Genomic DNA, 55,311 nt, shown 5'->3' on the forward strand with positions numbered 1-55,311 from the left:
CCGAGGGCGCGATCCCCTTCGCGGCGGCGGATCCCCTGCGGGTGATCCCGTCCGCGATGGCGGGCGGCGCGGTGACGGGCGCTCTGTCCATGGCGTTCGGCTGCACCTTGCGAGCCCCGCACGGTGGCGCCTTCGTCGTCCCGCTGATCGGGCAGCCGCTGCTGTACCTCGTCGCGATCGCGGCGGGCACCGCGGTCGGCGCGGCGCTGGTCGTCCTCCTCAAGGGCCTGCGCGGCCAGGAGCCGGAGACGGAGCCCCAGCCGGAGGCGACGACGCCGGCGGCGGTGGCCACCGCCTGACGTCGCCGCCTCGCACCGCAGGCGTTTCAGCAGGTCACCGCGTCAGCAGTTGCCGCCGTTGACCCCGTCGATCCGGCCGCCGAAGTCGCCCCCGTACGCCCTGCGCCAGTCGCCGGTGTGCACCTGGCGGGTCTCCTTCGGGTCCCAGTTGATGAAGCAGGCGTCGGTGCTCGCCACGAAGGAGCCGACGTTGTCGTGGAGGGCCGGGGGCATGTCGCGGTAGCCGCTGGAGGCCGTCCACTCCCAGCTGGAGCCGTGGTAGTCCGAGCCGCTGAAGAAGCAGACCGAGCCGCTGGGGCAGGCCGGTGGGCCGGCGGCCGGGGCGGCGAAGGCGCTGGTGGCGGGCAGGATGAGCGCGATGAGGGACATGGTGACGGCGGAGACGATTCGCATGGTGCGTCCTTTTCTGCGACGGTCACGGAAGGCGGCGGCGGTGTCCTGAAGCAGCCGCTTCACCGCCACCGACAGCGACATCATCCGCACCCTTGGTGAGCACCGTCGAGCGCTTCGATCACCGTCGAAGACCGCTCCCGGCGACGCCTACGCGCCCCCGGACGAGTCGTGCGCCGCGTTGTAGCGCAGGAGCTGGGCGGCGAAGCCGGCGAGGTCGTCCTCGTTCCAGTCGGCGAGGCGCTCCTGGAAGGCCGCGTGGCGTCGCGCGGCGACCTGGGCGAGGGTCTCCCGGCCCGCCGCCGTGAGATGGAGCACCTGAACGCGCTGGTCGTCGGGGTCGACGCGGCGTTCGACGAGGGCGAGGCGCTCCAGCGTGGCGATCTGCCGGCTGACCGTGGACTTGTCCAGGAGGTAGTGGGCCGCGAGGTCGGTGGCGCGGCAGCCTCGCTGGTCCTCGAGGTGGGAGAGCAGGGTGTAGGAGACCAGGGAGAGCTCGGGGTGCATCCGCGCCGCCGAGGCGCGGGCGCGGCGGGCGAAGGCGGTCAGCTCCCGCTGGATGATCTCCACGGACTCGTCACGGTGGGGCACGGGGACTCCTTTCAGGCCATGTGGTTGTAGAGTACAACTTGAAGGAAGAGTTGTATTTGCCAACTATCTTGAGGGTGTCGATGAGATCCACCAACGGCGGCGCGCTGCGTCATGTGCTGACCCACCTGCTCACCCCCCTGCTGATGTGCGTCGGCATGGGCCTCGCCTACCTGGGCGCGTTCGCCCACCCGGAGCCGCACCGGCTGCCCGTCGCGGTCGTGGGTTCCGGCACCGGCACCCAGGTGCTCGCGCAGACCATCGGCGACAAGGCGGGCGACCGCCTCGCCGTACGGACCGTCGCCGACCGCGAGGAGGCGGTCCGGCAGCTCAAGGACCAGAAGATCTTCGGCGCGTATGTGCCGGGCAAGCGCTCCCCCGAGCTGCTGACCGCCTCGGCCGGCTCGGACACCACAGCCGTCGCCGTGCAGAAGGTCTTCCAGCCCGTGGCCGCGCGCCAGGGCGCCCCGCTGAAGGTCACCGACGTGGTGCCGCCCGCCGAGGGCGACCCCACCGGGCAGGGCATCTTCTTCCTGCTGGTCGCGCTGAGCATCGGCTCGTACGCCTCCGTCGCCGTGATCGGCGGAGCGGGCGCGGTGCTGCCGATGCGGCTGCGGATCGTGCTCGCCGGTGCCATGTCGCTCGTCGTCAGCGTGATCGGCGCGGCCTTCGCCGGGCCCGTCTTCCACCTGGTCGACCAGGGCCTGCCAGGGCTGTGGGCCATGGCGTGGGTCTACTGCGCGGGCGTCCTGCTCGTCGGCACCGGCCTCCACACCTTCCTCAAGCGCTGGACGACGCTGGGCGTGATGGTCCTCTTCGTCATGCTCAACTTCACCAGCGCGGGCGGCGTCTACCGCCCCGAGCTCCAGAACGGCTTCTTCGCCGCGCTGCACTCCTTCTGGAACGGCGCCGGGTTCGTCGAGGGCGTACGCAGCCTCGTCTACTTCGACCACGCGGGCCTGGGCGGGCACGTGTGGACGCTGGCGCTGTGGCTGCTCGCCGGCGTCGTGGCCGTCGGCGCGGCCTGGGCCACCGAGGCCCGGCGCGCCCGGCCCGCGGCGCCCGTGGCTCCCGCGGCGGCCGCCGACGCCGCGGAGGAGGAGATGGAGGAGGCCGTGGGGGTCTGAGCCACCCCGCCCCTGGCGCCCGCGCGCCCGCCGGACCCGGCGGGCGCGCGGGCGCTCGTCACGGTCCCCGGCCGCGCCGGTGGGCATCCTGCCCCCATGACCACATCAGAACCCGCCGCAGGGCCCGCCGGGGCCGCGTCGTTCAGCCCCGTCAGCAGGACGGCCCTGGCCGTCGCCCGGGTCCGGGCACGGGAGAGCGAACGCCCGGACGCCCTCTTCACGGACCCTTACGCCGCCACGTTCCTCACCGCCGCCGGATACCCCGCCGAGCCGGCCGTACGACCCGGTCCGTACGCCACCGCCATCGCCCATCACACGGTGATCCGCACCCGCTTCTACGACGACTTCCTGCTCGCCGCGAGCGCGGCCGGGTGCCGTCAGACGGTCCTGCTGGCCGCCGGGCTGGACACCCGGGCCCACCGGCTGCCCTGGCCGGACGGGGTGCGCCTCTTCGAGCTGGACCTTCCGCCCGTGCTGGCCTTCAAGGAGGACGTCCTGGCCGGGCGGGCGGCCCGGGCGCGCTGCGCCCGCACGGCGGTGCCGGCCGACCTGCTGTCGCCCGAGTGGCCCGGCCTGCTGGTCGAGGCGGGTTTCGACCCGGCCGTGCGGACGGCCTGGCTGGCCGAGGGACTCCTGGTGTATCTCACGGAGGAGCAGGCCACCGGCCTGCTCCTCGCCCTGGCCGGGCTGTCCCGGCCGGGCGACCGGCTCGCCCTGGAGCGCGGCCGGGACCTTCCGTCGGCCGACGCCGAACCGGGGCTGGCGCACATCGCCCCGCTCTGGCTGGGCGGCCTGGGGCCGGGCCTCGGCGACTGGCTCGGCGCCCACGGCTGGGACGTGGCCACCCACCCCATCGAGGAACTGTCGGCGACATACGGCCGCCCCGGGACCGGTCCGGCCCGGGGCGGCTTCCACAGCGCGACGCGCCGCTGAGCGAGGCGCCGCCGAAACGACGAGACGCCGAGCGGCGCGACACCGTGCGACACGACGCCGAGCGGCGCGCGGCCGTCGTCAGGCGGCGGTGGCCCCCACGGGCTCGGCGGCCTTCCGCCCGTCCTCGGTCCCGGGCGTGGGCCGGGCCCCGCCGTCGAGCACCGGGTCGGGGTCCGGCAGCCCGGCGCGGTGAGCCTGGACGCCCGCGCGGACCGCCCAGAAGTAGAAGCCCACGGCCGACACGCCCACCAGGGCGATGTCGAGACCGCCCGGGATCACCCCGTGACCGCCGAACTCCTCACTGCCCAGCGCCGACAGCGCCGAGAGCCACAGCAGGAACGCGGCCATCCACCAGGCCGGCGCGAACTGGCGGCGCAGATCGCTCTCGCCCCGGCGGCGCAGCACGATCGCGGCGATGGGCACCGAGAGGAGGGTGAGAACGGTGACCTTGCCGGTGTTGGGCCACTTCGACCAGTACAGGGCGCAGGCCGCGAAGGCGAAGGTGATGGGGCAGAGGATCCTGGCCGCCGGGAGCCGGAAGGGGCGGGGCAGCTCGGGCTTGGTCTGCCGGAAGACGCCGACGGCGATGGGGCCCATGAGGTAGGAGACGACCATCGCGGCGGAGACGACGCTGGCCAGCGCCTCCCAGCTGTGGCCGATGGTCAGCAGCAGGAGGACGGAGAAGCCCAGGTTGAGCCACATCGCGGGGCGGGCGACGCCGTAGCGGGGGTGGACCTCGGCGATCTTCTTGGGGAAGAAGCCGGTCTCGGCGAGGTTCTGCGCCAGGTAGGCGGAGGAGGCGACGTTGCCGATGTTGGCGCCGTTGGGCGAGATGAAGGCGCCGAACTGGAGCATGGTGACGACCCAGTGGAGCATCAGCAGCTTGGCGAGGTCGGCGAAGGGGGAGGCGAAGTTGACGCCGCTCCAGCCGCCGGCCTCGGCGAGCTTCTCCGGGGGGACGGCGCCGAGGAAGGCGACCTGGAGGGCCAGGTAGATCACCAGGCCGAGGGAGAGCGCGCCGACGAGCGCGAGCGGGATGGCGCGGCCGGGGTTCTTGGCGTTGCCGCCGAGGTTGACGACGGCCTGGAAGCCGTTGAAGGCGAAGACGACGCCGGAGGCGGTGACGGCGGTGAGGACGGCCGACCAGCCGTTGGGGGCGAAGCCGCCGTGGGCGGTGAAGTTGTCCGTGTGGAAGCCGGAGGCGATGAGCGCGCCGACCGCGAGGACGGGGATGGCGAACTTGACCAGGGTCAGGAGGTTGTTGGCGCGCGCCAGCAGCTCGACCGACCAGTAGCAGGCCAGCCACAGGGCGAAGGTCAGGAACAGGGCTGTCGCGATGCCCGTGCCGGTGAGGTGGCCGTCGGCGACCAGTCCCTTGGCCCAGCCGAAGCTCCAGGAGGACATGTACTGGGTGCCCGCGATGGCCTCGATGGGTATCAGCGAGGCGGTGGCGATCCACACGGCCCAGCCGGTGATGAAGCCCAGCACCGGGCCGTGGGAGATGGAGCCGAAGCGGGCCATGGCGCCCGGCAGCGGATAGGCGGCGCCCACCTCGGCGTACGTCATGGCGATCATGCCGATGAAGATCGCGCCGATCACCCAGGCGACCAGGGCGGCGGGCCCGGCCACCTGGGCCGCCTGACCGGCTCCGAAGAGCCAGCCGGAGCCGAAGATCGACCCCAGGCCTATCATGATCAGGGCGAAAAGGCTGAGGCCTTTCCTGTTGGCCGCGCTCATGTCCACGAGCTGTTTTTCCGTTCTGCCGGGAGACAAGGACTGGAAGTCCCTATGCGCCTCTTCGGCGTTCGGCTGCCGGGGCCGTCCCACCGGCTCGCGCCGATGGACGGCGACGCCTGTCGAACTGAACGGGGATCAGTCGCCGACACCGCGTACCGGCCTGTTGGGCTTCGCCGAAATCGGCCCCGGGAACGGACACCGGGTACGACGCGACGAGCCCTGGGGCTGCCCCCGAAGCGGTTCGGGAACGGTCCGGGCTCGCTGACGACGAGATGGCCGAGGACGCAATAGCGACGCCGGTCATACTACGCCAACCAGGAGTAACACCTCCAATCGCGCCGCCCGCCCGGCTCGCGCGGACGCCGGGAACCCCCGTCGTCGGCCGGGCGTTCCTCCGGCACATACCTCGATCCGGGGCGGGTGGCAGCCCGTCTCCTTCACCCAGGGCGGACCAGGTGCGCGACCTGACTTCCGGAGGGAACCTTCCGCTGCCGGACGGCCCGGTGTCGGTCCGGGTGCCCGGCCCGTTCGACATCTCGGCGCTGATCACCGGGGACGACGGAAAGGTCTCCGGCGACGGCGACTTCGTCTTCTACAACCAGCCCGCCGTCCCCGGCGCCCGTCTCGCGCCCGGCGGCCTCACGGTGGATCCGCGGCGGCTGCGGGCCGGCGCGACCCGGGTCACCGTGGTCGTCACGCCCGCCGAGCCCGGTGCCGGGCTCGGCGGGCTGCCCGCGCCCGTCCTGTGCGTCGACGCCGACGGCCTGGGCGCGCTCGCCCGGTTCGCGCCCGCGCGGCCGGTCCACGAGACGGTGCTGCTGCTCGCCGAGCTCTACCGGCGCGGGCCGCGGTGGAAGCTGCGCGCGCTCGGCCAGGGGTACGCGGACGGGCTGGCGGGCCTGGTCCGCGACTTCGGCATCGAGGTGACGGAGGACGGCGCGGAGCCGGACGGCGGCCCCGGCGGCCCGGTACCCGACGCCGACCCGGCCACGACCGCGCTGGTCAACGCCGTTCGCCGGCGCGTCGGCGCTCCCCCGCTGACCTCGGACGCCCGTCTCGTGGCGGCGGCCCGGGCGCACGCGGAGGCCATGGCCGCCCAGCGGCGCCTGGACGCCACGGGCCCTGACGGGTGCTCGGTCTTCCAGCGGGTCACCGCCGGGGGCTACGCGTACGCACGGGTGGCGGAGCACCTGGTGTCCGGGCCGCGTACCGTCGACGCGTTCCTGGACTACTGCCTCGCCGAGGGCCGGGCGCGGGACGGCCATCCGGCGCACGACCCGGCCTTCACCCACGTGGGCATCGCCCACGCCGTCGCGGCCTCGGGCGACATGTACTGGACGGCGCTGTGGGCCGAGCCGCTGACCGACGGGAGCCTGGCGCGCACGGTGGCGGAGGTCCTGGCGCTCACCAACGCGGAACGGGCCGCCGCCGGTCTGCCGCCGCTGGCCGCCGACGCCCGGCTGGCCGCGGCGGCCCAGGCGTACAGCACGGACATGGCCGCGCGCGGCTTCTACTCCCACACCTCCCCCGAGGGCACCGAGCCCTGGGACCGGGCGGCGGCCGCCGGGGCGCGCCACCGGGGCATCGGCGAGAACATCGCGTGCGGGCAGCGCTCCCCGGCCGAGGTCGTCCGCGGCTGGATGGACAGCCCCGGCCACCGCGCGAACATCCTCAAGCCCGGGTTCACCCACCTCGGCGTGGGCTACGCGGGCGGCGGCCCGGCCGGCACGTACTGGACGCAGCTCTTCGGCATGACCTGAGCCGGGCGGGGCGGAACGCAGCCGGATACCGACTGTCGGCGTGCGCGCGGCGCGCCGATGCTGAACGCGACGGGATCGACGGGGTCGACGCAGGAGAGGAGACGGGCCCATGTGCCGTCTGTTCGGCATGAGCAGCACTCCGCTCCGTGCCCGGGCCACGTTCTGGCTGCTGGACGCGCCCGACAGCCTCAGCGTCCAGAGCCGTCGCGACCCCGACGGGACGGGCCTGGGCTTCTTCGACGCCGCGGGGGTGCCGCAGGTGCACAAGGCGCCCGTGGCCGCCTACGCGGACCGGGCCTTCGCCGAGGAGGCCCGGACGGTGGAGTCGGCGACGTTCCTCGCCCACATCCGCTTCGCCTCGACCGGGCGGCTGGAGACGCGCAACACCCATCCGTTCGAGCAGGACGGGCGGCTGTTCGCCCACAACGGCGTCATCGAGGGCCTCGACGCGCTCGACGCCCACCTGGGCCCGGCGGCCCGGGCCACGGTGCGCGGCGACACCGACTCGGAGCGGTTCTTCGCCCTGATCACCCGTGAGATCGCCGCGCACGGCGGCGACGTCACTGCGGGCATCGTAAGAGCCGCCCGGTGGATCGCCGACGAGCTGCCCGTCTACTCCCTCAACCTCGTCCTCACCACGCGGGACGAGCTATGGGCGCTGCGCTATCCCGACACCCACGAACTGTTCGTGCTGGAGCGCGCGGCGGGCGGCCACCACGGCAGCCGGCACCTGGACCACAGCGGCACCGGCGGGCGACTGCGCGTCCACTCGCACGACCTGAGCGAGGCCCCGGCGGTCGTCGTCGCCTCCGAGGCCATGGACGACAACCCCGGCTGGCGGCCGCTGGAGAGCGGTGAACTCCTCCATGTCGGGCCGGACCTCGCCGCCACCGGCCGGGTCGTCCTGCCCGGGCCGCCCCGCCACCGGCTGGCCCTCGGCGATCTGCGCCCCGAGGCGGCGCGCTCGCAGAAGGCGCGCTGAGCCGGGGAGCTCACCCCGCGTTCAGCAGTGGGCCGAGCAGGGCCGAGGGGTCGGTCCCGGCGGGCAGGTCGCCGACCTGGCCGTCGCCGACCTCGATCACCCGCCAGGCGCCGTCGGCGCGCCGGGCGAGGTCGGTGGTGACGAACCGGCACCCGAGCCGGGCCACCAGCGGCGCGACGTCGTCCAGGCCGGGCTCGGGCGTCAGGCCGGGGGTGTCGGGGTGGGCGGTGGTGAGCAGCGGGCGCCCGTCGAGCCACCACACCCGTGCCTCGCCCTCCTCCCGGCGCAGCTCCTCGAAGGCGCGCAGGACGACGCCTCCGGCCAGGGAGTCCTCCTGGAGCTCCACGAACCGGGACACCACGGCGTGGAGCGCCGCCGTGTCGGCGAGGTCGGGCACGTGGCATGCCTCCTCCCAGTCGTGCTTGCGGGACTTCACGAAGTCCTTGACGATGCCGGGGCCCTTCGGGAGGCGTGCCGCCGCCTCCGCGAGCGCCGCCGGCCCCGGTGCCCGGAAGGGCGCGCAGGGCAGCCAGGTGCTCGCCGGTGTCACCGCCGTGAACACCCCGTACCAGCCGGGCAGCTCGTGGGCGGCGCGGTAGTGCCCGGCGCCGGTGCGCAGGAGGGCGCCGCGGGCGGCGAGCGCGGCCTCGAGCCCGGCGTAGGCGGTGGCGGGGATCATCCAGCCCCGGTACCACAGCGGTCCGACGCCCCGGGGTACGCGCCGTACGGCCTCCTCGGCCCGGCCCGCGAGCAGCGCGTCGTGGTCGAGCAGCGCCACCGTCGCGCCGGCGTCGTGGGCGGCGGCCTGCGCGGCGAAGTGCGGGTCGCTGCGGGCGGGGCGGAGCGGGTCGGCGCAGAGCAGCAGGGAGTCGGTCATCGCCCCACCGTAGGGGGTCTCCGTTCGGGTGATATCGGCGGTCGGTGCGAGCGTGCGGGAGGCCGGGGCCGGGTGTGCTGGCAGGCTCGTCGCACACCGACGACCGAAGGGCGGAGCAGCGATGAAGTGGTGGGCGACGAGGACGCGTTGGGCCTTGCGCGCGGGGGTGAGCACGGTGGGGGCCCTGGCCCTGTTCCTCGCCGGCGGGCCGACGGCCTTCGCGGCGACGTCGTGCGGGGGCCAGTCGTGCCTCACGGTGGACGCGAACGGCCGGTACGTGTTGCGGGCGTCGGCCACGCCCGCGCCGAACGCCGACTTCGTCGGGCTGTTCCACATGTACGGCGGCGGCCTGGACGGCAAGAGCGCGTTGCGGCACTGGCGGCCCGGGCAGCTGTACGGGATGGCGCTGGGCCGGAAGGTCCCGGACCGTACGTGGATCTGCGTCGACGGCTGGCGGAAGCTCGACGAGGGCGGCTTCGCGGCGCACGGGCACGCGTGTGTTCAGGTTCATGAGTAGCCACCTGCCGTAGGGGGCCTGGCGACACCCCTGTGAGGGGTGCGGGCCGGATGGGACGGCGGCCGCCGGTTTCCTACCGTCGTGGGTGACGGAACACCCGGCAGATGTGCAGGAGATGTGATGCGCCGTACGTTCAGGATGCTCGCCGCCGCTGTGACGGCTGCGGCGCTGGCGGTGGGGGTGGGGGTGCCCGCGGCCGCCGCCGGGTCGTCCGACATGGCCTTACGGAAGGCTCTGGACGGCGTGGTGGCCGGCGGTGACGCCGTGGGGGCGCGGGTCCTGGTGACCGAGCACAGCCGGACGGTGCGGCTGCGCGCGGGTTCGGCCACGCTGGGCGGGCGGCGGCCGGTGCCGTTCGAGGGGCGGTACCGGATCGGCAGCGTCACCAAGACGTTCGTGGCGACGGTGCTGCTCCAGCTGGTCGCCGAGGGGAAGGTGGGGCTGGACGAGCCGGTGCGGCGTTATCTTCCCGATCTGCTGCCCGCCGACAAGGACGCCATCACCGTGCGCATGCTGCTGCACCACTCCAGCGGGCTGGCCGATTACGTGTCCACCATCCCCAAAGGCGCCGACTTCGTGCGGCACCGTTTCGACCACTACGACGCCCGGGAGCTGGTGCGCCGGATCGCCGACAGGCCGCTGGTGTTCGCACCCGGAACGGACTGGAGGTACACCAACGTCAACTACGTCGTCGCGGGCCTGCTCATCGAGGCCGTGACGGGCCGGCCCTGGGGGGCGGAGGTGACCGGGCGCGTCATCCGTCCGCTGGGGCTGCGGGCGACCGGCGTGCCGGGGGACGTCACGCGCGTCCCGGGCCCGCACGCGCACGGCTACGAACGGGTCTCCCCCGCCGCCGGGCCCGTCGACATCACCGAGCTCAACCCGACCGTGGCCGACGCGTCCGGGTCGATGATCTCCAGCGACGCCGACCTCGACCGTTTCCTCACCGCGCTCACCGGCGGGCGGCTGCTGCCCGCGCGACAGCTCGCCGAACTCCTCCCCCGCGACGGGGACCCCGTCCCCTACGGCCTGGGGATCTTCCGGGTGCCCAACTCCTGCGGGGTGACGGCCTGGAGCCACACCGGGGAGATCCACGGCTACTACACGCTGGCCCTCACCACCCCGGACCGCTCCCGGCGGGCGGTCGTGTCGGTGACGACCGCGGCGTACCCCCTGCCCGACGACTCGCCCGTGTACGCGGCCGTGCGGAAGCTCACCGACGCCGCCCTGTGCGGCTGAGGCGGGGACGGGTTCATCCCTGCTCGGGTCCGGTCAGTTCCTTGGCGACGATGTAGCCGGAGGCGCCGTTGACGCCGTGGCCGGGCCAGGTGGCGGCGCCGACCATGAAGAGGTTGGGGACGACGGTCCGGTGCGAGGGCCGGCCCGGCAGGGGGCGCAGGAGGTAGCTCTGGGCGAGTTCGTGGCTGCCGCCGTAGGGGTCGCCGGGGCCGCAGTTGGGGTTGAAGCGGGCCAGGTCGGGCGGTGCGATGACGTGGCGGCCGAGTACGGCGCCGGGCAGGTTGGGGGCGTGGCGGGCGGCGAGTTCGAGGACGCGGTCCGCGAAGGCGTTCTTGACGTCGTCGGTCCAGCCGTCCGTCGTGTCGATCTCGCCCGCCGCGTCGCCGCGTAGGCGCAGCGGGACGTCGAGGAGTTGCAGCCGGGCCACGGCCGCGCCCGGTGGGCAGCGGGTGGGGTCCGCCGCGGCGGGGGTGTCGATGGAGATGGTGGGTTCCGCCGGGAGAAGGCCGCGGGTGGCCTCGTTGACCGAGCGGGAGAGGGCGTCGAGGCCGCCGGTGAGGTGGGACTGGCCGGTCCTGGCGAGGCGTTCGTCGGTGAACCGGGGCGGTGCGGAGAGGGCGAGGTGGATCTGTACACAGCCGCGCCCGTAGCGGTAGTCGGCCGCCTGCCGCCGGATGAGGGGCGGGACGACGCCGTCCTCGTGGGCGAGCAGTTCGAGGTAGAGCTGGTCGGGGTTGACGGAGGCGACGACGGCCCGGTCGGCGCGCACGACCTCGCCGTCGGTCGTGCGGACGCCCACGGCGCGGCCGTCGCGGACCAGGATCCGCTCCACCCACCGCCCGGTCTCGACGCGGCCGCCGTGCCGTTCGGTGAGCGCGGCGAGGGCGCGGGTGAGCCGTTCGCTGCCGCCCTCGGGGGTGGGCATGCCGGCGGAGGTGACGGCGAGGAGCACCATGACGGTCCAGAAGGAGCTGTTGACCTCGTCGGGGCTGCGGCCCAGGTGGAGGGCCCACGGTGCGAGCAGTCCATGGGCGACCGGTGAGGCGAAGGTGTGCTCCAGCAGGTCCCGGGCGGTGCGCAGGAACTGCTGGGCGAAGGTCGAGTAGTGCCCGTCGTCGTGCGTCAGGTCGTGGATGACGCGGGCGGACGCGGGGCTCGCGAGCTCGGCCGCGAACAGGCCGAACACCGGCCCGGCGTGGGGCTGGAAGTCCTGGAGGAGGGCGGTCAGGGCGGCGCCGTCGCCGGGGGCGAGGCGCTCGGCCTCGGCCACGTTCTCCTCAGGGTCCGTCGAGAGCACGGCCGTCCGCGCGCCGGGCATCGACACGCCCACGCAGTAACGGGAGTTGCGGTAGGTGAGGCCGAGGGCGGTGAGCTCCGGGCCGAGTTCGGCGTAGGCGGGGCCGGTGGTGAACAGGGGGTGCGCGGAGGAGTAGGTGTCGTGGAGAAAGCCGGGGACGGTGAGCTCTTCGGTGCGTACGAGCCCGCCGGGCCGGTCGTTTCCCTCGAGGACGACGACGCCCCGGCCCGCCCGGGCCAGGTATGCCGCCGTGACCAGGGCGTTGTGGCCGCTGCCGACCACCACCACGTCGTAACGCCGCATGGTGGATGGTGGCACGCGGGTTTCGCCCGGGTGAAGTACGCAAAGGGCTGAGACGGGACGGGAGCCGCGTCTACGCGGCGCGGCCCGTTCCCGTTCAGGCCAGCCCTTCCAGCAGGGTCCGGGAGGCGTCGAGCATCAGCCGGCACACCCGTTCCGGGTCGGCGCCGGCCAGCGGCTCCTGGCGTACGACGAGCCGGGTGAGGCCGATGCCGAGGAGCCAGGCGAGGACGAGGGCCGCGCGCAGCTCGGCGTCCTCCTCGCCGGTGAGCCGGGCCAGCGTCCGGGCGTACTCCTCGCTCAGGCGCCGGCTGGTGTCCGCCACCTCGTCCTCGCCCCCGGCGGAGCGCAGGAAGACCTCCAGGGAACGGTCGCCCTGGGGGGCGTCGCCGGCGGGGTCGAGCAGTCCGCGCAGGGCCGATTCCAGCAGCCGTTCCGGCGGGGTCTCGCGCAGCCGTCTGCGCCCGTCGTTGGCCATCACCTCGCCGAAGAGGGCGGTCTTGGAGCCGAAGTACCGGAAGAGCAGGGCCTGGTTGACGCCGGCGCGGTCGGCGATCGCGCGGACGGTCGTCCGGTCGTACCCCCGCTCGGCGAACAGCCCGGCCGCGGCGTCGATCAGCGCCTGCCGGGTCGTGTCGGCGTGCCGCCGCCGTACGGGTTTGCCGTCGGTCATTCCGCTCCTCCCCACGAGACCGCCCGGTGTCCCCCCGGCGGGTGCGACAACCCTGTCCGAAGGCACCGTTGACGCGCTACCCACCTCGCCCTACGTTTTTGTAAGCAGACGCTTACATCGCGAAGAGGGGTCTCATGTCCACCTCCCACGACGAACCTGTCGTCTATCCCTTCAACAACGCCGAGGAGCTCGCCCTGTCCACGGCCTACGAGCGCGCTCGGCACGAAGAGGGGCTGCTGCGGGTGCGGTTGCCCTACGGCGAGCCGGCCTGGCTCGCGACCCGTTACGCGGACGCCCGGCTCGTCCTGGGCGACCGCCGGTTCAGCCGGGCCGCCGCCCAGGAGCACGACGCGCCCCGCCAGTCGGAGGGCCGGACCGACGCCGGCCTCCTCTCCATGGACCCGCCCGACCACACCCGGCTGCGCACCCTGGTGACCAAGGCGTTCACCGTGCAGCGGGTCGAACGGCTGCGGCCGGGCATCCGCGCCCTGGCCGAGGGCCTGGTGGACGGCATGGTCGCGGCGGGCCCGCCCGCCGACCTGGTGGAGGACTTCGCGCTGCCGCTCCCGGTCGCCGTGATCTGCCGGATGCTCGGCGTGCCCGAGGAGGACCGGCCGCTCTTCCGCAAGTGGAGCGACGACGCCCTGTCCACCAGCTCGCTCACCGCCGAGGAGTGGGAGAAGAGCCGGGAGGAGCTGCGGGCCTATATGGCCGGGCTGGTCGCCGAGCACCGCGCCCGGCCCGCCGACGACCTGATGACGGCGCTCATCGAGGCGCGGGACGGCACCGGCCGGCTCTCCGAACTGGAGCTGGTCGACCTGTGCGTGGGCATTCTCGTCGCCGGCCACGAGACGACCGCCACCCAGATCCCCAACTTCCTGCTGACGCTCCTGGAGCATCCCGGTGAGCTGGCGCGGCTGGGCGAGGACCCGGAGCGGATCCCGGCCGCGGTCGAGGAGCTGATGCGCTTCGTCCCGCTGGGCATGGCCGCGGGCTTCGCCCGCTACGCCACCGAGGACGTCGAGGTGGGCGGCACGCTGGTGCGGGCGGGCGAGCCGGTCCTGGTGGCCGTCGGCTCCGCCAACCGCGACGCGCGGCGGTTCGACTCCCCCGACCGCCTCGACCTGGGCCGGGAGGGAAACCAGCACCTGGGCTTCGGCCACGGCGTCCACCACTGTCTGGGCGCGCCCCTGGCCCGTCTGGAGCTCCAGGAGGCGCTGCGGGCCCTGGCCCTGCGGCTGCCCGGCGTCCGCCTCGCCGGGGATGTCGTGTGGAAGACGGAGATGCTGGTCCGGGGGCCGCGTTCGATGCCGGTGGGGTGGTGACGGCGATGGCCTGGCGGGTGACGGTGGACCGCGGCCGGTGCATGGGCTCGGGGATCTGTACGGCCCTGGCGCCGGAGCTGTTCACGATGGACGGCGAGCGCTCGCACGGGCCGGACGGCGAGTGCGAGCCGGACGAGGCGCTCGTCGACGCGGCGGACTCCTGCCCGGCGGGGGCCATCACCGTCGTCGAGGACGGACGGGTGATCGGCCCCGGCGACTGAGCCGGGGCCGGTGGCTCAGCACTCCACGAGCAGCTCCCGCAGCCCCCGGATGACGAAGCCCGGCTTCCACTCCGGCTCCGCCACCGGTCGCAGGCCCGGCGCCCGCCGCAGCAGCTCGCCGAAGGACGCCGCGAGTTCGAGGCGGGCGAGCGGCGCGCCCAGGCAGTAGTGGATGCCCGCGCCGAAGCTGAGGTGGGGGTTGTCGGCGCGGGCGAGGTCCAGCCGCTCCGGCGCGGGGAACCGGTCCGGGTCGTGGTTGGCGGAGCCGAGGAGCAGGGCCACCTCGCTGCCGCGCGGGATGAGGGTGCCACCGATCTCGATGTCGTCGAGCACCCAGCGTTCGAAGAGCTGGAGCGGTGTGTCGTAGCGCATCAGCTCCTCGATCGCCCCCGGCAGCAGCCCCTGGTCGGCGCGCAGGGCGGCGAGCTGTTCCGGGTGGCGGAAGAGGGCCCACCAGCCGTTGCCGGTGGTGTTGACGGTGGCCTCGTGACCGGCGTTGAGGAGCAGGACGCAGGTGGAGACCATCTCCTGCTCCGTCAGCCGGTCCCCCTCGTCGTGGGCGACGATCAGCGCGCTGATCAGGTCGTCGCCGGGATCGGCGCGGCGGGCGGCGATCAGTGACCTCAGATAGGCGGAGAACTCGGTCGAGGCCCGTACCGCGCGCCGCGCCGCCTCCTCGCCGGGGTTCAGCTCGTACATCCCGCAGATGTCCGCCGACCAGGGGCGCAGCAGGCCCCGGTCGGCGGCGGGGATCCCGAGCATCTCGGCGATGACGGCCACCGGCAGGGGCTCGGCCAGGGCCGTCATCAGATCGCCGCCGCCGTCGGCGAGGAGGCCGTCGACCAGTTCGCGGGCCAGCCGCCGGACGACGGGGGCGAGCCGTTCGACGGTGCGCGGGGTGAAGGCCTGTGACACCAGGCGCCGGATCCTGGTGTGGTCGGGTGGTTCCAGGTCCAGCAGGCCCTGGTCGTTGAGGGTGTGGAAGGGCTCGTGCTCGGGGGGCGGCGGCGTCCGCCCGAACTCCTCGTGGCCGAACCGGTGGAGGTAGGTGCGCCCCAGCCGCCGGTCGCGCAGCAGCGCCGAGACGTCGACGTGCCGGGGCACCAGCCACTGCCGGCTGGGCTCGAACCAGTGGACGGGCCCGGCCGCGCGCAGGGCCGCGAATCCGGGGTAGGGGTCGGCCACGAACCGGGGGGACCACGGGGCGAAATCGGCGCTCGCATCCATGTGCGGATGCTACTCGGGGCGGTCGGTCGCCAGCCGGGCGTGCAGATGGGCGTCGTGGCGCCGCCCGGAGGGTTCCTTGAAGTAGTCCCGCATCACCCCCTCCAGGCGGAAGCCGGCGGCGGCGGCCACCCGGCACGAGGCGACGTTGGCCAGCACGTGGTCGAGCGCGATCCGGTGCACGCCGAGCCCGCCGTCCTCGGGGGCGGCGAGGGCCCAGCGGGCCGCCGCGTCCAGGGCGGTCCGGGCCGCGCCCCGGCCCCGGGAGCGCGGCGTGACCCAGTAGCCGACGACCGCCTGGTCCGGCAGCCGGTTGATCTCACGGACGCTCAGCGCCCCGTGGAACTCCCCCGTCGTCCCGTCGGTGATGGCGAAGTAGGCGTCCCCGGTGGCCCACCCGGCCGCGCGCGGCCCCAGCCACACGGCCGCGCGCTCGTGGACGGGCGCCTGGACGGTGGCGAGGCCGGCCGCCCAGCGGAGGATGTCCGCGTCGCGCAGCGCTTCGGCGACGGCGGGCTCGTCGCTCTCCCGGAGGGGCCGCAGGAGCAGGCCCCCGGCGGTGAGGGTCGTCGGGGCGAGGGTCCGCGTGGCAAAGGTCATCCCTGTGTTGTAGTCGATCTCCTTTCGCCGGTGGGAGGCGGGGTGTTCACAAGCCGTAGCGCCGGTGCCGCGACGCGTACGAGTCCAGGGCCAGGTCGAAGTCGTCACGGGTGAAGGAGGGCCAGGGGACGTCGCAGAAGTAGAACTCGGAGGCGGCGGTCTGCCAGAGCAGGAAGCCGGAGAGCCGCTGCTCCCCCGAGGTCCGGATGATCAGGTCGGGATCGGGCTGGTTGCGGGTGTAGAGGTGTTCGGCGATCAGGTGCTGCCAGTTGCCCGCCGGGTCGTCGGCGTCGGCGGGCGGCATGGTGCCGGCGCACAGGATCTGCCGTACGGCGTGGGCGATCTCCCGGCGGCCGTCGTAGGCGACCGCGACGTTCACGGTCATGCCGGGCGCCCGGTGGCTGGCGTCGCGGGCCCGTTCCATGGCGACCCGCAGATCGGCCGGCAGGGCCATGAGGTCGCCGATGGGGTTGACGGGCCAGCGCCGGAGGGCGGCCAGCTCCTCGATGGTCTCGCCGATCAGCGGAAGCAGGCCTGACAGTTCCTGGTCGGACCGCTTCAGGTTGTCGGTCGACAGCCCCCATAAAGTCAGCGCGGTGAGCCCGGCCTGCTCGGCCCACTCGCACACCTCGCGGAGCCGGCGCGCGCCTTCCCGGTAGCCCTCGACGGCGTCGAGCCCCCGGGCCCGGGCCCAGCGCCGGTTGCCGTCCATGATGATGCCCACGTGCTGGGGTATCGGCCGGGCCGTGGCCGGCCGGGCCACGGCGGGGCTCGTACTGACCACTCCTGACATGCGGTGCCTCCTTGCCGCTCACCCGGGTCCCGCCGGCGGGGGCCGGCCCGGTCCGGGAACGTACGCAGGGCCTGTCTCGGGGGTGGATCGGGGACCGTCACACCTCACACCTCTGAGCCCCGGAGGGCAATCACCCTCTCGGGGGGCTCACGCGCCTCAGCGGCGCACAGCTACCACCGGCGACGGGTGGCGTCGGGCTCCTCGCTCCGCGCGCCCGCGCTCCGCGCCTCGTACGCCGTGATCGGCCGACCATCGCGATGGTGATGAATGTGAGCCACGGTCACACACTTTCCGTGAGGCGGCTGGCTCAACCTCGGCAACTTTGTTCGCCCGGGCTACGGCTCTACGACACCTTCGGCCACGAGGCGGGCGGCATATTCCGTAGGCGGATCGCCGGAGGCAGGTGCCGGGCCGATTCCCGTTGTCTCCTCAACGGCCTTGCAGAGCCTTGACGTTGTCGCCGAAGGTCCAGTTCCGTGCCCCGTCCCAGTTGGCCGACCAGGTCATCAGGCCCTTGAGGGCGCCGCCGTAGGTGTTCCACGCGCGGGCCACGAGGTCCGGGGGCATATGGCCGCCGCCCGCGCCCGGCTGGGCGGGGAGCCCGGGGACCTGTTTGTCGTACGGCACCGTGACGGTGGCGCCCTGGACGACGAGCCCGCTGTTCAGGCAGTCGGTCTGGGCGGTGAATCCCTCGACCGTCCCGGCCGCGTAGGAGTCGCCGGAGCAGCCGTACATACTGCCGTTGTAGTACTGCATATTGAGCCACCAAAGACGGCCGTTGTCGGCGTACTTCTTGACGATCGGCAGGTACGCGCCCCAGATCGAGCCGTAGGTGACGCTCCCTCCGGTGACGTAGGCCGTCTCCGGCGCCATGGTGAGGCCGAATCCCTGGGGCATCCGGGCGAGCACGCCGTCGATGATCCGGATCAGATTGGCCTGGGAGGGCGAGAGCCGGGTGATGTCGCCGCTGCCGACGAGGCCGGTCTCGATGTCGATGTCGATGCCGTCGAAGTCGTAGCCCTTGAGGATGGGGACGATCGTCTCGACGAACCGGTCGGCGACGGCACTTGAGCTCAGGTCGATGCCCGCCGCCGCGCCGCCGATGGACAGCAGGACCGTCTGTCCGGCGGCCTTGGCCCGGCACATCTCGGCCGGGGTGGGGACCTTGACGGTCGCGTCCATCCCGTCCTCCCACAGGGCGGTGCCGTCCGGGTGGATGACGGGGAACGCGGCGTTGAGCACGTTGTAGCCGTGGGCGGGGAGGCGGGGGTCGTCGACGGGGGTCCAGCCGAAGGGCGGGTGGACGCCGTTGGCGGCGCCGTCCCAGTTCTCCCAGTACCCCTGGAGCACCTTCCCCGCGGGTCTCGGCTTGAGGGGGCACGTGTCCTCGCGCGTGGCGCCGGTCGCGGCGGCCGCGACCGGCGCGTGCAGTGCGAGGGCCAGGACCGTGCAGGCGCCCAGCAGTCGGGCTCTCCGGAACAGCGCGCGCGACATGTCCACCTCCGACGGCTGTGGGGGCCTGGAGACTGGTGCGGTGGGGTCGACCGCACGGTAGGAGAGCCCGGAACCGACGTCAATAGGTCTGGACCAAGCTCCCTACTTCCTGAGCGAGCAGGTGGCCGTCGCCGTTCTGCCCGGGTCGCTCTCCGAGCGCGCGGTCAGGGTGATCCTGCCGTCGCGGTCGGCGCCCGCCGCCGCGCTCGCGGCGACGTCGATGGGGATCCGCTCGCCCGGGGCCGCGGTGGCGAGCCGGTTGGGGAGCCAGGCGGTCCAGCCGCGTCCGGAGGCCGTGGCCGACAGCCGGTAGACGTCGGAGGCGCGGGACGGATCGTCCTGGGGCGCGGCCCGGCCGGTGTTGGCCAGCGCGAACGTGCACATCGCCCGGCCGCCGGCCGGCCTGCCCTTCACCGCGCCCCGGCCGAGGGCCACACCGCGCGCCCGCGCCCCGGAGCCGTCCAGGGACCTGACGCCGACGGTGTAGGAGAGGACACCGGAGGCGTCGCGCCGGACGTCGACGATGTAGAAGTGCAGCCGGTTGGCCCGGTCGACGTACTCGTAGGAGCTGCCCGAGTCGGCGCCCGCGTGGAAGAGGGCGTCGCTGAGCTGGCGGTAGTCCCCCATGGTGATCTTCTGCTGGGTGCCGTCGGGGCGGGTGAAGTCCACCATGCCGATGTCCTCGGGGTGGGCGTCGACCACCCAGGCGAAGGGCGCGCGGTCGGCGTTCTTGGTCTTGGTGAGGAGCACTCCGCTGTCCGGGGTGAAGGAGTCCATGCCCATGCGGTCGACGACCTCGACGGTGTAGTTCTCGTAACCGCCGCCGTCGCACAGCGGGTCGGTGGCGCGGTCGCAGGCCGGGGACAGATCGCGGCCCATGGTGATGTTGACGCCCGCGAGCCCCTTCTCGCCGGGCGGCGCGGAGCGCGCTGTGACGCGGGCGACGACGGGGCCGGAGTCCTTGAGGGCGTCGCGGTCGAGGCGCAGCACGTTCTTCTCGTCGACGATGCCGAGCTTGAGCTTGTCGCGCAGGACGTGCTGGGCGCCCATCGAGCCGCCGCCGGTCGCGGGTATCCGCCAGCGGGTGTGCGGTCCGCCGGGGCCATTGAAGGTGCCCCGGGAGAGCATGCCCCAGATGCCGGTGTAGGCGCGGCTCAGCGGGGTGCCGTAGGGGTTGTTGTAGTTGTCGCCGATGCCCAGGATGTGGCTGAGTTCATGGGCGAAGGTGGCCATGCCGGAGCTCTCGGTCTGGGTGGAGGAGCCGTTCTCGGCGTTGGGCCACAAGCGGGCGGCCGCCCGCCAGGACGTCCAGGGCACGTAGCGGGTCCGGGCGGCGTTGCCCCCGCCGGGGGCGGGGGACGGCGGCCCCCAGGCGGCCGGTACGTCCTGGGGCCCGGCGAACCTCATCTGGCCGAACTCCTGCCAGGTGGCGGACTCGTCCTCGCCGGCGCCGAGGTAGAAGACGAAGTCGAACCCGTCCGCCCGGTCGGCGCCGACGTCGGCCACCCAGGCGCTCCTGGCGTCGGCGCGGATGTCCTTGTCGCAGGTGTCGCCGGAGGGGCAGGCGCCGGGGTTCATGCCGGAGTCGATGCCGTACTGGTGGGACTTGCCGGGCATCCGGTAGACGCCGAAGGACGTGAGGTCGACGCCGAGGCGGCCGCCGGAGTCCTCCATCCAGTACTCGTTGATGGTGTGGCCGTGGTTGAGCGTCCCGGGTTTGTTGAGGAAGTCCTGGTAGAAGCGGGGCACTTGCTCGCGCGGGATGCCGGCGGCGGTGGGCTGGGGGTTGCCGAAGACGTCGGACCCGGCGGGCCGGGTGACGGCGAACTCCTCGTCGGGGTAGTCGAGGAGGACGAGGGCGCCCTTGAAGGTGCGCCGGGTGGGTTTGACGCCGGGGTCGGCCCAGTGGGTGCCGGGGACGGCGCGGTATTCGGCCCAGGTCATGTCGTCGGGGTTGCGCCAGTGCTGGGGGTCGATCGGCTGGACGAGGGGCGTTCTCGCCCGGGTGGTCGCGTCGGGGGTCGCCCGGGCGGCTCCGGGGGCCACGACGGCCAGGGCACCGAGGAGCGCGGCGACGATGCCCAGGCGCCGTAAGCGGCGGTGGTGACTACGGCGAGGGAACACGGGACTTACCTCTTGTCTGTCGTCCTCGGACGAGGAGATGGCAAGCCGTTCGATGGGATGTGCCCATCGCCGTCAAAAGGTAGAGCGGAGAGAAGAGTGACGCCAGAGCGCCCGCGTGGCGTCAGAGGGGCTGGCCCAGGGGACGCACCAGGACCTGGTTGACGTCCGTTCCCTCGGGCTGGGAGAGCACCCAGGCGACGCATTCCGCGATGGACTCGGCCGAGAGGGCCGGTCCGGGCGGGCGGGTGCCGTCGGGGCGGCTGTCCCAGAAGGGCGTGTCGACCCTGCCGGGGGCGATCAGGCTGACGCCGACGCCGTCCGCGGTGACCTGCATCCGGGTGTTCTCCGCGAGGGCGTGCACGGCCCATTTGGTGACGGAGTACATATTGCCCGGGGTGTTCTTCACCCCGGCGACGCTGCCGATGAGGACGATCCGCCCGCGGCTGGCGCGCAGGGCCGGCAGGGCGGCGTTCACCAGCAGCGCCGGGCCCAGGACGTTGGCGAGCACCATGTCCCGCCAGCCCGCCGGGTCGCCGTCGGCGATGGTGTCGTGGGTGGAGAACCCGGCGTTGGCGACGGCGTGGTCGAGCCCGCCGAACCGCTCGGCCGTCGCCGCGACGGCCGAGGCGACGGTCCCGGGGTCGGTGGCGTCGCCGGGCAGGGTGAGCAGCCGCTCCCCGGCGGCCGCCCGCCCGGCGAGCGCGGCGAGCTTGGCCGCCTCCCTGCCGGTGGCCGCGACCCGGTGGCCGGCCTTGAGCAGCCGGAGCACGGTGGCGGCGCCGATGCCGGTCGAGCCGCCGGTGATCAGCGTGACGGGGCCCTGGTCCCCGTTCGGTGCGGTGGTGTCGGTCATGACCGCATTCTCACTCGACTCCGTTGTCAAAAGGGAGAGTTGTTACGGGCGGCGTTGTTCTGGGCGGCGTTGTTCTGAAACCTGGGTCCGTAGAAGACCGGCCGGCCGAGATCGGTGCGGTCCGCCAGCAGCTTGTACTCGCGCGGGTAGAGGACCTCCAGGCGCTCCACCACCGCTTCCGGGACAGGCTGCCGCATGACGTTGAAGCAGGACAGCACCCGCATGTCGTTCATCCGCTCCACCGCGGCGCCCAGGGACGGCCACCAGGTCTCGGCGGGCCCGTTCCACGCGCGGTCCAGGGCCGTCATCATCGCGGTGTACGCGGCGTCGAAGGCGTCCAGTTCCTTGCGGGCCGCCGGACCGTCCGGGTCCTCGGCGAGGACGGCCGCGTAGCCGTCGGCCGGGACGGCGAGGGTGTTGATGACGACCGGCCAGGGGATCTCCTCGCCCCGGAAGAAGTCCGCCTCGGTGTCCCGGGTGAGCGGCCGCGGCGGGTCGGGGGCGCGGTAGCGGCGCCGGTGGCGGAGCTCGGCGAACCGGGCGTAGTGCGAGCCCTCGTGCTGGTAGGTGCCGCCCGCCTCGATGGTGCGCTCGTGCTCGCCCTCTCCCTGGTGGGTGATGATGTCGATGCCGTGGAGGAACCGTTCGACGGGGTCGGCGGGGTCGTCCGGGGCGAAGGTGGGGTAACCGAGGTTGCCGCCGACCTGGTTGGCCGGTCCCCCGGCCCGTACGGCCCGGCGCACCCGGTCCGCGTTGGCGGTGACGGCCTGGCGCAGGGCGTCGTAGAAGTGGCCGATGGTGGGGTAGGCGGAGCGCCGCTCGCGTTCGGAGAGGAGGCGGGCGGGGGCCTCGATCCGCAGGAAGTCGTCCAGCTGGCGGGCGGAGAGCCGGGCGAGGACGGGGGTGAGACCGGGCATCACGCCGCCGGGCAGGCCGCCGCCCGGTGCCGGGTAGCGGGGCCGGAGGCCCTTGATGTCCGGTGAGCCGCCGAGCGCGGCGAGCAGGTTGGCGGCGATGGCCATGTGGACCATCTCCTCCATCAGGACGCTGCGGATGGTGTTGTAGGAGGGGTAGTTCTGCACCTCCAGGGAGTACATGGCGGCCGAGTACAGCGGCATGGTGGCGTGTTCGAGGGCCACCGCCGTCTGGAGGGCGCCCCGGATCCAGTCCAGGTCCCGCAGGGCGGGGGGCGTGACACGGATGCCCGGCCCGGTGCGGGCGGCGGGCGCGGGCGGCCCGGCGTGGGTGACGACCGAGCGCGGGCTCACCGGCGTCCCTCGCGGCCGGGCAGGGCGTCGGCGGACGGCTCGTCGGTGACGCGGGGCAGCAGCATGTCCTGGAAGTAGTCCTGGAAGGACTGCTCGAGCTCGGGGTGCTGGTAGAACTCCGGGCCGACCTCCTCGAAGATGACGTCGCCCAGCCCGCTGAGGGTGTCGAACATCATCGACACGATCGTGCCGGTCTCCCGGCCCAGGTAGTGGGCCACCATGGCGACGGCGCCGCCGTGCACCCCGTACGAGCCGGTCGCCGTCCAGATCCCGGTGTCGGGGTTGCCGATCCACATCCGGCGGCCGACGGGCACGTTGAAGCCCTCGGCCCGCAGTCCGCGCGCGACGGCGGCGACGCAGGTGACGGGCGAGTCGTCCAGGACGCCGGCGCGGGCGAGCACGCCGACGCCGGAGCAGTTGGCGGCCACGACCCGGCCCGCCTGGTGGTGACGGCGGATCAGTTCCAGTACTCGCTCGTCGGAGGTGAGCTCCCCGGAGCCGACGCCGCCGGGCACGTAGAGGATGTCGAAGAGCTCGTCCGGGTCGAGCACGGAGTCCGCGACCACCTGGGTGCCCATCTGCATGGTCACCACGCCCGGCGTCAGCCCCACCAGGCGGACGTCCAGCTCCCGGGGCGCGGCCTCGCGCTGCCAGGGCGCGATGCCGCCGGAGGACACCATGGCGGCGCCCTTGAAGATCTCCAGCGGGGTGATGGTGTCCTGCTCGCTGCACTTCTCGTAGCCGAGCACCGCGATGGAGCGGACGACGCCGCTCGTGCCCGGACGTGTCCCCTCCGCCGTCTCCCGTGTCACCGTCGTCATGGCGATTCCCCCTCGGATTCGTTCGCGCGGCAATGCGCGCGGTGAACGCAGGAGAGTGAATCAGCGCCCAGGACTCCCCGGCAAATAACCGAACCGAGGTCGCCCATAAGAGGAAATGAGGGAATCCGTATCGGGGATTCCGGACGAAAGGATTCCTTATCGGGGGTGCATGGAGAGCTATTTGGCCCGCCTTCCCGGACGGTATAGCGTCAGTGCGTCGGCCCGCCGGACATGGGGGTTCGGGACGGTTTCCCGGCGGCCGGAGGAATTGCACGCGACAGGGGGAGCAATGCCCGGAACGAGCAATGACGTCATACCCGCGACCGTCGGGGAAAACCTCGTGGTGCGGATAGACCCGGGCCCGCGCGACTTCGCGGTGCTCCGCGAAGTGGTGCGCAACGGAAGCCGCGTCGGAAACGAGCGGCTGGACGCCGACCATCATCTGGACGAGGTCATACCCAAGCCCTGGGGCCTGGAATACCGGGTGTACGTCGACGACTTCATCGACATCTGGAATCTGCGGATCGAGGAGGGGCACGCCACCTCGCTGCACGTCCATCCGCGCAAGCTGACCTATCTGCTCTGCCTGGGCGGGCAGGGCGTGGCGAAGACGCTCTCGGCGGAATATCCGGTGGAGACCGGCACGCTGCTGAGGATCGGCGGCGGGGCGTTCCACTCCACGCGCTCGCTGGGCCCCGGCCCGCTGTTCCTGGTCGAGGTCGAGGCGCCCCGCAACAAGTTCGACCTGATCCGGCTGCGCGACGGCTACAGCCGGGAGAACAGCGGTTACGAGTCCGAGCACCGGCGGCTCGCGGAGCTGCCCGTCCGCCCGGTGCCCTATCTGCCCGAGGCCCGGATGCGCGACCGCTCGCCCTGCGGCGGCTTCCGCTTCGAGATCCGGGCGGGCATGGACATCTTCTACCGGCCCCGCCCGGAGGACCTCTTCCACGTCCCGCTGGGACTGACCGGGGTGGTCACCGGGGAGCTGGGGATCCTCGTGGCGGCCCGCGGCGACAGCCGGCGGCCGGCCGTCGACGAGTACTACCTGAGCCTCGCGCTCGCCACCACGTCATGAACGCACGAGTCGTCAACGCACAGAAGAAAGGATCCGTCATGACCCACCGCGCGGTGATCGTCACCGGTCCGGGATTCCAGGACCACGACGTCGTCTACACCTACTACCGCCTCCTGGAGGAGGGCTGGCACGCGGACGTCGCCACCCGGGACGGCGGCGAGGTCACCGGCAAGTACGGGGTGCCGCTGCCGATGGACAAGACCGCCAAGCCGCTCGTCTCCTTCGACCAGCTGGACGTGGCCGGGTACGACGCGGTCATCCTCACCGGTGGCCACGAGGCCCCGGACCGGGTGCGCCAGGACGCGCGGGTGCTGGACTTCGTCCGGGGCATGGACGCCGCGGGGAAGGTCGTCGCGGGGCTCTGCCACGGCCCGTGGATCATGGTCAGCGCCGGGGTGCTGAGGGGCCGCAGGGCCTGCGCCTACATCGGGCTGCGGGACGACGTCGTCAACGCGGGCGCCCATGTCGTGGACGGGGACGTGGTGGTGGACGGCCACATCGTCACCTGCTCCTACTACGGCTACGTCGGCCGCTTCATGCAGGCCGTGTTCGAGACCGTACGCGAGCGTACGGCGACCCCCGAGCCGGTGGCGCCCTGAGCGTGCGGGCCCACCGCAGGCGCGGGGACGGGCGAGCCGTTCCGTCCCAGAACCCCCGCCCGTCCCCGCGCGCCCACGAAGGAGCACAGCCATGCTGATACTCGACTTCGACGGCGTCGTCTGCGACGCCTTCGAGGAGTGCGCGGTCGTCACCCGCCACGCCGGGGACGCCGCCGCGGCCACCGCCGCGAAGTCCCCGGCCGAGCTGGCCGCCGGGCTCGCCCCGGCGTTCCTCGATCGCTTCCGGGCCGTGCGCTGGCACTCCCGGCTGCTGGACCACTTCATGGTGGCCCTCGACCCCCGCAGCGAACGCCTCGGGGGCCAGGAGGAGTTCGACGCCCTTTTCTCGGCCATTCCGGACGAGCGGCGGGAGCGGCTGGTCGCGGGGGCCACCGCGCTCCGGGCCGAGCTGCGCCGCCGGCACCGCGCCGAGTGGCTGGGGATGCACCGGCTCTATCCCGGCGTCCGCGGCCTGCTGGAGCGGCACGCGGGGCGCGTCAGCATCGTCACCGCGAAGGACGAGACGTCCGTGCGGGAGATCCTCGCCCACCACGGACTCGGCGGCGCGGTGGTGTCGGTGGTCGGCGAGTGCGCCGACAAGCGCGCCGCCGTGCTGGAGCTGGTGGCCGAGGACGGGCTGCGGCCCGAGCACGCCACGTTCGTCGACGACAACCTGCGCAACGCCCTCCAGGTGCGGGACACCGGCGCCCGCGCCCTGTGGGCCTATTGGGGCTACCACACCGCCGACGACGTACGGAAGTCGCTGCGGCGGCGCGTGGCCCGTCTCTATCTGCCGGAACTGGCCGGACTTTCGGCATGATGCCCGACACGGCCATCGGAAACACGAGTGAGAGGAAGACCGCTGTCATGACCGTCAAGGTTCTGTTCGCCCTCACCAGCCACGGGACGCTGGGCGACACGGGGCGCGCCACCGGCTTCTACGTACCGGAGGTCGCCCACCCCGCCCGGGTGTTCGCGGAGGCGGGCTGCGAGATCGGCTTCGTCTCGGTGCAGGGCGGCGCCCCGCCCCGGGACGGGGTGAAGCCGGACGACACCGTCGTCGCCGAATTCCTCGCCGACCCCGCGACGCGGCGCGCCCTGGGCGAGACCCCCACCGCCGACCGGGTGGACGCCGAAGCGGTGGACATCCTCTACTACGCCGGCGGGCACGGCACCATGTGGGACTTCCCCCACGACACGGCCCTGGCCGCGCTCGGCGCCCGGGTGTACGAGCGCGGCGGCGTGGTGGCCGCGGTGTGCCACGGGCCGGCCGGACTGGTGGAGCTGAAGCTCTCCGACGGGACCCATCTCGTCGAGGGCAAGCAGGTCTCGTCGTTCACCGACGACGAGGAGGCGGCCGTCGGGCTGACCGACGTGGTGCCGTTCCCGCTGGAGACCACGCTGACGCGGCGGGGCGCGAAGTTCTCCAAGGCCCCGGACTTCACCGAGCACGCCGTCGCCGACGGCCGCCTGGTGACCGGGCAGAACCCCGCCTCCGCCGTCAAGGTGGCCAGGCTCGCGCTGGCCGCCCTGCGGCCCTAGCGAGGGCGCGCCACCGCCCGGGACCGGGCCGCGCGAACGCGAAGCACCAGCTCCCCGGGGAGCTGGTGCTTCCGTATGCCGTACCCACAAGCTCGGCTTCCGCCGCAACGCCTCACCCCCGCAGAGCATCTTTAAGTGCGAACAGCGAACGTACTGTCGGCGTCATCACGGGGGAGACAGGCCGATGCAGTCCATGCAGCTGGGGTGGCTCCGTACCTTCGTCTTCGTCTACCGGCGCGGTTCGTTCACCCGGGCCGCGCGGGAGCTCGGGCTGTCCCAGCCGGCGGTCACCCAGCAGATCAGGGCGCTGGAGACGAAGCTGGGCAGACAGCTCTTCGAGAGAATGCCGGAAGGGGCGCGTCCCACTCCGGCGGCCGAGACCCTCATCCGCGAGGTGGAGTCGCCCATCGACACCCTGGGGGTGGTCACCGACCGGCTCACCGGCTGTTCCCAGGCGGTGGCGGACCGGCCCGTCCTCCTCGGCGGGCCCAACGAGCTGCTCACCACCCGCGTGCTGCCCGCCGTCGGCGAGCTCGTGCGCAGCGGGGTGCGGCTGCGGTGCGGGTTCGGGCCGGCCGACGCGCTGCTCCAGGAGCTGTCGGAGGGCCGGTTCGACCTGGTGCTGTCCACCAAGCGGCCTCGGTCGCGGGCGTTCTCGGCGATCGCGCTCTTCGACGAGGAGTTCGTCCTGCTCGCCTCACCGGGGCTGCGCGCGGAGATCCCGCTGGACCGGCTGGCCGGGGAGGGCCCCGCCGTGCTGGAGAAGTACCCGGTCATCGCCTACGCGGAGTCGCTGCCCATCGTGCGCCGCTACTGGAGCAGCGTCTTCGACGCCGCGCCCGGGACGGTGCCCGCCGTGGTGGTGCCCGATCTGCGGGGCGTCCTGGCGGCCGTGCGCGCCTCGGCGGGAATCTCCGTGCTGCCCACGTATCTGTGCGGGGACGAGCTGGCGCGTGGTGAGGTGGTGCCGCTGCTGGAGCCGGAGATCCCGCCGATCAACACCATCTACCTCACCACCCGCGCGGGCGGCCGGCACCAGCCTCACGTCCAGCTGGTGCATGGCCAGTTGCTGCTGAAGGCGCCGCTGTGGGGCTGAGCCCGGCCCGCGACGCACCGGCACTCACTCGGGCTTCGGGCGGGCCGCGGCCACCAGGGCCAGCGAGAGGACGGCGCCGACGGCCAGGGTGACGCCCGAGGCGTGGAGGGTAGCCTGGGTGCCCAGCACCGCGACGCCCAGCGCGGCGCCCGCCTGGCGGCAGGCGTTGAGCGCTCCCTGGCCGGTGGCGGCGTACCGGGCGGGGGCGGCGGCCGCCATGTCGGCCGTGGCTCCCGGGATGGCCAGGGTCGAGCCGAAGGCCAGCAGCACCTGCGCGACGGTGATCAGGGCGAACGGGGAGTCCTGCGAGCAGAACGCGAGCGCCGTGCCCGCGGCGGCGTCCAGTCCCAGCCCCGCGTACAGCACGGGCCGGGCGCCCCAGCGCGCCACGATGCGGCCGGTGAAGTACGGCATGAAGCACATGGGCAGGGTCATCGGCAGGAACGCCAGCCCGGTTTTCAGGGGTGAGAGGCCGCGTTCGTCGACGAGCCACTGGGTGAGGGCGAACAGCAGCCCGTAGAAGAGGAAGGACGCCATTCCGCCGGCCACCAGGTCGGCGCGGACCCGGGGCAGGCCGGTCAGCGCGGGCGGCAGGGCGGGGGCCTCGGCGCGCCGCTCGGCGAGCGCCAGCAGGACCAGGGCGACCGCCGCGACGCCCAGCGCCACGAGCGGCAGCGGCCGTCCCCAGCCGTCCGTATTGGCCGCGATCAGCCCGTAGGTGAGCGTGCCCAGGGCGAGCACCGACAGCAGCATCCCGGCGCGGTCGGGCCGGGCGGCGGACTCGGGCCGCTCGCCGCTGAGCCGGCGGGCGGCCAGCAGGGCGAGGAGGGCGATCGGCGGGTTGACGAGGAACACCAGCCGCCAGCCGCCCTGGTCCACGAGCAGGCCGCCCAGCACCGGGCCGGCGATCAGCCCGATGCTGCTGAGCGCCGCCCAGGAACCCACCGCCCGCATCCGCTCCTTGGGGTCGGGGTGGAGCCGGGCCAGCAGCGCCAGCGAGGCGGGCACCAGCCCGGCGGCGGCCACGCCCAGCAGCGCCCGTCCGGCGATCAGGGACCCCACGTTCGGGGCGAGGGCGCTGAGCAGCGAGATCGCGCCGAAGGCGACGAGCGCCGTGCGGTAGACCCGCCGGGGGCCGAAGCAGTCGGAGACGACGCCGGCGACGAGCAGCAGCCCGGCGAAGACGACGGTGTAGGCGTCGACAGCCCAGGGCAGGGCCGCCGCCGGGGCGCCGAGGTCCTCCCGTACGTCCGGCAGCGCCACGTTGAGGATCGAAGTGTCCAGGAGGACCAGGAAGTTGCCGGCGACGACCCCGGCGAAGAGCAGGCCCGGGGCGGCCGGGCGCGGCGCGCCGTGCTTCGCTCCGGACGCCGCCCGCGGGATCCGCGCGGCTCTGTCATTCGTTGTGGACATGGCCCCAAGGCTCGTGGCCCGGGGGACATCCGGCCAGGCCGGTTCTTCGATGGCCCCATCGGACTTCCCGATGGCATGCTGGGGGCCATGGACTCTCGCTATCTCAGGGCCTTCGTGGCGGTCGTGGACGCGGGCGGGATCTCGGCGGCGGCCGCCGCGCTCGGCTACGCGCAGTCCACGCTCAGCGTCCAGCTGAGGCGGCTGGAGCGCGAGTTGGACGCGGAGGTGTTGCGCCGCTCGCCGACCGGCACCACCCTCACCGAGGCGGGGCGGCTGCTGCTGCCGTACGCGCGGGAGGCGCTGGAGCTGGAGGAGCGGATGCGGCGCGCGGTGGGCGACCGGGCGCCCCGGCTGCGGCTGGGGGCGCTGGAGTCGCTCGCGGTGGAGTGGCTGCCGGACATCCTCGCGGCGTTCGGGCGCGGGGCGGCGGGTCCGGGCACCGGGGCGGCGGAGGTGCGGCTGAGGGTGGCGGGACGGGGCGTGCTCCAGGAGGAACTGGCCGCCGGGCGGCTGGACCTGGTCTTCCTGTTCGACAACGGGGTCCCGGGCAGCGACCCGTGCTCCGTGGTGGGTCACGACCGGACCGTCGCGGTCGCCGGTCCCGGGCACCGGCTGGCGCGGGTCCGGGGGCTCGCCCCGGAGGAGCTGCTGGAGGAGGAGTTCCTGGTGGCCGAGGCGGGCTGCACCTCGCAGATGCTCGTCGACCGCTTCGGCCGGGACCTGGCCCCGCGCGCCCGTCTGGGCATGGTCACCGGCTCCCTCGCCGCGCTGCGCCGCCTCGCCGCCCACGGCCGGGGCATCGCGCTCCTCCCCCACCTCGCCGTCCGGCAGGACCTGGAGACGGGCGAGCTGGTCGAGCTGGACGTCCGGCAGGGCCTGGAACCGGTCAGCATCGAGGCCCGCTGGCGCACGGGGCTCGGCCCGGCCGAGCGCTCTCTGACGGCCCTGGTCTCCCTGGCCCGCCGCAACGCGCCCTGGGCGGCGGAGGCGTCGTTCACCGGGGTGGCGCGCTCCGCCTGACCCGCCCGGCGGCGGACGGCCGCGGAAATGCGGATATTCAGCGGGCGATGCCCCCTGCGACCTCTCCTTATTTGCCGGGCCACCGGACCGCTGCTTCACTCGGTTTCCTACCGGAGTTCAAGGGGGAATCCGCGTGATCACCGTGATAGCCGAGCAGCAGGTCGTCCCGGGCCGTGAAGAGGAACTCGACGCCGTGATGGCCGGATTGCGCGATGCCATTCTGGAGAGCGAGCCGGGCTGTCTGCGTTTCGACTACGTCCGCACCGAGGAATCGCCGCTGCGCCGCCTGGTCATCGAGGAGTACCGTGACGCGGCGGCGCTGGAGTCCCACCAGGGTTCGCGCCATCTCCGGGAATTCCTGCCCCGGTTGCTGGCCTGCCTGACGGAATTCCCGAAGGTCACCACCTGCCGGAACGTGGTGCCGGTGCCGGACTCCGTGCCGGATTCCCTGTTCCACGTCGGCATGGTGGTGCCCGACCTGGAGAAGGCGGTGGCGCTCCACTCCGACGTGCTCGGCATCGAGTTCACCGAGCCGCACGTCTTCCGGATCCCCTGGCTGGAGGACCCGGACCCCCACCCGGCCGAGCTGACGGCCGTGTTCTCCCGCACGGGGGCGCCCTACTACGAGCTCATCCAGGCCGCCGGGGACGGCATCATCTCGGCCGCCCACTGCGGAAAGATCCTCTACTACGGCGTGTGGGAGCCCGACATGGACGCCCGGCTCGAACGGCTGCGGCGGCAGGGCATCGGTGTGGACGCGTACTTCCGCTCCGGGCCGGGAGCCATCCCGTTCGCCGTGATCACCGCACCGGATCTGCTGGGCGCGCGCGTCGAGTACGTCGGCCTGGGCGACCGGCCGCCGATCGAGGAGTGGGTGCGCACCGGCCGCTATCCGGAGTGAGCCGGACGACCGCCCACACGATCTCCCCTCAACGATCAAGTGCGCGGGAAGCCTTGTGCCGCCGGTACCGCTCCCCAATAATGATCACCCTCTGAACCGCAGAGATGCTCATGACAAGCGGTGGTCGACACGGGGGCGGAACGACGGCGTGATCGAACGAAAACAGGTGGCCTTCACGGGCACGCGAAGCGTCGAGGCCGGCCTCACCTGGAGCCAGCAGGAGATCTGGTCCCTCATCGAGGACGCGGCACCGGAGGACCACGTCTACAACGTGGTGGGCGTCATCGACGTCCCGGACGGCACGCGCCTCGACGAGGACCACTGCCTGCGGGCCGTTTCCTTCTTCGTCTCACGCCACGAGGCGCTGCGCACGCTCTTCCCCCGCGACCGGCACGGACGGGTCTTCCAGCGGGTGCTGCGCAAGGGCGGCGTCCCCGTCGCGGTGGCACGCGCGGACGGGGCGGGCGTCGCCGGGACGGCCGCCGCGTTCCGCGAGGACTTCGCCTCCCGGCCCTTCTCGTACGCCGACGAACTGCCCGTACGGATCGGGCTGGTCGTCTCCGGCGGCGACGTCCGCGCGGCCGTCTACGCGTTCTCGCACATGGCCGTCGACTGGTTCGGGCTCGACGCCCTGCTCCGGGAGGTCCGCGCCTACTTCCGCGACGGCGGTAACCTGCCCCCGCTCGCCGACGACGCGCCGCGCCCCGCCGACCTCGCGAACCACCAGGCATCGCCCGAGGGCGTCGCCCGGGGCACCCGCACCCTGCGCCACATCGAGACGACCTTCGGCGGCCGGCCACTCCTGCCCCTGCCCCCGGCGCTCGGCACGCCCACGACCGGCCCCCGGCACCACCGGGCCGCCCTGCGCTCCCCCGCCGCGAACCTCGCCACCGGCGTCATCGCCCGGCACATGGGCTTGAGCACCACCTCGGTCGTCCTCGGCTGCGCGGCCGCGCTGCTCGCCGAGCGGACCGGCAGCGGGACCGTGGACCTCCTCCTCACCAGCTCCCAGCGTTTCGACCGGGACCTGCGGCACATGGTCGCGACCCTGATGCAGGAGGCGTACTTCTCCGTCGACGTCACCGGCGCGGCGGACGCCTTCGAGGTCGTCAAGCGCTCCTGGCGGGCGTCCATCACCGCCTACCGGAACGCGGGCTGCGCCACCGACGCCCTGACCGAGCTGCTCGGCCGCCTCGGGGACGGGCCCGACGCCCCGCTGAAGCTCTCCCACTGCTTCAACGACAAACGCGGCCGGACCGAACCCGTCCCCCTCGCCCCCGGAACGGACCCCCGGGACCTGCTGGGCGACTCCACGCTCACCTGGCTCCCGGTCACCGAGCGCGAGCCGTTCTACCTCGTGGTCGACGAGGACGGCGACGCCATGAAGTTCTCCCTGACCTGCGACGCCGCGCACTTCGCGCCGGCGGACACCGAGGACTTCCTCCGGGCGCTGGAGAACTCCCTCCTCACCGCGGCCGGCCGCGTGCCCGCCGCCGGCGGCTGACCACCACGGCCGTATCCGACTTTCCGAATCCCCCACGCAACACCACCCATCGCGAATCCTCCGCCGTCCTCCGGGCGGCCAGTCAGAGGTGCACCATGAACGACGCCGGCAGCGGCGCCATGCTCGCGCGGCTCTCCGAGAAGTCGCGGCACGACCACTACAACCCCTACACCCGGTTCTCCTGGCCCGACGAGGTCCCCGAGGACTCCTGGTGGATGACCCCGGAGTACCTCACCACGCACGGCACGGGCCTGGTCGAGGACGAGCGGATCCTCAAGGCGCTCGCCCGCCGGGAGACCGTCAACTTCTTCAGCCTCCACGTCCACGGCATCCGCGAGCTGATGATCGGGGTGTCCAAGCGCATCCACACCCCGGACTTCGCCGACTACAACGAATACCTCCACCACTTCCTCGGCGAGGAGAACGCACACATGTGGTTCTTCGCCGAGTTCTGCTACCGCTACGCGGGCGGCATCTACCCGGAGGCGTACTCCCCGGTGCGCGGCGAGGGCTTCGGCCCCGCCTGGGAGGACGTCGTGGTCTTCGCGAGGATCCTCATCTTCGAGGAGATCTTCGACTACTTCAACAGCCGCCTGGGCAAGTCCGCCGAGATCCCCGCGATCCTGCGCGAGATCCACGCCGTGCACCACCACGACGAGAGCCGGCACGTGGCGTTCGGCAAGCAGCTGCTCAAGCACCTCTACGCGCGGGCCTGCGAGCAGGACCAGGCGGGGCCCGAGCGCCGCCTGGAGATCGAGAACTACATCAAGTCCTATATGACGTACTCGGTGCGCAGCCTCTACAGCCCCCACGCCTATCGCGACTCCGGGATGCCGAAGGCGCTCGAGACGCGCAGGGCGGCGATGACGCACCCGGTGCGCGAGGCGTTCCACAGCAAGGTGATGGCCCGCGTCGACAGGTTCTTCGTGGCAGCCGGGATTTTCCAGACCGCTTGGGGGGTCGGCAATGACGTCAGCAAGTGACAAGGCCACGGGGACGGACGAGGCCATGGAGAAGGTCGTCGACTTCCTCCGGCGCGCCAACGACGCCACCGACGCCCTCGACTGGGACCAGGACCTCATCGAGCTGCGGATCCTCGACTCGCTCGCGTTCGTCGAGTTCCTCGTGCTGCTGGAGGAGGTCACGGGGGCGCCCGTCGATCCCGGCACGATCGACGTGGAGAACTTCCGGACCCTCAACCGCATCCACGCGATGATCGGGGGTGCCGGCCGTGACCGGTGACCATCTCTTCCCGCCGGTCGACGTCGCCGACGGCTTCGTCACCCTCGGCCCCACCGCCGTCCGGCTCCGCTCCGCCCTCGACGCGGTGTTCACCAACTGGGCCGCCGCGGCCGGTGCCGCCGAGGTCCTCTATCCCCCGCTGAGCCGGGTCGCGGACCTGGCGCGCTTCGACTACTTCGTCAACTTCCCCCACCTGGCGCTCGCGGCGGCCCCCGTGGACACCTCGGACACGAGCGGGCTGCCCCGGCACCCGGTCGCCCGCGACGAGCGGCTCGGCGCCGGCCGGTTGGCCGACGCCGCGCTGATGCTCCCCTCGGCGGCCTGCTACAACGCCTACGCGTCCCTCGCGGGCGCCCGGCTGGACCGGCCGGTGAAGCTGACGACGATCGCGCAGTGCTTCCGCCGCGAGAACGAGTACACCGGGCTGCGCCGCCTCCACGGCTTCACCATGCGGGAGATCATCGCCATCGGCGACCCGGAGACGGTCAAGGACCACCTCGACACCCACAAGTCGCTCATCCTGCGGTTCGCCGACCACCTCGGGCTGAAGCTTGTGACCGAGACGGCCACCGACCCGTTCTTCGACGCGAACGGCTCCCGTGCCGTGATGCAGAAGCTCTTCCCCACCAAGGAGGAGTTCCTCAGCGGCGGCGGGCTCGCCATCGCATCGGTGAACTACCACCGCAACTTCTTCGGCGAACGGGCCGACATCCTCGTGTCCGGCGTCCAGGCCAGCACCTCCTGCGTGGCCTTCGGCGTCGAGCGGTGGCTGCACGTGCTCGCGGGCCGCTTCGACGGCGACTGGGACGCGGCGTACGAGGCGGTGACGTCCTTCGCCCCCGTGACGGCCTAGCCGGATCCGGAACCGGCCGGTGAGCCCCTCCACGGCGGCTCACCGGCCGTCCTTTTGACTGAGGAGAAGTGTTGTGAAGCGACTGCGGATGCCCGCGGAGTGGCATCGGCACGCGGCCTGCCTGATCGCGTGGCCGACCCGGGAGGCGCTGTGGGGTGACGGTTTCGAGGGCGCCGAGCGCGACTACGCGGCGACGGTGCGGGCCGTCGCGGAGTTCGAGCCCGTCACCGTCGTGGTGCCGCCCGGCCGGGCCGGCCGGGTGCGGGAGTTGTGCGGCGTGGACATCGACACCGTCGAGATCCCGCTGGACGACTCCTGGCTCAGGGCCTCCGGCCCGGTCTTCGTCCACGGCCCGGCGGGCGAACCCGTCGGCGTGGACTTCCGGTTCAACTCCTTCGGCGAGCGGTTCTTCCCCTACGACCAGGACGAGAAGGCCGGCGAACGGCTCCTGCGCGCGCTGGGCGTGGCGCGCCGGGGCAGCATGACGGTGCTGGAGGGCGGGGCGGTCACCGTCGACGGCGAGGGCACCCTCATCACCACCGAGCAGTGCCTGCTCAACCCCAACCGCAACCCCCGGCTGGACCGGCACGACATCGAGGCCGAGCTGGGGCACCTGCTCGGGGCCACGAAGGTGATCTGGCTGCCTTACGGCCATCTCGAAGGGGACACCGACGGACACGTCGACCACGTGTGCCAGTTCGTGGGGCCCGGCCGGATCGTCGTCGAGGCCCCCGGCGACCCCGCCGGGCCGGACCACGCGCGGCTCAAGGCCAACCTCGCCGTCCTGGCGGCGGCCACCGACGTACACGGCCGCCGCCTGGAGATCACCGAGCTGCCGCCCCGGCAGACCGTGCGCGCGTACGGCGAGGACGTGGGCGTCAGCTACACCAACTTCTACATCGCCAACGGCGGAGTGGTGGTGCCCCTGGCCGGCACCGACGCGGACGCGCGGGCGCTCGCCACCCTCGCGACCGTCTTCCCGGACCACAAGGTCGTCGGCGTGGAAGCCCGGGCCCTCGCCCTCGGCGACGGCGGCATCCACTGCGTGACGCTGCAACTGCCCGCCGCACGCGGGGAGGCGGGAGCGTCGTGAGCAGCGCCGACAGTGACATACGTGTACCAGCGGCCGCCCTGCGCCGGGCCCACGCGGGGGTCGTCGTCACCTTCGCGCTGATCGGCGTGGTCAACGGCATCCTGGTGGCGCGCCTCCCGGGGCTCGCCGGCAAGCTGGGGTTGGACGCCGGAAAGGTCGGGGTGCTCATCCTCACCTGGGGCGTCGCGGCCACGGTGACGATGCAGTGCGTGCGCTGGCTCGTCGCCGCCGTGGGCAACCGGGCGCTGCTGCGCGTCGGCGCCCCGGCGGTCACCGTCGCGGTGGGCCTCTTCGGCCTCAGCCCCAGCTATCCGCTGCTGCTCGCGGCGGCCGCCTGTTTCGGGGTCACCTCCGGGGTCGCCGAGACGATGATGAACGCCCAGGGCAGCCTGGTCGAACGGCTCTCCGGCCGGCCGCTGATGAACGGTCTGCACGCCGGGTGGAGCACCGGGGCGGTGACGGGCGGCCTGCTGGCGGCGCTGCTGGCCGCCCTCCACGTCTCGTACACCGCCTCGGTGGTGACCGTCGCGGTGTGCGCGCTGCCGGTCGCGCTGGCGGTGGGCGGGACGTATCTGGACGAGCCTGCCGAGGAGGAGACGTCCGAGGGGCGGCGGGGCCTGCCCGCGAGCGTCTATGTGATCGGCGCGATCTCGTTCCTGGGCCTGCTGCTGGAGGGGCTGGTCGCCGACTGGAGCGGTCTGCTCCTCCACGGCGACCTCCACGCCTCCGAGGCGCTCGCCGCGCTCGCCTACCCGGCCTTCGAGCTCGCGACGCTCACGGGCAGGCTGTTCGGCGACCGGCTGCGCGTCCGGGTCGGCGGCCGGTCGCTGCTCGCGGCGGCGGGCGGGGCGACGGCCGTGGGCGTCCTGGTGGTCGTCACCGCCGGGTCGGCGCCGGTGGCGATCGCGGGGTTCGCGCTGACGGGCCTGGCGGTGTGCGTGGTCGTCCCGCTGACGATGTCGCTGGCCGGGACGGTCGCGCCGGGACGGTCGGACGCGGCCATCGCCCAGGTGTCGGCCATGGGCTACTCGGGGTTGCTGGTGGGTCCGGTCGTCATCGGGTTCGTCGCCGAGGCGAGCACGCTGCGCACCGGGATCGGGCTGACGACGGTGGCGGCGCTCCTGATCGCCGCGGGCAGCCGGGCCGTTCCCGCGCACGACGCCCACCACCGGACGACGGAAGGCTGACGGCACGCGAGGGGGGCGGCTCGGCGACGGCCGAGCCGCCCCCCCCTTGCGTTCAGGGGGTGACCGCGAGCTCGATGTAGGCGGCCAGGAGCGAGAGGTGGAGGCCGCCCTGGAGCACGGTGGCCCGGCCCGGGATGACGGTCAGGGTGCCGACGGCGACGGTGAGGGCGAGCAGCACCATGTGGGTGGCGCCCAGGCCGAGGACGAGCGGGCCCTCCAGCCACACCGAGGCCACCGCGACGGCGGGGATGGTCAGCCCGATGCTGGCCATGGCCGAGCCCAGGCCGAGGTTGAGGCTGGTCTGGACGCGGTCGCGGCGGGCGGCGCGCAGGGCCGCGATCGTCTCGGGGAGGAGCACCAGCATCGCGATGACGACGCCGACGACCGAGGCGGGCAGGCCGGCCGCCGCCACGCCCGACTCGATGGTGGGCGAGACGCCCTTGGCCAGGCCGACCACCGACACCAGGGCGACGCCCAGCAGGCCGAGGCTGACCAGGGCGACGCGGGTGGAGGGCGGGTGGGCGTGGTCGTCGCCGTCGATGACCTCGCCCTCGGCGGTCACGGGCAGGAAGTAGTCGCGGTGGCGCACGGTCTGGGTCGCGACGAACAGGCCGTAGAGGATGAGGGCGGCGGTCGCGGCGAAGACGAGCTGGGGCGGGGAGAACCGGGGCCCCGGGGTGCTGGTGGTGAAGGTCGGCAGGACCAGGCTCAGGCCGGCGAGCGTCGCGACGCTCGCGAGGGCGGCGCCCGTGCCCTCGGCGTTGAACACCGCCACCCGCCGCCGGAGGGCGCCCACCAGCAGGGACAGGCCGACGATGCCATTGCAGGTGATCATGACGGCGGCGAAGACGGTGTCCCGGGCCAGGGAACTGCTCTTCTCGCCGCCGTCGGCCATCAGCGTGACGATGAGCGCCACTTCGATGACCGTCACCGCGACCGCCAGGACCAGTGACCCGAACGGTTCACCGACCCGGTGCGCGATGACTTCCGCGTGGTGCACCGCGGCGAGGACCGCACCGGCCAGGCAGCAGCTCACGACGACCACCAGCCCGACGGACAGTGACCGTCCCCAGGTCAGGGCCAGCACGACGGCGGCCACGACGGGCACGACGGCCGGCCAGTGGGCGAGGGGTGAGCGGAACCGAATCGTCATGCCCCAAGCTTCGCAGATGACCGGAAAACCCGACCAAGGGTGATTCGAACCCCCATCACCGAGCGAACCATCCGTAAGCCGGATAAATTGGACGGAAGCTCCCCTGGAACGGAAGCTCCCTCGGAGAGGAGGCGTCATGTCCTCGAAGCGCCGTCGCAAGAAGAAGCAGCGCCGCAAGCACGCGGCCAACCACGGCCGCCGTCCCCAGTGCTGAACCGGACCCGGCTGCCCCGTCGCGCGGACCGCGTCAGCGCGCGTGCCTGACGCGGTACGCGAGGTCCGCGGCCGCCAGTCGCTGCAGTAGCGCGTCGCCCATCGCCACGGCGGGGGTGACCTGTCCGGCCGTCACCGGCAGGTCGTCCAGCGCCAGGCACAGCGACGCCTCGGCGAACATCTTCGCGGTCTCGCCGTAGCCCGGGTCGCCTCCCGTGAGCTCGGTGAACACCCTCCGTCCGCCGCCCTCGCCCACGAACCGCAGCCGGAACCAGCCGCGCTCGCGCCATCGCGCGTCCGGCCCGCGCCCGGGTTCGTACCGGGCCGTCAGCCACGACCTGACGGGCGGCACCTGAGCGAGGGCCGCCGCCGCGCCCACCGCGACGGGCCCGGCCAGTGCCATCGGCAGGGTCTTCACGGACGCGTAGTGGCGGTAGCGGAAGTCGGGGCCGTAACGTTCCAGCGCCTCGGCCGAGCGCCGTACGACCACCGGGTCGAGCGTGGGCAGCGGCAGCGCCCACGTGCCCGTCTCCTTGCTGAACCGCGGCGCGCCCAGCGGCGCGGCGACCCGCCGACCGGCCGGCCGGGGCTCGTGGCGCCGCCGCTCCCGGGCCGCGGCCGCCGCCTGGTTCCGCCGCGCGAGGATCGTCAGCGACGGGGCGAGCGTGCCGCCGGAGACCAGCCCCATGGCCTGGACGAATCCGTCGACCGTCAGCGGCACGCCCTCCGGGAGCCGCCGCACGGTGAAGTACGCCCCCAGGTCGTGCGGCAGCGAGTCGAAGCCGCAGGCGTGGACGATCCGCGCGCCGGTCTCCCGGGCCCGCGCGCCGTGGCGGAGGAACATCAGGTCCACGAACTCCGGCTCGCCCGTGAGGTCCGTGTAGTCGGTGCCGGCCTCCGCGCACGCGGCCACCAGTTCCTCGCCGTAGCGGATGTACGGCCCGACGGTCGACGCGACGACGTGCGCGGACTCCGCGAGCGCCCGCACGGCCGCCGGGTCGGACGCGTCGGCCGTCACGATCCCCAGTTCGGCGGCCCGCGCCGGGTCCACCGCCGCGAGCCGCTCCCGCAGCCGTTCCAGCTTCTTCCGGTCACGTCCGGCGAGCGCCAGCCGGCAGGATTCCGGCGCGTGTTCCAGCAGGTACTCGGCGGTGAGCCCGCCGACGAACCCCGTGGCTCCGAAAAGCACGACGTCGTAGGGCCGTTGGGGACCGTCCTGTCTGTTCATGGCGCCTCCGTCTCCCGTGTCCGGGCCACCTTACGCCCGCGCGCGTCAGTGGGCGGTCCAGCCGCCGTCCATGACGAGGGTGGTGCCGGTGACGAACGAGGCGTGCGGCGCGCAGAGGTAGGCCACGGCCTCGGCCACTTCCTCCGGCTCGACGAGCCGCTTGAGCGCCGTGTCGCGCAGGAGGACGTCGGCCAGGACGTCCTCGACGGGCAGGGCGTGGGCGGCGGCCTGGTCGGCGAGCTGTTTCTCCACGAGAGGGGTGCGGACGTAGCCGGGGCTGACGCAGTTGGAGGTGACACCGTGCGCGGCGCCTTCGAGGGCCACGGTCTTCGACAGCCCTTCGAGGCCGTGTTTGGCGGTGACGTAGGCGGACTTGTAGGCGGAGGCGCGCAGTCCATGGACGGAGGAGATGTTGACGACGCGGCCCCAGCCCCGCTCGTACATGTGCGGCAGGGCGCCGCGGATCAGCCGGAAGGGGGCTTCCAGCATGATGGTGAGCATCGTGTGGAAGGCGTCGGGCGGGAAGTCCTCGACGGGGCGGACGAGCTGGATGCCCGCGTTGTTGACGAGGATGTCGGCGCCGGCGGCGGCCTGTTCGGCGGCGTCGAGGTCGGTGAGGTCGAGGACCACGGGCTCGACCGCCCCGGGGAGGTCCCGCGCCCGCCGGACGAGGCCGTCGAGGCCGGCCGCGTCGCGGTCCAGCGCGCGGACGTGGGCCCCGGCGGCCGCGAGCCGTAAGGAGCAGGCCGCCCCTATGCCGCTCGCGGCTCCGGTGACGAGCGCGGTGCGGCCGTGGTGACCGGGGGCGCCGGGCGGGGGTGCGGGTACGGAAGTGGCGGTCATACCCGCACCCTAGGCATCAACAGGCGGGGATGTCCTCGTCCTGGCGTACGCACTCGATCGCGTAGTCGCCGGTCTCGTCGTCCACGGTGACGCCGTGGGTCTCGCTGCGGAAGCCGGGGAAGCGGCGGTCGAAGGACTCCAGCGCGCCGAGGTAGCGCAGCAGGGGCCCGTCGGCGGCGCCGATGGACTCGCCGGGCATCAGGACCGGGATGCCGGGCGGGGTGACGGTGACCATGGCCGCGGCCACGCGGTCCGCCGCGTCGGCGAGGCGGACGCGCTCGGTGCCCCGGCGGATGAGGCGCTGGTAGCACCACTGGGGCGGGACGACGGGGCGGGGCAGCTCCTGGAAGGCGGTGTCGAGGAGGCCGACGAGGTCCGCGTCGCGCAGGTGGTCGTGCATCGACCGGCACAGCTCGCGCAGGGTCGTGCCGGTGTAGCGGCGGGGGTACCGGTCCACCAGGCCGGGCAGGACGCGGTCCAGGGGCGCGTCCTCGTCGTGGAGCGCCTTGAAGTCCATCAGGGCGTCCAGCAGGGTGCCCCACTTGCCCTTGGTGATGCCCATGGAGAAGAGGATGAGCGTGGTGTAGCTGTCGGTCTTCTCCACGACGATGTTGCGGGTCGCGAGGTAGGCCGTCAGGACCCGGGCCGGGATGCCCCACTCCGCCCAGGCGCCGGTGGCGTCGATGCCGGGACAGGTGAGGGTGACCTTGACCGGGTCGAGCTGGCAATAGCCGTCGGCGAGGCCGGGGAAGCCGTGCCAGTCGGCGCCCGGTTCCAGCTGCCAGCACGAGGCGTGCGAGCGCAGCAGCTCGGCGGGGGCGTCGGCGAAGTCGTAACGCTCGCCGGTCGCCGGGTCGGTGACGGCCGGGGGCTGCCAGGCGCCGAAGAACCAGCCGGGGCGGTCACCGGCCGCCGCGACACGCCGCCCCATGCGGACGACGGCCTGACGGAAGCGGATCGCCTCGGTGACCGCCTCGTCGACCAGCCAGTGGCCCTGCGGCCCGTCCATCATCCCGGCCGCCACGTCGAGGGAGGCGATGGCCGGGTAGAGCGGCGATGTCGTGCCGTGCATCATGAACGCCTCGTTGAACCGCTCGTGTTCGACGGGTGCCCTGGGTGATGGCTTGATGTGGACCATCGCACTTTGCGACAGCGCCGCCAGCAATTTGTGCGTGGACTGGGTGGAGAAGACCGTGGGACGGTCGGGCCCGTCGAAGGTGTCGGGGCCGACGGACATCCCGTAGCGCCCCGCGTAGAGGGGGTGGAAGCGCGCGTAGGCGAACCACGCCTCGTCGAAGTGGACGCGCGGGGCGCTGGGGGCGAGTTCGCGGGCGACCCGGATCGCGTCGTAGCACAGGCCGTCGTAGGTGGAGTTGGTGAGGACGGCGTATTCGGCGTGGGGTGACACCGCGCCCGGGGTGAGCGGGTTGCGGGCGACGCGGCCGGCCACGGACGCCGCCCCGATCTCCGCCGGGGGCAGCGGGCCGGCCAGTCCGTAGCCGTTGCGGGTGGGCACGAGGTAGACGGGGCGGGCGCCGGAGAGGACGAGTCCGTGGAGGACGGACTTGTGGCAGTTGCGGTCCACCAGGGCGATCTCGTCCTGGGCGACGCAGTAGTGGCCGACCATGCGGTCGGCGGTGGAGTTGCCGTGGAGGACGAAGTAGGTGCGGTCGGCGCCGAAGATCCGGGCGGCGTTGCGCTCGGCCTCGCCGATCGGGCCCGTGTGCTCGTAGAGGGAGCCGAGCTCCTCGACGGAGATCGACAGGTCGCTGCGGAAGAGCCGCTCCCCGTAGTGGTCGAAGAAGGCGCGCCCGACGGGCGACTTGAGGAAGGCCACGCCTCCGGCGTGGGCCGGGGTGTGCCAGGAGTACTCGTGCGCGTCGTCGAAGCGGCGCAGCGCCTTGAAGAACGGCGGGAGGACCGACTGGCGATAGGCGCGCGCCGCGCCGGTGATCCGGCCGGCGATGAACGCGGGGGTGTCCTCCAGCGGCCAGACGTAGCCGACGACGGTCTCCGCCACCCACAGGGGCAGCCGCTCGAGGTCGTCGTCGGCGCCGTCGGACATCACCAGGAGTACGGGCAGGTCCGTGAAGCGCCGTCCGATCCGGCGCAGTACCGCGGCGCCGCCCGGCTCGTCCCCGTCCTTCTCCCGGTCCTTCTCCGCGTCCTTCCGCGCCGGGCTCCGCCTTCCCGGCGGGAGGTCCCAGGCCACCACGGCGGCCGCCAGCCCTGCTTCGGTCCGCAGGACCGCCCCGGCGTCGGTCCCGGTGCGGGCCCAGCGCACTTCGAGGCCGTGGGCCTCCACCTCCTCGCGGATCCTGCGCAGTTGCCCGCCCGCGGCGCCCGCGCCGAGCGGGTCCTCGTCGAGCGCGAACAGCACCGTGCCGCCCATCATGGCATCCCCCGTCTGTTGAGATGATCCGCCTGTCCGGACCACGGCAGTGTCCTGGCGGACTGTTGCCGTCTGTGCTCCTCCGGCGGGCAAACCACTCTCCGGGGCGATTCTCCGGGCGATGTCAACGCGTCGCGGCGCGGTGGGTCATGAGCGCCGCATGGCCAGTTTTCCCACCACCCAGTGGCCGCACCGGGCGCACTCGGGCGCTCCCTCCCAGCTGTACGGGGGCATCACGGGCAGGTCGTGGATGCTGAAGCACTCCCGCTCGAAACCGCTCGACGTCGCGCAGCGGACCACCTCGTACTCATGGGTCCAGCTCAGTCCGCAGTGCGCGCACGCGAAGTCGACGACGTCTATGCCCTTGTCAGCGTTCATCCGCACCCCTTTGGCCTTGGTGACGCACATATCCGGCCATCATCGGGCCGCGCCCTCGGGGTGGGAACAAAGCGCGGGGCAAGGGCGCGCCGGGAATCCGTCCAGGTCTCGCCAAGGGGCGACTATCCCCGTTGTCCGGCGCCCGCCCGGGATCGTGAGCCGATGACGGTCGCCACCAACCCGACGAGCCCCAGCGCCTCTGGGCTCATTCCCCGGGAACAGACGGCGACGACGACGATCACGATCACGACGGTGAGCGCGTCGTGCACCTGATCGGCGAGCGGATGACGGTGGGGCGCGTACCGCCGAATCTGCTGAATCCTCATGCCCTTCACGATCACTCCCCTGACTGTCGTGACTGGGTTACCGGCGGAACGTGATGTTTCCGCTTAACGGAACTGTGCAGCCTGAAAGGGTGTGCAATCAAATACAAAGCGAATTACTCACCCTTGTGTCGCAATCCGAAAGGGAAATCACGCCCGGGAGACCATACGCGACCGCCCCCGGCCGGGCGACCGGCCGGGGGCAGCGGGGAGGAACCATCGGGTGCTACTGAACGACCTTCAGGAGCTTGTTGGGGGTTCCCGCACCGGGGTTGGCAATCTTGTCGGCGGTGGCGCCCTGGGTCAGGGCGTTCGCCACCTGCTCCGGGGTGGCGTCCTTGTGACCCGCGAGGTAGAGCGCGGCGGCACCCGTGACGTGCGGGGTGGCCATGGACGTACCGGAGATGGTCTTGGTGCCGGAGTCGCTGTCGTTCCAGTCGGAGGTGATGTCCGAGCCGGGGGCGTAGAGGTCGACCACGGCGCCGTAGTTCGAGAAGTCCGACTGCTTGTCGTCCTTGGTGCTGGAGGCGACGGTGATGGCCTCCTTCACCCGGGCCGGGGAGCCCTGGCCGGCGTCGGTGGACTCGTTGCCCGCCGCGACGGCGAAGGTGACGCCCGACGCGATGGCCTTCTGGACGGCGGCGTCGAGCGCCTCGTCCGCGCCGCCGCCGAGGCTCATATTGGCGACGGAGGGGCCCTTGTGGTTCTTGGTGACCCAGTCGATGCCGGCCACGACCTGCTCGGTGGTGCCCTGCCCCTCGGCGTTCAGCACCCGCACCGCCACGACCTTGGCCTTCTTGGCCACGCCGTGCGCGGCGCCGGCGATGGTGCCCGCCACGTGGGTGCCGTGGCCGTTGCCGTCGTCGGCCTTGTCGTTGTTGTCGACGGCGTTGAAGCCGTATGAGGCGCGACCGCCGAAGTCCTTGTGGCTGATGCGCACACCGGTGTCGATGACGTACGCGGTGACGCCCTCACCGGCGCTGTCGGGGTAGGTGTACTTGCCGTCGCCCTTGGTCTCGGTCTGGTCGATCCGGTCCAGGCCCCAGGAGGGTGGGGCCTCCTGAGCGCCCTTGACCGTGAAGCGGTGGTTCTGGACGACCTTGGCGACGGCGGGGTCGGCGGCGAGCCGCTTCGCCTCCTTCAGGTCGAGGCCGCTGGCGGAGAAGCCGTGGACGGCGGAGGTGTACGTACGCTCCAGCTTGCCGCCGTACCGCTCGGCCAGGCCCTTGCCTTCGGTCGAGACCGCGTGGGCGTCGGCGCTCTTCGCCACGCCCTTCGCGCCGTCCTTCACGCCGTCCTTCAGCAGAACGATGTAGCTGCCGTCGACGGCGTCCTTGGACGCCGTTCCGAAGACGGTGCCTTCCGCGGGCGCACTGGCTCCTGCGGGCAGGGCCAGCAGGGTGGCTCCGGCCGTCACGGCCGCGGCGGTGGATATCGCCAGGACGAGACGTCGTTTGCCGGTGCGCTTGTGGGCTGCCATAACGAGGGTTCCTCCTCGTGGAGTTGTGGGGGGGCGTCGCGTGTTCGGTCACACGACACACCCGGGGCGAACACGGATTCGCTCCGGGTGATCCAAAACCCTGGCAGCGTTGACGCGCTCAGATCAACACCGATCGAAGATGTGTGGCATACGCAACATTCTTGCGGAACTACAAACAGCAAGGAACACAGGCAAGTTGGACAGTGGCTCCTGATAACTGCTGTCACGTTTTACAACGCCGACACAGACAACTCATCTCTTGCACACGCGACTTGTTCGCCGTCGTCTTGTCGGCGTAATAAACCTCTTACGGGTACGCTCGGCGATTTTTCCGCCCATCGGAGGAATCCGGGCGCGAACACGGCTGTACACACGCTCGGTTGTGCAGGCTGTCCCCGTGACGGGATGGCGAAGAGCTACACACGCGGGGGTGTTGGCGGCGCTCGCCGTGTTCGCGCCGGCGGGCGAGGCGGCCGCGGACGACGGCGGCGCGCACGCCGCGCTCGGCGACACGTCGGTGACGGCTGTCCTCCACCACCTGCCGAACCCACTGGCGCTGCTCCCGCACCCGCCGACCCATGTGACCGCGTCCCTTCTGGGCGGCGCGGTGAACGCCGAGGTCATCGACAGCGGTACGGGCTGTCTGAACGTCAACGCGCAGGTACCTCCCGCGAACGCGGACGCGGAGGTGTGGCTGCGCTGCCGCAAGCCGGCCCCGCCTGCTCCGGCCCCACCGGCCCCCGCCCCTCCGGCACCGGCGCCACCGGCTCCCGCACCGGCACCACCCGCACCCGCGCCACCGGGGCCTGGCGCTCCTCCGGCGCCCGCGCCGCCCGGACCGGGGGCACCCCCGGCACCGGGCGCGCCTCCGGCTCCCGCGCCGCCCGCGCCCGCTCCCCCGGCGCCGGGTGCCCCTGGCGCACCACCGGCACCACCCGCACCCGCGCCTCCGGCACCGGGGCCTGGTGCTCCCCCGGCGCCCGCCCCGGGCGCACCACCGGCACCAGCACCGCCCGCACCACCAGGCGCCCCACCCGCCCCTCCGGCTCCGGCGCCCCCCGCGCCCGCTCCCCCGGCGCCGCCCGCGCCACCGGCCCCCGGCGCACCGGCCGTTCCGGGCGCGCCGCCGGCGCCGGGCGTCCCCGCGCCCATGCCTCCCGGGCAGCCGGGTCAGCCCGGCCGGCCCGGGCTGCCCGGGCTGCCCGCGCCGCCGGGAGCCGCCGCGCCCGGGGCACGGGCTCCGGGCGTCGTGCCCGTCGGCGACACCCCACCGCGAGCGGCCCCCGCACCGCCGCCGCCCGCGCCCGCCCCTCGCGCCCCGGCGCCACCGCCTCGGCCCCGGCCGCGACCGGGCTATCCCCAGGGGTCCGCCCACCACGGCGTTCTCAAGGCCCTCAACAAGAAGCGGGTGCACGGCATCCCGCTGGTCACGCTCACCCTGCTGATCACGGCTCCGGCCGTGCTGGCGGCGGCGCTGCTGCGGCCGCGTTCGGCCGGCGCGCGGCGTCGCTGACCCAGCGCGTCAGCGCGGCACCTCGGCCGCGCCCCCGGCGCGGATCGCGGCCAGCACGGCCTCGTGGAAGGCCCGCAGTCCCCCGGGCGGCACGGCCCGGGGGCCGCCGGTGAGCGTGTACCACTCCTCGGCGCCGGTGTACTGCACGCGGACGTCCGCCAGTCCGTCGGGGCGTCGTGCCGTGACCACGGTGAGGTCGCCGGTGATGACCCCGACGTCGTCGGTCATCGCCCCACCCGGTCCGGCGGTCACTTTGTCCTCGTAGCGCTCCTGGCTCGCTCCTGTGTTCATGACGTACACGTATCCAGCATCTTGGTGAGCATGCCTCGCTCCTCCTCGGTCACGCTCAGGCCATAGGTGGACTTCACCGAGGTCCATCCCCGGCCGTAGAAGCACCAGGCGCTCTTCGCCGGCGGCTGCCACTGGTCCGGGGACTGGTCGCCCTTGGAGCGGTTCGAGGCGGCGGAGACCGTGAGCAGCTGCGGGTGCGTCAGGTCGTTGGCGAACGCCTTGCGCCGGTCGTCGTCCCACTTGTCGGCGCCCGAACGCCAGGCGTTGGCCAGCGGCACGATGTGGTCGATGTCCACCTGACCGGCCTTGTCGGCGGTCTTGTCGTCGTAGAGGCTGTGCCAGGTCCCCTCGACGGCCCGGCACTCGCCGTCCCGCTTCACGCCCTTGCCGTCCCGCTCCAGGACCGTCTCCCGGGTGTCGCACTTGTTGCCCTGCTGGGCCCAGTGGGGGAACTTGGCGCGGCTGTAGCCGGACATCGAGTGGGGCTTCTCCGCCTTCAGCGCGGCCAGTTGCTTGCGGGCCTCGCCCGTCGTCGGGAGCCCCGGCAGCGGGTCGCCCGCGCGGTTCTTCCCCTCGCCCGACGGCGCGGGCGCCTTGGACGCCGCCGACGACGCGCCGGCCGGTCGCGACGGTGAGCCGGACGACGCGGCCGCGTCACCGGACTTGCCTCCGCAACCGGCGAGGGTGGCCCCCACCGCGCACACGGCGACCACCAGCGCCGCGACCCGCCCCTGACGAAGCCTCATTCTCCGACAACCCCTTCGATCACAACACACACATCCGGCATAACGTTCGATCCTACGTGCAGGCCGGCCACCGGGAGATCTTCCCCTCCCCGATCGTGTGAATCCGCGCCCGGGGCCCGGTGCCGCGCCGAGCGGCGTCCGCACAGTGGGGTGATGACGCCATGGGAAGAGGACGAGGAACGGGCCGCCGGGGTCGTCGGATACGCCACCGCCCAGCTCGGGCACACGCGGGAGTTGCTCGGCATGCTCAGCGACGCGCAGTACGTGTGCCGGCCCCATGAGGCCGGCAGCTGCGTCGCCGGGCACGTTCGGCACTGCGTGGACCACTACACCGCGCTCCTGGCCGGCGCGGGCGGCGGCACGGTCGACTACGACCGGCGGAAGCGCGGCGGTGTGCTGGAGACCGACCGGGGTGCCGCGCTGGCGCGGCTGGCCGACGTCTCCGCCCGGGTGGCCGCGGTGACACCGGCGGATCTCGACCGGCCCGTGGACGTGCTCAGTGTGGTGGACGCGGCGGGCACGGTCGTCCGCACGCGCTCCACCGTGGGGCGGGAGCTGCTGTTCGTCGCCCACCACGCCGTCCACCACCTGGCGGTGATGGTGCCGGTCGCCCGTGCCCTGGGCGTGGCCGTGCCCGTGGAGTTCGGGTACGCGCCCGCGACGCTCGCCTACCTCCGACGAGCCTGAGCCGCGACGAGCCTGAGCCGCCCGGACCCGGTCGTCGGCGGTCAGCCGAAGAAGGCCGGCCTGCGGTCGCGGGTGTGCCGGTGGAAGGCGATCCCGGCGACGACGACGGCACCGAGGAACCACAGCGGGCCCAGAAGCAGGTAGGGGAACGGGAAGGAGTCCCGGAAGCCCGCGGTGACCGCGGCCTGCATGGCCCCGTAGGACGGCAGGTAGCGGATGAAGTCGTTGTCGGCGACCGGATTGGCGATGGGGCTCTGCAGGCCGGTGTCGATGATGCTGGTCATGATGATGAGCAGCATTCCGGCCAGTTCGCCGCGCAGCGTCGCGCCGAGCATCACCCCGAAGCCGCCGTAGGTCAGCGCGCCGGTGGTGAGGGCGAGGCCGAGCAGCCAGGGCTGCCGGGGGTGCCAGTAGAGGCAGACCACGGCGGTGGCGTAGGCGCTGGTCAGGACGGCCGCGAGGAGCAGCGCCACGAGCTTGCCGGCGATCAGCTGGGGGCGGGGGTAGCCGGCCATGGCGAGCCGGTGGTCGAACCGGCCCGCCGTGAAGGTGACGGAGAACATCATGAAGCCGACGATCAGGGTGACGGCGTTGAGGGCCCCGGAGATGTTGCTGAGGTTGTTGCCGGGCGCGGTGATGGTCTCGTCGGTCGCGCGCAGCAGGAACCGCACCTCGGCGGAGGTGATCACCACATGGCCGAGGGAGATCCACAGCGGGAGGTAGAAGAGGACGAGGACGAGCGCCAGCCTGTTCCGGGAGTGTTCGAGCAGCGCGTAGCGGGCGGCGGTGGAGAAGTACGTCCAGGCGGAGGTGGAGGCGGTGCGCACGGCCGGTTCACCCGCCCCGGCGCGCGTCGTCGACGAGCCGTCCGGCGTCGAGCCGCCACAGGTCGTCGAACCGGCTGGTGTCATAGGCGATGTGGGTGACGACCAGACAGGACCGCCCCACGGCCCGGAGCTGCCCGGCCAGTTCCCAGAACCGTTGGTAGGCCTCCCAGTCGAAGCCCTGGTAGGGCTCGTCCAGGAGCAGCAGGGGCGGGTCGTGCATCAGGGCGAGGACGAGATTGAGTTTCTGCTGGGTGCCGCCGCTGAGGGTGCCGATCCGGTGCCGCCGGTAGTCGGCGAAGTGCAGGGTCTCCAGGAGTTCGTGGGCGCGGTCGAGGCCGGGCAGGCCGTAGGCGACGCGGAAGAGTTCGAGGTGCTGTTCGACGGTGAAGGCGGGGTTGAGCACGGTCTCCTGGGGGCAGTAGCCGATGCGGCCGGGGCCTTTGACCACGCCCCGGTCGGGCCGGAGCCGCCCGGCGAGGATGCGCAGCAGGGTCGACTTGCCGGACCCGTTCTCGCCGACGACACCCGCCAGGCGGCCCGCCCGCAGCTCCATGTCGACGCCGCGCAGCACACGGTGCCTGCCGTATGCCTTGTGGACGTCGTGGACCTCCAGGAGCGGCCGTGCGTCACTCATCGCTCCCATCCCTACCACCGGGGTGCCGCCCCCGGCGGTAGCCGGTCGGCCGGGGGCGGTCAGGAGCGGCCGATCGGCCCTCGCGGAAGGGTCGGGCTCAGCCGTCGAGCGACGTCAGGTCGAGGCCGCTCAGGCGCTCGGGGTCGGCGAGGATGTCGATCTCGACGATCCGTCCGTCCGTGATCGTGAAGCCCAGGACGGCCGTGGGCCGCCCGCCGACGATCGACACGATGCCCGCGGCGCCGTTGACGAGCGCCGGCCGCGACGAGCCGGCGGCACGCTGGAAGAGCAGCGCCTGCCCGGCCACCGCGGCGGGGCCGCGCAGCTCCCGCGACCCGCCGGCGAGGCCCGCGCCGGTGTCCGCGCGCAGGACGACGTCCGGGTCGAGCAGGGTCACCAGGGCGTCGAAGTCGCCGCCGCGCGCGGCGGCGAGGAACGCGTCGACGACCTCCCGCTGCCGGCCGAGGTCGGCGTCGGGCACGGGCGCGGTGCCCCGCACCCGGCGGCGGGCCCGGCTGGCGAGCTGCCGGGCGGCCGCCGGGGTGCGGCCGACCATGGGGGCGATCTCGTCGAACGGCACGGCGAACATGTCGTGCAGCACGAACGCGAGGCGCTCGGCGGGGGCGAGCGACTCCAGCACGACGAGCAGCGCGAGGCCGACGGAGTCGGACAGCAGCGCCTCCTGCTCGGGGTCGATCCCGTCGACGCCGCTGACGACCGGGTCGGGCACGTGGACGTGGACGTCCAGGGACTGCTCGCCGCGCGTATTCCGCGAGCGCAGCATGTCCAGGCACACCCGGCCGACGACGGTCGTCAGCCACCCGCCCAGGTTCGCGACGTCCTCGGTGTCGGCACGGGCCAGCCGCAGCCACGCCTCCTGCACCGCGTCGTCGGCCTCGCTGAGCGAGCCGAGCATCCGGTAGGCGACCGAGCGCAGGTGGGCTCGGTGGGCCTCGAAGCGCTCGGCCAGGAATTCCTCGTTGTTCATCGGTCGCTTTCTTCCGTCGGCGTTCGTCATCCCATTGACGAAGGAGACCGTACGGATGTGACACACCGGATCACGAGGCCGGGGTGACGGCGGGGACCGGCGGTCACGCGCAGGGCCGGGGATTCACGGCCCCGGTTCGAGGCGTCGGCCCCGGCCCTCCGCCGCGTCGATCAGCACGTGGGCGGTGGCGGTGGGCATGGAGAGCATCGGGTAGTGGCCGGTGGGGAGTTCGAAGAAGGTGGTGTCCTTGTCGACCACGGCTCGAAGCCGTGGGTCGCCGGCCCGGTGGAGGGCCTCGATCATGGCGAGGGTGTTGCCGTTGGCCGTGCAGAACACGGCGGAGGCGGGCAGCCGGTCGCCCGCTCCGGTCAGGCGGAGGGGTTCGGTGAACGAGCCGTAGGGGTGGCCGACGGCTAGCCGGCGCATGCGGGCGAGTGCCGCGTCGTCCAGGCCGTCGAGGCTGCCCCACGCCGGGAGTTCGTCCGGTCCCGGCAGGGGGAAGCGCGATCCCTCGCCCTCGGTAGCGACGCGCTTCTCGAACGCCGCCCGCCGTTCGGGGTCCATGAACGTGTTCACGACGCTCTCCCCGTCCTGGGGCGCGGCGGCGTCGAGGAAGACGACGCGGCCGACGCGTTCCGGGCAGCGGTCGGCGGCGCCCAGGACGGGGAAGATGCCGTAGCTGTGGCCGACCAGGACGACGTCGGAGAGCTCCTCGTACGCGAGGACGTTGAGGACGTCCTGCACGTGGGTGCTCAGCCCGGTGCCGGCCGTGGCGAGGTGGGCGCGGTCCCCGAGGCCCGTCAGGGTGACCGGTACCGCCCGGTGCCCCGCGCGCTCCAGCTCCGCCGCGACGTCCCGCCAGGCCCAGCCGCCCAGCCAGCCGCCCGCCACCAGGACGAACACCGCCATGACCCCACCTCCAGGATCCGCCGCACCACGTCGCCACAAGTGGGCCCGCCCGCCGCATTATGGTGCGGGCGGGCGGGCCGCGTCACCCCTGTTCGTCCAGGAAGGCGGCCAGCTTGGCGGCGAATCCGGCCGGGTCCTCCCCGGGCGCGCCGTGGCCCGCGTCGATCTCGGCGTAGCGGGCGCCGGCGATGCCGGCGAGGAGCGCCTGCTGCTGCTCGGCGTCGATGATGCGGTCGTGGGCGCTGGCGAGGACGAGGGTCGGGGCGGTGATCCGGCCCAGGAGCGGGCGCAGGTCCACCTGCCGGTCGACCTCGGTCTGCCGTACCGCGCCGGGTGTGATCATCGGTATCAGGGCGCGGATCAGCTCCTCGTTGGCCGCCGCGTCGACGTGCTGCCAGTAGCGCGGCCCGTAGGCCATGAGCGGCAGCAGGCGCGGGAAGAGGGCGGTGCCGTGCGCGGCGTCGGCGCGCATCAGCTCCAGCCAGTAGCGGAACTCGGCGTCCATGCGGACGTCGGTGTGCGCCCATCCCGCGTGGAGGGCGAGCGAGCGGACGCGCTCGGGCCGGGTGGCGGCGAGGTGGGTGGCCACGGCCGAGCCGAGCGAGTGGCCGGCCAGGTGGAAGGTGTCCAGGCCGGCGGCGTCGGCGGCGGCGAGGACCTCGTCGGCCAGGTCGGCCAGGGTGAGGGGGCCGCCGTGGTCGGTGGTGCCGCCCGAGCCCGACAGATCGGGGGCGACGACGGTGAACCGGTCCGCGACCGCCTCCGTCAAGGGCTGCCACTGCTCACGGGTGGCGGCGGTGCCGTGCACCAGGACCACCCCCGGTCCGGTGCCGGTGATGTCGTACTCGACGGTGGCGTCGCCGCCGCTGATGCCTATGGTCGTCTTGGGCATGATGGGGCTGTCTTTCCTGGTCAGAGGGGTGTGATGGCCCTCATCCCATCGCGGACCCGGTTGTCGGCCAACCACCGGATCGCGCTTACACTCATCGCGAAACCCGATCAATGGGGTGGGTGTGGAGATCCGGCAGTTGCGCTACTTCCTGACGGTGGCGGAGGAATTGCATTTCGGGCGGGCCGCCGAGCGGCTGCACATCGTGCAGTCGGCGGTCAGTCAGCAGGTCCGCCGGCTGGAGCGGGAGCTGAACGCCGAACTCTTCGACCGCACCACGCGGGCGGTGAGCCTGACCGAGGCGGGCCGGCGGCTGCTGCCGCACGCCAGGGAGGTCCTGGCCGCGGAGGTCCGGGGACGGGCGGCGGTCGACGAGCTGCGCACCGAACAGGCGGCGACCCTGCGGCTCGGCACCAGCGCCGGGCTGGGCACCCGCCTGGACGCCATCCTCGACGGGTTCGCCCGGCTGGCCCCGGGCGCCCGCCTGGAACTGGTGACGGCCGCCACCGACGCCCGGCTCCGCTCGGTGCGCTCGGGCGAGCTCGACGCGACGCTGCTGCGGGGCGAGCGGCCGGGTACGGGGCTGGAGTTCCTGCCACTGTGGGAGGACGCGCTCATGGTCGCCCTGCCCGCCCGCCACGACCTGGCCGTCCGCGCGGTGGTGGACACCGCCGACCTCGCCGGGCTGCCGCTGCGGCTGTCCCCGCCGTCGCGCAACCCCGCCCTGTACGACCTGGTGACCGCCTCCTGCCGGGAGGCCGGCTTCGAGCCGGTCATGGGGCCGGAGTTCACCACCGCGCAGGACACGCTGGCGACGATCGGCTTCGGCATGCCGTCGTGGACGGTCTTCTACGCGCCGCACGCGGAGCAGTTGCCGGTGCCGGGGGTGGTGTTCCGGCCGCTTCGGAATCCCTCGCCGGTGATGCGGACGTTCCTGGCCGTGCGGCCGGATCCGCCGCGTGCGGTGCTGCGGGCGCTGATCGAGGCGTGCCACGGGGCGTAGCGGTTCCCGGGTTCCCTCACGCCAAGCGGCGCCGGCCGTACACCCCGTACGTCACCCCCGCGCACACCCCGTAGAAGACCAGGAACCCCGCATACGCCCACTCACCGTTCCCCGTGCTCAAGAACGACTGCCGGAACGCGACGTTCACCAGCACTCCCCCAGCGCTCCCACTGCGCCGGCGAAGCCGATGAGTGTCGTCGCGCGGTCGGCCCGGGTGTCGTGGACGGCCGGGATCATGCGGTAGGTCGAGCCGTTGCCGAGGCCGCTGAGCACGAACAGGGCGATGAAACCGGCGAAGAAGACCGTGACCCAGTGGGCCCGCGCCGCGGCGAGGACGAGCGCGCTGCTCGCCGCCATGGCCGCGAAGACGGCGAGGGTGACGCGGGCACCGCCGAGGCGGTCCGCCAGGGCGCCCCCGTACGGGCGGGCCAGTGAGCCCAGCAGGGGCCCGGCGAAGGTGAGGCTCGCGACCTTCACCGGTGTGTCGAACTGGTCGTGGAACTGCGTCTGGAGCACCAGCCCGAAGGCGAACGAGAAGCCGATGAACGACCCGAACGTCCCGATGTAGAGCAGCGAGATCCCCCAGGTATGGCCGTCGCCGATGATCTCGCGGAGCGCGGGCCGGGTGTCGCGCACCGCCGGGAGGTCGTCCATCCAGCGCAGGGCCGCGAGAGTGGCGAGGACGACCAGGGGGACGTAGGCCAGCGGGAGCAGGGCGGGGTGCCCGGCGCCGGCGGTGGCGAGGACGAGGAGGCCGGCGAGCTGCACGGCGGGGACGCCGATGTTGCCGACGCCGGCGTTGACGCCCAGGGCCCGGCCCTTGAGACGCCCGGGGTAGAAGGCGTTGATGTTGGCCATGGAGGAGGCGAAGTTGCCGCCGCCCACGCCGGCCACGGAGGCGACGAGCAGCAGGGTCGTGAAGGACACTCCCGGCCTGAGCACGGCGGCCATGAGGAGGGTGGGCACCAGCAGGAGGAGCGAGCTGAGGACCGTCCAGGCGCGGCCCCCGAAGCGGGCCACCGCGTACGTGTACGGCAGGCGCAGGACGCCGCCGACGACGGTCGGCACAGCCGTGAGCGTGAACTTGCCCGCCGGGTCGATGCCGTACTCAGGGCCGAGGAAGAGCACCAGCACCGACCACATGCTCCACACCGAGAAGCCGATGTGCTCGGTGAACACGGACACCAGGAGATTGCGCCGGGCGACACGCGAGCCGGTGCGCTCCCAGAACCCGGGCTCTTCCGGCCGCCAGTCGGTGAGGGTGCGGGTCCGGGGGCGACCGCCTGCGGCCGGGCTCTCCGGGGCGACCGCGCGGACCGGCCACGTCCGCAGGGACTCCGCGACGCCGTCCTCGTCGACGCGTTCGCCCGTCCGCAGGTCGTACGTCTCCTTGTACATGGGTGAGGTCACCACCGGCACGCCGCCCAGGCTGCCGGTGAGGCCGCGCGAGATGACGTACGCGCCGCTGACGGGGTCGCGGTTGTCCAGCGCGTAGAGCGTTCCGTCCCCGTCGCGGAAGACCGCGATCTGCTCTCCGGAGACGAGGGCGGTGACGCCGCGCCCCGGGGTGAGGTCGCCGTAGCGGCAGACGGCGGTCCAGGCCGTGGCCTCGTCGGTGCCGCCGATCTCCACCCGCGCGTCGGGGTGGACGAGGGTGGTGGTGGAGGAGTGGTCGTTCATCGGGTGCCTACCTCTTCGGGGAGGGCCGGGCGGATCTGCTCGCGCTCCGGGACGAAGCTGACGGAGGGGTCGGGGGTTCCCGGGGCGTTGACGAAGGAGACGAAGCGCCGCAGCCGCTCGGGGTCGGCGAGGGTGGCGGCCCACTCGTCCTCGTAGCCCTCGATGTG

Annotated in this window: 56 protein-coding genes and 2 pseudogenes (2 of these 58 cut by a window edge); 25 read left to right on the top strand and 33 right to left on the bottom strand. The window is 73.1% G+C overall.

Annotated elements, in window-relative coordinates; genetic code table 11:
* On the top strand, positions 1-299 hold the final stretch of the coding sequence (locus EKH77_RS01525; protein ID WP_126912631.1) for a PTS fructose transporter subunit IIABC. 1,777 nt of this gene lie to the left of the window's left edge; only the last 299 of its 2,076 coding nucleotides appear in the window; its start codon lies off the left edge, out of view; it ends in the stop codon at positions 297-299.
* A gap of 42 nt (positions 300-341) precedes the next feature.
* Here EKH77_RS01525 and EKH77_RS01530 read toward each other — a convergent pair whose 3' ends face one another.
* Positions 342-692 carry a peptidase inhibitor family I36 protein gene (locus tag EKH77_RS01530; RefSeq protein ID WP_126912632.1) on the bottom strand — a complete coding sequence of 117 codons (351 nt, stop codon included), beginning with the start codon at positions 690-692 and terminating at the stop codon, positions 342-344.
* Between the two features lie 147 nt (positions 693-839).
* Complete coding sequence (locus EKH77_RS01535) at positions 840-1,280, bottom strand: MarR family winged helix-turn-helix transcriptional regulator (protein WP_240667173.1); 441 nt, start codon at positions 1,278-1,280, stop codon at positions 840-842.
* A gap of 80 nt (positions 1,281-1,360) precedes the next feature.
* Here EKH77_RS01535 and EKH77_RS01540 point away from each other — a divergent pair, with 80 nt between their 5' ends.
* On the top strand, positions 1,361-2,404 hold the full coding sequence (locus EKH77_RS01540; RefSeq protein ID WP_126912633.1) for a hypothetical protein: 1,044 nt from the start codon (positions 1,361-1,363) through the stop codon (positions 2,402-2,404).
* Between the two features lie 96 nt (positions 2,405-2,500).
* Entirely contained in the window at positions 2,501-3,337 is an 837-nt protein-coding gene (locus EKH77_RS01545; protein ID WP_126912634.1) for an SAM-dependent methyltransferase, read from the top strand.
* 78 nt (positions 3,338-3,415) lie between these two features.
* Here EKH77_RS01545 and EKH77_RS01550 read toward each other — a convergent pair whose 3' ends face one another.
* Positions 3,416-5,029 (bottom strand): APC family permease, encoded by a 1,614-nt coding sequence (locus tag EKH77_RS01550; protein WP_430980968.1) that lies wholly within the window; start codon positions 5,027-5,029, stop codon positions 3,416-3,418.
* Between the two features lie 500 nt (positions 5,030-5,529).
* On the opposite strand from EKH77_RS01550, the gene EKH77_RS01555 reads away from it, so the two are divergent.
* Both EKH77_RS01555 and EKH77_RS01560 read left to right on the top strand, forming a co-directional pair.
* Positions 5,530-6,834: a CAP domain-containing protein gene (locus EKH77_RS01555; RefSeq protein WP_126912635.1), complete on the top strand. Its 1,305-nt coding sequence runs from the start codon at positions 5,530-5,532 to the stop codon at positions 6,832-6,834.
* Between the two features lie 109 nt (positions 6,835-6,943).
* Positions 6,944-7,816, top strand: coding sequence for a class II glutamine amidotransferase (locus EKH77_RS01560; protein WP_126912636.1), 873 nt, complete (start codon positions 6,944-6,946; stop codon positions 7,814-7,816).
* Between the two features lie 10 nt (positions 7,817-7,826).
* Here the strand turns inward: EKH77_RS01560 and EKH77_RS01565 are convergent, their stop codons facing one another.
* Positions 7,827-8,693, bottom strand: coding sequence for an ATP-grasp domain-containing protein (locus EKH77_RS01565; protein WP_126912637.1), 867 nt, complete (start codon positions 8,691-8,693; stop codon positions 7,827-7,829).
* A 166-nt stretch (positions 8,694-8,859) separates the two neighbouring features.
* Between EKH77_RS01565 and EKH77_RS01570 the strand changes: the two genes are divergently transcribed.
* Positions 8,860-9,210, top strand: a complete 351-nt coding sequence (locus EKH77_RS01570) for a hypothetical protein (protein ID WP_126912638.1) — start codon at positions 8,860-8,862, stop codon at positions 9,208-9,210.
* 120 nt (positions 9,211-9,330) lie between these two features.
* Positions 9,331-10,449 carry a serine hydrolase domain-containing protein gene (locus tag EKH77_RS01575; protein ID WP_126912639.1) on the top strand — a complete coding sequence of 373 codons (1,119 nt, stop codon included), beginning with the start codon at positions 9,331-9,333 and terminating at the stop codon, positions 10,447-10,449.
* Positions 10,450-10,462: 13 nt separating this feature from the next.
* On the opposite strand, the gene EKH77_RS01580 is transcribed toward EKH77_RS01575, so the two are convergent.
* Together EKH77_RS01580 and EKH77_RS01585 are read right to left on the bottom strand one after the other, a co-directional pair.
* Positions 10,463-12,049, bottom strand: coding sequence for a phytoene desaturase family protein (locus tag EKH77_RS01580; RefSeq protein ID WP_126912640.1), 1,587 nt, complete (start codon positions 12,047-12,049; stop codon positions 10,463-10,465).
* Positions 12,050-12,143: 94 nt separating this feature from the next.
* A complete protein-coding gene (locus EKH77_RS01585; RefSeq protein WP_126912641.1) occupies positions 12,144-12,719 on the bottom strand; it encodes a TetR/AcrR family transcriptional regulator in 576 nt (191 codons plus the stop codon).
* A gap of 134 nt (positions 12,720-12,853) precedes the next feature.
* Between EKH77_RS01585 and EKH77_RS01590 the strand changes: the two genes are divergently transcribed.
* Positions 12,854-14,044 carry a cytochrome P450 gene (locus tag EKH77_RS01590; RefSeq protein ID WP_126912642.1) on the top strand — a complete coding sequence of 397 codons (1,191 nt, stop codon included), beginning with the start codon at positions 12,854-12,856 and terminating at the stop codon, positions 14,042-14,044.
* A gap of 5 nt (positions 14,045-14,049) precedes the next feature.
* A complete protein-coding gene (locus EKH77_RS01595; protein ID WP_126912643.1) occupies positions 14,050-14,265 on the top strand; it encodes a ferredoxin in 216 nt (71 codons plus the stop codon).
* A gap of 15 nt (positions 14,266-14,280) precedes the next feature.
* Here the strand turns inward: EKH77_RS01595 and EKH77_RS01600 are convergent, their stop codons facing one another.
* The 8 genes from EKH77_RS01600 to EKH77_RS01635 all read right to left on the bottom strand — a co-directional run bounded on the left by EKH77_RS01600 (position 14,281) and on the right by EKH77_RS01635 (position 23,442).
* On the bottom strand, positions 14,281-15,492 hold the full coding sequence (locus EKH77_RS01600) for a cytochrome P450 (protein ID WP_126912644.1): 1,212 nt from the start codon (positions 15,490-15,492) through the stop codon (positions 14,281-14,283).
* 9 nt (positions 15,493-15,501) lie between these two features.
* Complete coding sequence (locus EKH77_RS01605; RefSeq protein ID WP_126912645.1) at positions 15,502-16,089, bottom strand: GNAT family N-acetyltransferase; 588 nt, start codon at positions 16,087-16,089, stop codon at positions 15,502-15,504.
* A 46-nt stretch (positions 16,090-16,135) separates the two neighbouring features.
* Positions 16,136-16,882, bottom strand: coding sequence for a polyprenyl diphosphate synthase (gene uppS, locus EKH77_RS01610; RefSeq protein WP_126912646.1), 747 nt, complete (start codon positions 16,880-16,882; stop codon positions 16,136-16,138).
* Between the two features lie 429 nt (positions 16,883-17,311).
* Positions 17,312-18,376, bottom strand: coding sequence for a chitinase (locus EKH77_RS01615; protein WP_126912647.1), 1,065 nt, complete (start codon positions 18,374-18,376; stop codon positions 17,312-17,314).
* Positions 18,377-18,478: 102 nt separating this feature from the next.
* Positions 18,479-20,500 (bottom strand): M6 family metalloprotease domain-containing protein, encoded by a 2,022-nt coding sequence (locus tag EKH77_RS01620; RefSeq protein ID WP_126912648.1) that lies wholly within the window; start codon positions 20,498-20,500, stop codon positions 18,479-18,481.
* 121 nt (positions 20,501-20,621) lie between these two features.
* On the bottom strand, positions 20,622-21,353 hold the full coding sequence (locus tag EKH77_RS01625) for an SDR family oxidoreductase (protein WP_126912649.1): 732 nt from the start codon (positions 21,351-21,353) through the stop codon (positions 20,622-20,624).
* Positions 21,354-21,379: 26 nt separating this feature from the next.
* The gene (locus EKH77_RS01630; RefSeq protein ID WP_206279790.1) at positions 21,380-22,621 is read right to left on the bottom strand and encodes a ferritin-like domain-containing protein; all 1,242 of its coding nucleotides are present in this window, start codon (positions 22,619-22,621) and stop codon (positions 21,380-21,382) included.
* Entirely contained in the window at positions 22,618-23,442 is an 825-nt protein-coding gene (locus EKH77_RS01635; RefSeq protein WP_126912650.1) for a DJ-1/PfpI family protein, read from the bottom strand. Before EKH77_RS01635 ends, EKH77_RS01630 begins: the two co-directional genes overlap by 4 nt.
* A gap of 289 nt (positions 23,443-23,731) precedes the next feature.
* Between EKH77_RS01635 and EKH77_RS01640 the strand changes: the two genes are divergently transcribed.
* The 5 genes from EKH77_RS01640 to EKH77_RS01660 all read left to right on the top strand — a co-directional run bounded on the left by EKH77_RS01640 (position 23,732) and on the right by EKH77_RS01660 (position 27,754).
* Positions 23,732-24,517, top strand: a complete 786-nt coding sequence (locus EKH77_RS01640) for a cupin domain-containing protein (RefSeq protein ID WP_126912651.1) — start codon at positions 23,732-23,734, stop codon at positions 24,515-24,517.
* A 38-nt stretch (positions 24,518-24,555) separates the two neighbouring features.
* Positions 24,556-25,116, top strand: coding sequence for a DJ-1/PfpI family protein (locus EKH77_RS01645; protein WP_126912652.1), 561 nt, complete (start codon positions 24,556-24,558; stop codon positions 25,114-25,116).
* A gap of 91 nt (positions 25,117-25,207) precedes the next feature.
* The gene (locus EKH77_RS01650; protein ID WP_126912653.1) at positions 25,208-25,936 is read left to right on the top strand and encodes an HAD family hydrolase; all 729 of its coding nucleotides are present in this window, start codon (positions 25,208-25,210) and stop codon (positions 25,934-25,936) included.
* Positions 25,937-25,983: 47 nt separating this feature from the next.
* The gene (locus EKH77_RS01655; RefSeq protein WP_126912654.1) at positions 25,984-26,658 is read left to right on the top strand and encodes a type 1 glutamine amidotransferase domain-containing protein; all 675 of its coding nucleotides are present in this window, start codon (positions 25,984-25,986) and stop codon (positions 26,656-26,658) included.
* 184 nt (positions 26,659-26,842) lie between these two features.
* A complete protein-coding gene (locus EKH77_RS01660; protein ID WP_240667175.1) occupies positions 26,843-27,754 on the top strand; it encodes a LysR family transcriptional regulator in 912 nt (303 codons plus the stop codon).
* A gap of 24 nt (positions 27,755-27,778) precedes the next feature.
* Here the strand turns inward: EKH77_RS01660 and EKH77_RS01665 are convergent, their stop codons facing one another.
* Positions 27,779-29,167, bottom strand: a complete 1,389-nt coding sequence (locus EKH77_RS01665) for an MFS transporter (protein WP_126912655.1) — start codon at positions 29,165-29,167, stop codon at positions 27,779-27,781.
* Positions 29,168-29,254: 87 nt separating this feature from the next.
* Here EKH77_RS01665 and EKH77_RS01670 point away from each other — a divergent pair, with 87 nt between their 5' ends.
* The 8 genes from EKH77_RS01670 (at position 29,255) to EKH77_RS01705 (ending at position 36,967) form a co-directional block, all read left to right on the top strand.
* Positions 29,255-30,187, top strand: a complete 933-nt coding sequence (locus EKH77_RS01670) for a LysR family transcriptional regulator (protein WP_126912656.1) — start codon at positions 29,255-29,257, stop codon at positions 30,185-30,187.
* A gap of 133 nt (positions 30,188-30,320) precedes the next feature.
* Entirely contained in the window at positions 30,321-31,088 is a 768-nt protein-coding gene (locus EKH77_RS01675) for an antibiotic biosynthesis monooxygenase (protein WP_126912657.1), read from the top strand.
* 148 nt (positions 31,089-31,236) lie between these two features.
* Positions 31,237-32,592, top strand: coding sequence for a condensation domain-containing protein (locus tag EKH77_RS01680; RefSeq protein WP_164737692.1), 1,356 nt, complete (start codon positions 31,237-31,239; stop codon positions 32,590-32,592).
* Positions 32,593-32,687: 95 nt separating this feature from the next.
* Positions 32,688-33,575, top strand: coding sequence for a diiron oxygenase (locus tag EKH77_RS01685; RefSeq protein WP_126912659.1), 888 nt, complete (start codon positions 32,688-32,690; stop codon positions 33,573-33,575).
* The gene (locus EKH77_RS01690) at positions 33,559-33,834 is read left to right on the top strand and encodes a phosphopantetheine-binding protein (RefSeq protein WP_206279791.1); all 276 of its coding nucleotides are present in this window, start codon (positions 33,559-33,561) and stop codon (positions 33,832-33,834) included. Before EKH77_RS01685 ends, EKH77_RS01690 begins: the two co-directional genes overlap by 17 nt.
* Entirely contained in the window at positions 33,824-34,687 is an 864-nt protein-coding gene (locus tag EKH77_RS01695; protein ID WP_126912660.1) for an aminoacyl--tRNA ligase-related protein, read from the top strand. Before EKH77_RS01690 ends, EKH77_RS01695 begins: the two co-directional genes overlap by 11 nt.
* A gap of 73 nt (positions 34,688-34,760) precedes the next feature.
* On the top strand, positions 34,761-35,780 hold the full coding sequence (locus tag EKH77_RS01700; RefSeq protein ID WP_126912661.1) for an agmatine deiminase family protein: 1,020 nt from the start codon (positions 34,761-34,763) through the stop codon (positions 35,778-35,780).
* Positions 35,777-36,967, top strand: coding sequence for an MFS transporter (locus tag EKH77_RS01705; RefSeq protein WP_126912662.1), 1,191 nt, complete (start codon positions 35,777-35,779; stop codon positions 36,965-36,967). The genes EKH77_RS01700 and EKH77_RS01705 overlap by 4 nt, the downstream gene beginning before the upstream one ends.
* Before the next feature lie 52 nt (positions 36,968-37,019).
* Here EKH77_RS01705 and EKH77_RS01710 read toward each other — a convergent pair whose 3' ends face one another.
* The 8 genes from EKH77_RS01710 to EKH77_RS32840 all read right to left on the bottom strand — a co-directional run bounded on the left by EKH77_RS01710 (position 37,020) and on the right by EKH77_RS32840 (position 46,011).
* Positions 37,020-38,120 (bottom strand): calcium:proton antiporter, encoded by a 1,101-nt coding sequence (locus EKH77_RS01710; RefSeq protein ID WP_126912663.1) that lies wholly within the window; start codon positions 38,118-38,120, stop codon positions 37,020-37,022.
* 247 nt (positions 38,121-38,367) lie between these two features.
* The gene (locus EKH77_RS01715; RefSeq protein ID WP_126912664.1) at positions 38,368-39,561 is read right to left on the bottom strand and encodes a saccharopine dehydrogenase family protein; all 1,194 of its coding nucleotides are present in this window, start codon (positions 39,559-39,561) and stop codon (positions 38,368-38,370) included.
* Positions 39,562-39,606: 45 nt separating this feature from the next.
* Positions 39,607-40,404 (bottom strand): 3-hydroxybutyrate dehydrogenase, encoded by a 798-nt coding sequence (locus tag EKH77_RS01720; RefSeq protein WP_126912665.1) that lies wholly within the window; start codon positions 40,402-40,404, stop codon positions 39,607-39,609.
* Positions 40,405-40,420: 16 nt separating this feature from the next.
* Entirely contained in the window at positions 40,421-42,799 is a 2,379-nt protein-coding gene (locus EKH77_RS01725) for an Orn/Lys/Arg decarboxylase N-terminal domain-containing protein (RefSeq protein ID WP_126912666.1), read from the bottom strand.
* 144 nt (positions 42,800-42,943) lie between these two features.
* Positions 42,944-43,174 (bottom strand): hypothetical protein, encoded by a 231-nt coding sequence (locus EKH77_RS01730; protein ID WP_126912667.1) that lies wholly within the window; start codon positions 43,172-43,174, stop codon positions 42,944-42,946.
* A gap of 122 nt (positions 43,175-43,296) precedes the next feature.
* Positions 43,297-43,515: a hypothetical protein gene (locus tag EKH77_RS01735; RefSeq protein WP_206279792.1), complete on the bottom strand. Its 219-nt coding sequence runs from the start codon at positions 43,513-43,515 to the stop codon at positions 43,297-43,299.
* A 208-nt stretch (positions 43,516-43,723) separates the two neighbouring features.
* Positions 43,724-44,977 (bottom strand): S8 family peptidase, encoded by a 1,254-nt coding sequence (locus tag EKH77_RS01740; protein ID WP_126912669.1) that lies wholly within the window; start codon positions 44,975-44,977, stop codon positions 43,724-43,726.
* 650 nt (positions 44,978-45,627) lie between these two features.
* The gene (locus tag EKH77_RS32840) at positions 45,628-46,011 is read right to left on the bottom strand and encodes a hypothetical protein (RefSeq protein ID WP_164737693.1); all 384 of its coding nucleotides are present in this window, start codon (positions 46,009-46,011) and stop codon (positions 45,628-45,630) included.
* 116 nt (positions 46,012-46,127) lie between these two features.
* Between EKH77_RS32840 and EKH77_RS32845 the strand changes: the two genes are divergently transcribed.
* Entirely contained in the window at positions 46,128-46,490 is a 363-nt protein-coding gene (locus tag EKH77_RS32845; RefSeq protein ID WP_164737694.1) for a hypothetical protein, read from the top strand.
* A 9-nt stretch (positions 46,491-46,499) separates the two neighbouring features.
* Here EKH77_RS32845 and EKH77_RS01750 read toward each other — a convergent pair whose 3' ends face one another.
* Entirely contained in the window at positions 46,500-46,781 is a 282-nt protein-coding gene (locus EKH77_RS01750; protein ID WP_126912671.1) for a hypothetical protein, read from the bottom strand.
* The gene (locus EKH77_RS01755) at positions 46,778-47,527 is read right to left on the bottom strand and encodes an HNH endonuclease family protein (RefSeq protein WP_126912672.1); all 750 of its coding nucleotides are present in this window, start codon (positions 47,525-47,527) and stop codon (positions 46,778-46,780) included. Before EKH77_RS01755 ends, EKH77_RS01750 begins: the two co-directional genes overlap by 4 nt.
* Before the next feature lie 153 nt (positions 47,528-47,680).
* Between EKH77_RS01755 and EKH77_RS01760 the strand changes: the two genes are divergently transcribed.
* Positions 47,681-48,214, top strand: coding sequence for a DinB family protein (locus EKH77_RS01760; protein WP_126912673.1), 534 nt, complete (start codon positions 47,681-47,683; stop codon positions 48,212-48,214).
* Positions 48,215-48,255: 41 nt separating this feature from the next.
* Here the strand turns inward: EKH77_RS01760 and EKH77_RS01765 are convergent, their stop codons facing one another.
* The 5 genes from EKH77_RS01765 to EKH77_RS01785 form a co-directional block, all read right to left on the bottom strand.
* Complete coding sequence (locus tag EKH77_RS01765; RefSeq protein WP_126912674.1) at positions 48,256-49,041, bottom strand: ABC transporter permease; 786 nt, start codon at positions 49,039-49,041, stop codon at positions 48,256-48,258.
* A 7-nt stretch (positions 49,042-49,048) separates the two neighbouring features.
* Positions 49,049-49,654 carry an ABC transporter ATP-binding protein gene (locus EKH77_RS01770; RefSeq protein WP_164737940.1) on the bottom strand — a complete coding sequence of 202 codons (606 nt, stop codon included), beginning with the start codon at positions 49,652-49,654 and terminating at the stop codon, positions 49,049-49,051.
* 118 nt (positions 49,655-49,772) lie between these two features.
* Entirely contained in the window at positions 49,773-50,663 is an 891-nt protein-coding gene (locus EKH77_RS01775) for a sigma-70 family RNA polymerase sigma factor (protein WP_126912676.1), read from the bottom strand.
* 123 nt (positions 50,664-50,786) lie between these two features.
* On the bottom strand, positions 50,787-51,572 hold the full coding sequence (locus EKH77_RS01780; protein ID WP_126912677.1) for an alpha/beta fold hydrolase: 786 nt from the start codon (positions 51,570-51,572) through the stop codon (positions 50,787-50,789).
* Positions 51,573-51,654: 82 nt separating this feature from the next.
* Positions 51,655-52,464 carry an alpha/beta fold hydrolase gene (locus EKH77_RS01785; protein WP_126912678.1) on the bottom strand — a complete coding sequence of 270 codons (810 nt, stop codon included), beginning with the start codon at positions 52,462-52,464 and terminating at the stop codon, positions 51,655-51,657.
* Positions 52,465-52,585: 121 nt separating this feature from the next.
* On the opposite strand from EKH77_RS01785, the gene EKH77_RS01790 reads away from it, so the two are divergent.
* Positions 52,586-53,464 (top strand): LysR family transcriptional regulator, encoded by an 879-nt coding sequence (locus EKH77_RS01790; RefSeq protein WP_126917826.1) that lies wholly within the window; start codon positions 52,586-52,588, stop codon positions 53,462-53,464.
* A gap of 16 nt (positions 53,465-53,480) precedes the next feature.
* Here EKH77_RS01790 and EKH77_RS01795 read toward each other — a convergent pair.
* The 3 genes and pseudogenes from EKH77_RS01795 to nirB all read right to left on the bottom strand — a co-directional run.
* Positions 53,481-54,796: pseudogene (locus EKH77_RS01795) on the bottom strand (MFS transporter).
* Positions 54,797-54,832: 36 nt separating this feature from the next.
* Positions 54,833-55,144: pseudogene (locus EKH77_RS33535) on the bottom strand (nitrite reductase (NAD(P)H) small subunit); the annotation flags it as partial.
* Positions 55,141-55,311: the final stretch of a nitrite reductase large subunit NirB gene (gene nirB / locus EKH77_RS01800; RefSeq protein ID WP_240667681.1), read on the bottom strand. Its footprint extends 2,334 nt past the window's final position; 171 of the gene's 2,505 nt are visible here — the last part of the coding sequence; the start codon falls outside the window, past its right edge; it ends in the stop codon at positions 55,141-55,143. The pseudogene EKH77_RS33535 and the gene nirB, both read right to left, overlap by 4 nt.

The organism is Streptomyces luteoverticillatus (assembly GCF_003970715.1).
Lineage (GTDB): Bacteria > Actinomycetota > Actinomycetes > Streptomycetales > Streptomycetaceae > Streptomyces > Streptomyces abikoensis.

Coding starts and splice junctions, on each gene's coding strand:
- EKH77_RS01530 (WP_126912632.1), bottom strand. CDS start 692: ATGCGAATCGTCTCCGCCGTCACCATGTCCCTCATCGCGCTCATCCTG.
- EKH77_RS01540 (WP_126912633.1), top strand. CDS start 1,361: ATGAGATCCACCAACGGCGGCGCGCTGCGTCATGTGCTGACCCACCTG.
- EKH77_RS01545 (WP_126912634.1), top strand. CDS start 2,501: ATGACCACATCAGAACCCGCCGCAGGGCCCGCCGGGGCCGCGTCGTTC.
- EKH77_RS01550 (WP_430980968.1), bottom strand. CDS start 5,029: ATGATAGGCCTGGGGTCGATCTTCGGCTCCGGCTGGCTCTTCGGAGCC.
- EKH77_RS01560 (WP_126912636.1), top strand. CDS start 6,944: ATGTGCCGTCTGTTCGGCATGAGCAGCACTCCGCTCCGTGCCCGGGCC.
- EKH77_RS01565 (WP_126912637.1), bottom strand. CDS start 8,693: ATGACCGACTCCCTGCTGCTCTGCGCCGACCCGCTCCGCCCCGCCCGC.
- EKH77_RS01575 (WP_126912639.1), top strand. CDS start 9,331: ATGCGCCGTACGTTCAGGATGCTCGCCGCCGCTGTGACGGCTGCGGCG.
- EKH77_RS01580 (WP_126912640.1), bottom strand. CDS start 12,049: ATGCGGCGTTACGACGTGGTGGTGGTCGGCAGCGGCCACAACGCCCTG.
- EKH77_RS01585 (WP_126912641.1), bottom strand. CDS start 12,719: ATGACCGACGGCAAACCCGTACGGCGGCGGCACGCCGACACGACCCGG.
- EKH77_RS01590 (WP_126912642.1), top strand. CDS start 12,854: ATGTCCACCTCCCACGACGAACCTGTCGTCTATCCCTTCAACAACGCC.
- EKH77_RS01595 (WP_126912643.1), top strand. CDS start 14,050: ATGGCCTGGCGGGTGACGGTGGACCGCGGCCGGTGCATGGGCTCGGGG.
- EKH77_RS01600 (WP_126912644.1), bottom strand. CDS start 15,492: ATGGATGCGAGCGCCGATTTCGCCCCGTGGTCCCCCCGGTTCGTGGCC.
- EKH77_RS01605 (WP_126912645.1), bottom strand. CDS start 16,089: ATGACCTTTGCCACGCGGACCCTCGCCCCGACGACCCTCACCGCCGGG.
- uppS (WP_126912646.1), bottom strand. CDS start 16,882: ATGTCAGGAGTGGTCAGTACGAGCCCCGCCGTGGCCCGGCCGGCCACG.
- EKH77_RS01615 (WP_126912647.1), bottom strand. CDS start 18,376: ATGTCGCGCGCGCTGTTCCGGAGAGCCCGACTGCTGGGCGCCTGCACG.
- EKH77_RS01625 (WP_126912649.1), bottom strand. CDS start 21,353: ATGACCGACACCACCGCACCGAACGGGGACCAGGGCCCCGTCACGCTG.
- EKH77_RS01635 (WP_126912650.1), bottom strand. CDS start 23,442: ATGACGACGGTGACACGGGAGACGGCGGAGGGGACACGTCCGGGCACG.
- EKH77_RS01640 (WP_126912651.1), top strand. CDS start 23,732: ATGCCCGGAACGAGCAATGACGTCATACCCGCGACCGTCGGGGAAAAC.
- EKH77_RS01645 (WP_126912652.1), top strand. CDS start 24,556: ATGACCCACCGCGCGGTGATCGTCACCGGTCCGGGATTCCAGGACCAC.
- EKH77_RS01650 (WP_126912653.1), top strand. CDS start 25,208: ATGCTGATACTCGACTTCGACGGCGTCGTCTGCGACGCCTTCGAGGAG.
- EKH77_RS01655 (WP_126912654.1), top strand. CDS start 25,984: ATGACCGTCAAGGTTCTGTTCGCCCTCACCAGCCACGGGACGCTGGGC.
- EKH77_RS01660 (WP_240667175.1), top strand. CDS start 26,843: ATGCAGTCCATGCAGCTGGGGTGGCTCCGTACCTTCGTCTTCGTCTAC.
- EKH77_RS01665 (WP_126912655.1), bottom strand. CDS start 29,167: ATGTCCACAACGAATGACAGAGCCGCGCGGATCCCGCGGGCGGCGTCC.
- EKH77_RS01670 (WP_126912656.1), top strand. CDS start 29,255: ATGGACTCTCGCTATCTCAGGGCCTTCGTGGCGGTCGTGGACGCGGGC.
- EKH77_RS01685 (WP_126912659.1), top strand. CDS start 32,688: ATGAACGACGCCGGCAGCGGCGCCATGCTCGCGCGGCTCTCCGAGAAG.
- EKH77_RS01690 (WP_206279791.1), top strand. CDS start 33,559: ATGACGTCAGCAAGTGACAAGGCCACGGGGACGGACGAGGCCATGGAG.
- EKH77_RS01710 (WP_126912663.1), bottom strand. CDS start 38,120: ATGACGATTCGGTTCCGCTCACCCCTCGCCCACTGGCCGGCCGTCGTG.
- EKH77_RS01715 (WP_126912664.1), bottom strand. CDS start 39,561: ATGAACAGACAGGACGGTCCCCAACGGCCCTACGACGTCGTGCTTTTC.
- EKH77_RS01720 (WP_126912665.1), bottom strand. CDS start 40,404: ATGACCGCCACTTCCGTACCCGCACCCCCGCCCGGCGCCCCCGGTCAC.
- EKH77_RS01725 (WP_126912666.1), bottom strand. CDS start 42,799: ATGATGGGCGGCACGGTGCTGTTCGCGCTCGACGAGGACCCGCTCGGC.
- EKH77_RS01730 (WP_126912667.1), bottom strand. CDS start 43,174: ATGAACGCTGACAAGGGCATAGACGTCGTCGACTTCGCGTGCGCGCAC.
- EKH77_RS01740 (WP_126912669.1), bottom strand. CDS start 44,977: ATGGCAGCCCACAAGCGCACCGGCAAACGACGTCTCGTCCTGGCGATA.
- EKH77_RS32845 (WP_164737694.1), top strand. CDS start 46,128: ATGCCTCCCGGGCAGCCGGGTCAGCCCGGCCGGCCCGGGCTGCCCGGG.
- EKH77_RS01750 (WP_126912671.1), bottom strand. CDS start 46,781: ATGAACACAGGAGCGAGCCAGGAGCGCTACGAGGACAAAGTGACCGCC.
- EKH77_RS01755 (WP_126912672.1), bottom strand. CDS start 47,527: ATGAGGCTTCGTCAGGGGCGGGTCGCGGCGCTGGTGGTCGCCGTGTGC.
- EKH77_RS01760 (WP_126912673.1), top strand. CDS start 47,681: ATGACGCCATGGGAAGAGGACGAGGAACGGGCCGCCGGGGTCGTCGGA.
- EKH77_RS01775 (WP_126912676.1), bottom strand. CDS start 50,663: ATGAACAACGAGGAATTCCTGGCCGAGCGCTTCGAGGCCCACCGAGCC.
- EKH77_RS01780 (WP_126912677.1), bottom strand. CDS start 51,572: ATGGCGGTGTTCGTCCTGGTGGCGGGCGGCTGGCTGGGCGGCTGGGCC.
- EKH77_RS01785 (WP_126912678.1), bottom strand. CDS start 52,464: ATGCCCAAGACGACCATAGGCATCAGCGGCGGCGACGCCACCGTCGAG.